The organism is Nostoc sp. S13 (genome assembly GCF_029379315.1).
Lineage (GTDB): Bacteria > Cyanobacteriota > Cyanobacteriia > Cyanobacteriales > Nostocaceae > Nostoc.
The window spans coordinates 10,063-50,734 of record NZ_JAQYWQ010000039.1 but is presented as its reverse complement, the minus strand read 5'-3'; the positions used below and the strand labels follow the sequence as shown (position 1 = coordinate 50,734).

Below are 40,672 nucleotides of genomic sequence, written 5' to 3'. Positions count from 1 at the left end.
TCCAGAGCTAGGTTTCAGCCAAATAAAGTTCTCATTTCCGGATAAGTCTATTAGATATCACCACTTCCCTTAAATTCTCAGGCTGTACTGACAAACTTTTGTCACCAAAATGCTGATTCATCAGCGCCGGGACTTGTGAGGCTTGAATTCGGCTATGGCGGGTTTTATCGGGCATTACTAAGTTAGGCCCAGCTTTACAGTTCTTCATACAACCAGTGCCCTTGATTGTAACTTGGTCTTCTAAACCGCGATCGCTTAAAACAGCCTCCAACGCCTGACAAACTTCTTTGCCGCCACGTTTCATGCAATCAGACTTTTGACACACCAAAATCGTGGCTTTAGTTTTAGCTGGTTTTACCTTGACATCATCAATAGATGGGGGTTCTTGTACTGGAGTAGTCGTGTGAACTCTTGCCATCTCAGAACGCGCCGCCATCACACGTTCAGCTTTCAGTGTAACTTTGTCTTTTTTTATATCGTATTCTTTATAACCAACAACTTCTAGCCAAGTACCTGGTGGTAGGCGCAAATCAAAAGCAGCCCGTAAATGTTTAGCTAGTTTAATGTAAGACTCACCCTCATGAGTCTCCAACAGTAAGCCTTTAAGCTTATAACCATCTTTAATAACAAATTCTATAAATCTGCCTTCAAGGCAAAACTCTGATACTTCTGTAGTGTGGGATGCACTCATTTTTTTGACCTATTTTTAACTAAAACAAGCTATCAAGCGAGATATTTTCACCAGCAGCCGCATATTATAACTATTTAGTAACGAGTATACCAGCAACGTTCAAGAGTCAAAATCTGATCTTGACGGGAGACAGTAAATCCCCGGATCACACTCCAAAGTTGAACAGCCGCACTAGGATTGCCAATTTCAACTTTCAATGGCTGGTTAGCCGCACAACTACAAGGAATGTTTAATTCCTTTAGGCGTTGATAGATTTGCCAGCGGTCTGCCCAATTCACCTCTACAAGGTGCTTTATTTCTATTTCTGAACTAAATGATTTCAAGAAAATTGCCCTCAAAGTGCAACAAACTTGCGGTAACTACCGCGATTTAACTCTTTGCTTTTTGTAAAATCTTAGGAGTTTAGCCTTTCAACACCAGCATACATTAAGTGCAAATAATTGTCATTAATTTTGGAAAAAATAAAATTTTTGCAGCGATCGCACACAGCAGGATCACCCAGACAAGGGCGACAAGGGGAAAATTCTACCCTGTCTTCTCCTACTCCCCACTGTCCGGGTAAATATCCACACTTAAGTTTTTATGTCAAAAATAATCATAAATACATGCAACTTGATGAGCATAACATCATCCAACAAATAATAAAATTGAGAATTTTAGTCAGCAAAAATACAAAATATTGTGATGGCGAATTAGCTTGCTCTTAATTATTAAAATGTTAATATGTAAACAATAAGCAGTTAAAATCTATTAACTGCTAAAGAGCGAGGAGCATAATGTCTGAAACGCAAACTTTGTTACGAAATTTTGGTCATGTATATGACAATCCCGTGTTGCTGGATCACAGCGTAACTGCTCCAGTTACAGAAGGATTCAACGTTGTATTAGCTAGTTTCCAAGCACTGTACTTGCAGTACCAAAAGCATCATTTTGTAGTTGAAGGCTCAGAATTTTACTCTCTGCATGAGTTTTTTAACGAAAGCTACAACCAAGTACAAGACCACGTTCATGAAATTGGAGAACGCTTGGATGGACTGGGTGGTGTGCCAGTAGCGACCTTCAGCAAACTAGCAGAATTAACCTGTTTTGAGCAAGAATCTGAAGGCGTATATTCGTCTCGCCAAATGGTAGAAAATGACCTAGGGGCAGAACAAGCCATTATTGGCGTAATTCGGCGTCAAGCTGCTCAGGCAGAGAGTTTGGGAGATCGAGGCACACGCTATCTCTACGAAAAGATTTTGTTGAAAGCTGAGGAACGTGCTTATCATTTGTCTCACTTCCTCGCCAAAGACAGCTTAACATTAGGGTTTGTCCAAGCTGCTCAAAGCTAAAACTCTCATAATCTAGATTTGTCTAGCTAGACTGAAAGAAAAAGTTGGCAGCACTAACTCTTAAAATATTATAAAAAATGGCAGAGAATGGTATCCTTATCTCTCTGCCATTTTTAATCTAAGTAAACATATACACATAATATTTAACATTGAAAATATTTAGCAATTAGCTAGTTAAGATAAATTTTTATCTAAGAAATTTATTTGTGCTGAACAATCAGATAGGTAGATGCAAAAATAAATCACCATCCGTTGCAAGCTATCATCAAGTTAAAGAAGAAAGATTTGCAAAAGCTTAATAAATTTAAGCATCAAAATTAAATAAAATTATAAATACAAAATAATCCTTGGGCATTGAGAATTGGGCATACTTAATTTTCCTTGTCTCCCTTGTCTTGCTTATCTCCCTTGTCCCCCTTATCTCCCTTATCTCCCCACTCCCTCTCTACAATCAAACTTAGAAAACTTAATAATAAAAAGCACTATAGGGGGTAAAGACCCTTAAAATAATCAGGATTTGTATTCTCGTACTCCAAGGCAACTACTATGCCCCGCCGTGACGACCTCCGGAAGATTCTACTGTTAGGCTCTGGTCCAATTGTGATCGGACAAGCCTGTGAGTTTGACTACTCTGGCACTCAAGCCTGCAAAGCTCTGCGAGAAGAAGGCTATGAGGTGATTTTGGTCAACTCCAACCCTGCAACGATTATGACCGACCCGGAAACAGCCGATCGCACTTACATTGAGCCGCTGACACCGGAATTGGTCGAAAAAGTGATCGAGAAAGAACGCCCTGATGCTCTACTACCGACGATGGGAGGACAAACCGCCCTCAATCTCGCCGTTGCTTTAGCCAAAAATGGAGTGTTAGAAAAGTACGGCGTTGAGTTAATCGGCGCTAAATTACCAGCGATCGAAAAAGCTGAAGATCGAAAACTGTTTGGTCAGGCAATGGCAAGAATTGGAATAGCTGTGTGTCCTAGCGACACAGCCGAATCTTTGGAAGAAGCCAAAGCTGTTGCCCGTCAAATTGGTACTTATCCCCTAATTATTCGTCCAGCTTTCACAATGGGTGGAAGTGGCGGCGGTATTGCCTACAACCAAGAAGAATTTGAAGAAATGGCGCAGGTAGGTATAGATGCCAGCCCCGTTTCGCAAATTCTCATTGACCAGTCTTTACTCGGCTGGAAAGAATACGAACTTGAAGTGATGCGTGATTTGGCAGATAACGTGGTGATTATCTGCTCCATCGAAAACCTTGACCCTATGGGTATCCACACCGGGGACTCGATTACCGTCGCTCCCGCGCAAACCCTCACTGATAAAGAATATCAAAGGCTGCGCGATATGGCAATTAAGATCATCCACGAGATCGGTGTGGAAACTGGCGGTTCTAATATTCAATTTGCCGTCAATCCGGTTAATGGGGATGTAGTTGTAATTGAGATGAACCCCCGCGTTTCCCGCAGTTCGGCTTTATCTTCCAAAGCCACAGGTTTCCCGATCGCTAAAATTGCCGCAAAATTGGCTGTGGGCTACACCCTGGATGAAATTCAAAATGACATCACCAAGAAAACTCCCGCGTCCTTTGAGCCGACAATTGACTATGTGGTGACAAAAATCCCCCGCTTCGCCTTTGAAAAGTTCCCCGGTTCAGAACCAGTGCTGACAACCCAAATGAAGTCAGTCGGGGAAGCAATGGCAATTGGGCGGACGTTCAATGAATCCTTTCAAAAGGCGTTGCGATCGCTAGAAACAGGACGTGCTGGTTGGGGTTGCGACAAAGCCGAAAAATTACCCAGTGGTGAACAAATTCGCGCCCAATTGCGGACACCCAACCCCGATCGCATTTTCGCCGTGCGCCATGCCTTGCAGCAAGGGATGACCATTGAGGAAATCTACGAACTCACTGGTATTGACCGATGGTTCTTGGATAAATTGCAGCAACTGCTAGATGTGGAGAAATTTCTCAAGCGGACACCTTTGCAGCAATTGACAAAAGAGCAATTTTATGAAGTGAAGCGGGACGGATATAGCGATCGCCAGATTGCCTATGCCACCAAAACCACCGAAGATGAAGTTCGCACCTACCGCAAGTCACTAGGGATTATCCCAGTTTACAAAACCGTAGATACCTGCGCCGCCGAGTTTGAAGCGTTTACTCCTTATTACTATTCTACCTACGAAGAAGAAACAGAGGTAATGCCCGCAACCAAGCCAAAAGTGTTGATTTTGGGTGGTGGCCCCAACCGCATTGGTCAGGGAATTGAGTTTGATTATTGTTGTTGTCACGCCGCCTATGCCTTGAAGGAAGCGGGGTATGAGACAATTATGGTCAATTCCAACCCAGAGACAGTTTCGACAGATTACGATACCAGCGATCGCCTTTACTTTGAGCCGTTAACAAAAGAAGATGTTCTTAACATCATCGAAATTGAAAATCCAGTCGGGGTGATCATCCAGTTTGGCGGGCAAACACCGCTAAAGTTGGCTCTCCCATTACAAGAGTTTCTTAACAATGACACCTCTGGACTGATTACTAAAATTTGGGGTACATCACCAGATTCCATCGACATGGCAGAAAACCGGGAGCGGTTTGAAAAGATTCTCCAACAGTTGAATATTGCCCAACCACCCAATGGTATCGCTCGGAGTTACGAAGATGCGCTGATTGTCGCCAAACGCATTGGCTATCCAGTGGTAGTGCGTCCCAGTTACGTGTTGGGGGGACGGGCGATGGAAATCGTTTATTCCGATACTGAGTTGGAACGCTACATGACCTTTGCGGTACTAGTGGAACCAGAACATCCGATTTTAATTGATAAGTTTTTGGAAAACGCGATTGAAGTCGATGTCGATGCGATCGCTGATCATACAGGAAGGGTAGTGATTGGTGGCATCATGGAACACATCGAACAAGCAGGGATTCACTCAGGAGATTCCGCTTGTTCTTTACCTTCTATTTCCCTATCACCAGCAGTTCTCAATCAAATTCGCACTTGGACGGTGCAGCTAGCACAAGCGCTGTCAGTTGTGGGACTGATGAATATTCAATTTGCCGTTGTCGGCGCAAGCAGCTATTCTCCCCAAGTTTACATTCTGGAAGCCAACCCCCGCGCCTCTCGCACAGTCCCCTTTGTTTCTAAAGCAACGGGCGTACAGTTGGCGAAACTAGCATCCTTAATTATGTCAGGCAAAACCTTAGAGGAACTACATTTCACCGAGGAAGTTATCCCAACCCACATTGCTGTCAAAGAAGCAGTATTACCCTTTAATAAATTCCCTGGAACTGATACAATATTGGGCCCAGAAATGCGATCCACTGGTGAGGTGATGGGGATTGACAGTGACTTTGGCCGTGCCTTTGCCAAAGCGGAAATGGGTGCTGGGGAGAGTTTACCACTGACGGGAACCGTATTTGTATCAATGAGCGATCGCGATAAAGCTGCTGCGGGTGCTGTGGTGAAAGAATTTATCGATTTGGGCTTTAAAGTGATGGCTACACTTGGTACACGGCGAGTTCTTCTCGAACAGGGATTAGATATTGAGTTGGTGTTGAAACTCCATGAAGGTCGTCCCCACGTCCTAGATGCGATCAAAAACCAAAAAATCCAACTTATTATCAACACACCTTCAGGGGAAGAAGCCCAGACTGATGCTAGGTTAATCCGTCGCACAGCCTTAGCTTACAAAATTCCGATCATTACTACGATTGCCGGCGCAAAAGCTACCGTCGCCGCCATCCATTCCTTACAAAATACGACTTTGGATGTCAAAGCCATCCAAGATTACTGCGCGATCTTCAAGGAGTAGGGAGAGACGCGATTAATCGCGTCTGTACTAGGGAGTGGGGATAAGGGGGACAAAGAGAATAATCAATGCCCAATGCCCCATGCCCCATGCCCCATGCCCCATGCCCCATGCCCCATGCCCCATGCCCCATTCCCTATTCCCCATTCCCAGAAAAAATTAAGCAATTGTTATAAGAGAATGACTATAGTTCTCATTGAGATATTTTGACAAATATGAGGAAGCTTACTTTGAGCTAGATAATTTCTTAAATTGACTTCTAGTCAGCCTTGAGGAAAAGGGCGACATTGCATGAACTGGAACAGTCAGGAAATTTCATGCCGCCATCTAGCCAAAACATTCTCATAAATGTTACAATTGTTAATAAGGTTCCAATAGAAAAATGTTTAAGAAGCTACCTTTTATCTAACTATAGATACTTGTGAAAAGTAGGAAATAACTGTAATTTTTAGCAGTTAGTAGCCCAAATTTGATTATTATGAGCAGCCGACGAGTTGATCGGGCGCGTAAGTTGCAAACCAGAGCATGGGTTCCCAGTCAAACTGGGTAGCACCCTAACAAAGCATCTATCCGTTAATGACCCTACCGCCAAACCCATCATTACCAAAGAGTAGCGCCATGAAGACCGCTCAGACAGCCACAGACCTCGTGCGGACTTACCTGCGTGAGATTGGCCGTGTGCCACTCTTAACCCACGAGGAAGAGATTTTCTATGGTAAACAGGTGCAACGTTCCTGCGCTTTGCATCAATCAAGAGAATATCTTGTCACCCAGTTAGGTCGTCAACCGACTCTAGAAGAGTGGGCCAAAGCGACAAAGCTAGAACCAGCAGAGTTGAACGAAGCGATCGCTGATGGTGAAATTGCCAAGCGCAAGATGGTAGAAGCCAATTTGCGGCTGGTAGTGTCCGTTGCCAAAAAGTACATAAAGCGCAACGTCGATTTACTGGACTTGATCCAAGAAGGTAGTATTGGTATGCAACGGGGCGTAGAGAAGTTTGACCCCACCAAAGGCTATAGGTTTTCTACCTATGCCTATTGGTGGATTCGGCAAGCGATCACTCGTGCTATAGCCGAAAAAGCTCGTACCATTCGGCTGCCTATCCACATAACCGAAAAATTAAATAAGATTAAAAAAGCACAGCGCCAATTGTCTCAAAAGTTGGGACGCGCTCCCACAGCTGGTGAGCTAGCTCAAGAATTAGAATTGACCCCCAAACAAGTACGAGAGTATCTAGAAAAGGCGCGTTTGCCCCTTTCCTTGGATTTGCGGCTGGGTGATAATTACGACACCGAACTTGGAGAAATGCTGGAAGATCCAGGAGCATCTCCCGAAGAGTTTGTCATGCAATCTTCTCTATCTTATGACTTAGATCGCCTGATGGGGGATCTCACGCCACAACAGAGAGAAGTGATCACGCTGCGCTTTGGCTTAACTGATGGGCAAGCGCTGACTCTGGCTAGAATTGGTGAAATACTGAACATCAGCCGGGAACGAGTCCGGCAAATTGAGCGAGAAGCCTTAACCAAACTTCGCAAGTCTAAAGCCAGCATGGATGAATATTTGGCAAGTTAGGGGAAAGTTAGGAGTTAAGAATGAGGAGTGATGAGTTTTAAATTAACTTGTCACTTCTCAGTTTATTTGTTAATGATTAAGGTGAGAAAATACGCTGACTTTGGTACGGTTACACCTACTTCCACTCTTACCCTAGCCTGTTACATTAGTTAACAGGAAGACCAAATAGCTAGCTAAGTCAAATCCAAAACAGGTATTTAATATTCAAATCATAAGCACGTCAGCCAGTAATGGTAGTTAAGGAACTAAAAAATGAATAACCCATCCAATCGTGTCTCAGAGTTTTTTAATAGCGATTCAGAAACTAGCGATTTACTATGGCAGTACGTTAAATCCTTAAGTCCAGAGACAGTTACCCAGCTATCCAAACCCACGTCTGCCGAAGTTTTTCAGGTGATGGAACGTAATATTACGGGACTGTTGGGAAATCTACCTTCAGAACACTTTGGTGTTACTGTAACCACAAATCGGGAAAATCTGGGTCGGCTTCTCGCCTCGGCGATGATTAGTGGTTATTTCTTGCGTAACGCGGAACAGAGAATGAGTTTTGAAGTCGCCGTACAAGGATCTGAAACCAACAATAGCGAAGTTGACTAGAAATATAAAATTTGTGAAATTTAATATTGTCGGGCTGATAGCTAGTCGCGTCGCTTCTCTACGAATTCAAAATTAACAATCCCCATAAATAAATTTAGGGGCTATTTTTGAATTTGGCTATCTGTGAACTCTTGTAATTTGGTGATTAGTTCAACTAGAGGCGTATTTCTAAATGATTAATACACATTTGTGGATAAGGTAACAAAGGTAGACTAAGTTGGCAATAAATTAAAACTCGGCAGAGTTCAAAGCAGCTTGCCGAGTTTTGTTATTAGTCAAGAGTCAAAAGTCAGGAATTCTTTCCCTAGTCCCGATTTCCCCAATTAACAATGCGTGAAACCAGTTCTAGTTCTTTCCCACCCCATAAAATCATTGGTGTTGCAGTAATTTGGAATGACCAAAAGCAAATTTTAATCGATCGCCGTCGTCCAGAAGGAGCGATGGGTGGCTTGTGGGAATTTCCTGGTGGTAAAATTGAGCCTGGTGAAACTATCAGCGAGTGTATTCAACGGGAAATTTCCGAAGAACTGGGAATAGTAATTGAAGTGGGAGAGCATCTGATTACTATTGACCATACCTATACAGACTTGCGCGTTACCCTCACAGTACATCATTGCCGCCATGTTACAGGTGTTCCCCAACCTTTGGAATCCGATGAAATTCGCTGGGTAATTTTGGAAGAACTGGAGCAGTTTACTTTTCCGAAAGCAAATACTCAAATTATTGCTGCTTTAAAAGGGAGTGGGGAGTGGGGAGTGGGCAGTGGGGATGAGGGAGATGAGGGAGATAGACTTTTCTCCAATGACAAATGACAAATGACCAATGGCCAATGCCCAATGCCCAATACCCAATGCCCAATGCCTAATGCCCAATGCCCAATAGCGTAACAATCTATTAATTGCATCAGGTTGAGTCCCGCAATTTTCTACAATAGGCGCAGGAACTTTGATTAAAGGTGTCAGCAAATAAATGCCTAAAACCGTTGCCGATGTGATGAGCCGCGATCCAATTGTCGTCCGGGCGGAAACTCCACTGAAGGAAGCTATCCAAATTCTCGCAGAACGCCATATCAGCGGACTACCTGTTGTGGATGATGTCGGTAAATTGGTGGGCATTATCTCAGAAACAGATTTGATGTGGCAAGAAACTGGTGTTACTCCACCTGCGTACATTATGTTTCTTGATAGCGTTATCTATTTAAAAAATCCTGCTACTTATGATCGTGATTTGCACAAGGCACTAGGGCAAACCGTTGGGGAGGTAATGAGTAAAAACCCGATCGCTATTTCCCCTGATAAAACTTTAAAGGAAGCAGCCACAATCATGCACGATCGCAGTGTTCACCGCTTGCCAGTACTTGACAGCACGGATCAAGTAATTGGTATCCTCACTCGTGGTGATATTATTCGGGCAATGGCAGCAAGTCAAGATTAGTCAGTTGTCATTTGTCATTAGTCCAGAGTTTTTTGACTGTTGACTAATGACAGTTTTTTTTATACCTTTGAAAATCAAGGATAACTAAATGAGTATTACTCCGGAGTCTGTTAAGCAATTGCTCAGTTCTGAGGATTTAGGCGATCGCTTACGTGCAGTAAATCAAATCCGCCAACTGGAACCTGCGATCGGCTTTGAATTAATTCAAAATGCTATTGGCGATCGCAATTCTCGTGTCCGTTACTCGGCGGTGAGTCAAATGGATACACTCGGAACGCAGGATTTACAGTTATCCTTGGATATCTTGCGCGATCGCTTACTTCATGACTCCGAAGTAGATGTCCAAGCAGCAGCAGCAGATTGTTTGGGTGCTTTGAAGTTACGCGAAGCTTTTGAAGATTTGCAGTTGCTTTATCATACAACTGGTGAATGGCTAATACAATTCAGTATCATTGCTACATTAGGAGAGTTAGGCGATCCACGAGCCTTTGAACTACTCAAAGAGGCACTCTCATCAGAAAACGAATTAGTCCAAACTGCTGCTATTAGTTCTTTGGGTGACTTGGGAGATGTACAAGCAGTTGCCTTATTGGCTCCCTATGCTACCAATCCAGATTGGCAAATTCGTTACAGACTTGTACAAGCCTTGGCTCGCTTGGGTAATGCAGAAGCTAAATCTATATTAGAAACTCTGGCTAATGATCAAGTAGAAGCGATCGCAACTGAAGCCAAAAATTCTTTGCAATCAGTTTAAGTCTATCTCATGTTAAGAAAATTCACCTTTAATATAGATTTATCTGAGAGGATAAAAAAATTCGATCTGGTTGGTAAATTTTGCATTCCAGTCAGATCGAATTAAGAAATTAGAGTGACTTTTAGTTGCTAAAAGTCACTTTTTTATATTTAGGATAGGTCTATTGAACGAAACTCTTACGGCGGCGAGACATAGCCATTACTGCACCTACTCCACCTAAGCCTAATAATGCAGCTGGTTCAGGAACGGTAGTTATTGCAAGACCAGTAAAAGTGGCTTTGAATGCTTTACCAGATGTGTAGTCATTTGCTGCATCATTATCTTGAGTAGAAAAAGTGATATATCCCGTTCCATTGGTTTTGTTACCAGATCCATCATCAAAGAATCCAACGTAATTCAAATTTATATCTGTTCCTGCGTTCTGTTTTGTGAATGTTGGGGTTCCCAAAGACGTTAAACTAAATGTATTTACTCCATCTCCTAAAGTACTAGAAGTTGCAAATACACCTAAGTCAAGAAAAAGAGAACCCGATGTTAAGGGGTTAGTAGTAACATTGAATATGTGAGCTGCGTCAAATGCTGTAAAACTTCCAGTTTGTAATGCTAGAGAAGCTAAACCAGGGTTAGGGGTAAATTGTAACAATGTATTTGACACTGTAACTGTAGTAGCAGGAAACCCAGCACCACCGTAATTAAAACTCCCATTGAGTGCAGCAGCTTGAGCAGATCCAGCAGAGGTAAAAAACCCAGTAGCTAAAGGGAGTGCAGCAGTAACGGCTAAAGTTGCATTTAGTAATGTAGATTTAAAACCAATCATTCTTGTTTGAGGCTCCTAGTAATAAGTTTAAATTAGAGCAATTGCTTTACTTTTAATCTCAGTAATTTATAAAAAATACTGTCAGTGAAAGCGAAGCTTGCGTGATCTATTTCTTATCTCCATAAAATCACATAGATTTAGACCCTGCAAGATTTACTTAGTGGTCTTCATCACATCTTTAAGGCATTACTATCCTTCATGAAATTTTAATTTCTGATATATCTGCGCTTTGTATATCTTTCATTTATCCGGTTTAAATTGTTGGTGATCGCTCTGACTTTAAGAAAGTTAATTTACGTATAATTGAAATACTGATAATTTTTAATACTTAAATCTATTCAGCCACATTTTAGATAAATGGAGTATGCAGTGTATCTATAATCTCTCCACTTACTAATATTTACTGAAACGGTTCCTCTCCTAGAAAAAATGAGGGGAACCTCTGTATTTGTTTACTATGGACAGTTTTTGTATCAAATTGAATGTTTGTAATAAATAGCTAACTGCTAACTGCTAGCTATTACCTCTGTTCTAAAATCTCTCAGATTTTCCAAATCCTAAGAGCCAAATACTTGTGGCCAAGTTGTCACAACAAAAACTACAACTGCGGCGATCGCTAACAACCCTTGAATCAAATTTCCAACCAAAGAGCCGACTATAATTCCTATACCCGCTTTAACTGCCAACATGAATTCACGTCGGTAAAAGTACTCTCCAATAATTGCTCCCAAAAGCGGCCCTAGTAAAATTCCTAACAGTGGACCCCCAAAAGGCAACGTTGGCAATAATCCTAAAAATCCCACGATCAAACCGACAATTGCGCCAATTTGCCCCCACTTGCTAGCTCCTGCTTGTCTTGCTCCCACATAGCTAGCTAAAAAATCCACTCCGACACTGAGCAGTAAAACTATAATTGTCACAATTAGTGGAATCTTGATAGCTGCAAAAGAACTACTAACGATTCCCCAGACGATAATTGCAATTAAAATTAAGCTGCTACCCGGAATAGCTGGAACTACGGCACCGATAACACCTACAACCATTACCGCAACTAATAGACTTATCCACAAATAAACCTCAAAATAGCTGAAACCCTTACATAGCTGGCTTTTTAGCTTATATAAAACAGGAACCTCTAAAACCCTCTCCAGAGCTAGGTTTCAGCCAAATAAAGTTCTCATTTCCGGATAAGTCTAATAGCCAATAAGTAATTTGCATAGATAAAATTGTAAATTTCCAAATTTCCGAGTCAGTTAGTCATTAGTAGGGGCGCTACTTGCGATTTGTTTACTACCCAAACCCCTAGCGACAGGCCTAGTGAAAGCACAAGCCGTTCGTATTGAGTAACTGAAGTTCCCAAACACTCCAAGATAAAGCTCAAAACCCATGACGAGAAAATTATTAACTGGACTGAGTTCAAAAGTCTACGAACACCCCTTCGATCGCAAAGCCTTGGCTTCTTTGCAAAATATGCCCGGTGTCTCCTTGCTACTCAAAAAAATTAATGAATACGGCATCGATCGCCTACTCAGGCTACAAAGCCTTGGTAGTGAAATTAGAATTTCGCCCCGTAATTTTCCCCAATTGTATCAAGCATTTGTAGAAACCTGCGAAATTCTTGATGTTGTTCCAGTTCCTGAACTGTATCTGTTTAGAGGCACAGGTCACATTGAAACCTACATTGTTGGGGTGGAAAAACCCCTTGTCGGTATCAATTTAGATGCAATGGAGTGGCTTGGCGCAGATGAGTTGCTTTACGTTTTCGGACACGAAGTCGCTCGCATCAAGAGTCAGCATATGGTTTATCACCAAATGGCAATTGTTATGCCAACTTTGAAAAATTTGTTGAGCAGTACCACACTGGGGGTAGGTGGTTTGGTAGCTAGTGGAATGGAACTGGGTTTGTATAATTGGCGGATGATGGCTAGATTCACTGCTGATCGGGCTGGTTTGCTGGCTTGTCAGGATATTGACGTCGCAACTATTACACTGATGAAACTTGCAGGTTTGCCAGATGAGTACTTGACTACTGCTGTAATCGAAGATTTTCTCGTCCAAGCCCGTGAGTTTGCATCCAATAGCTTTGATACTGTTGATAAAGTTACCAAAATATTAAGCTATACAGAACCCGGGCTTTCCTGGGTAGTTATGCGGGCTGGTGAGTTATTAAAATGGGTTGATTCAGGAGAATATGAGAATGTAATTCAACAGAAAAATTTAAAGACACCAGAAGAACCGGAAGAAAAAGAAGGAAAGACACCGGAAGAAAAGGAGGGGTGGAATTTTTTGACTTCTTGGTGATTATATTTTAAATTACCGATTTTAAATTAAATTTTTCAATTCAAAATAGGTTTGTGACGCTCAATGAATTGCTAATTAATGTGCTATCAGCAATTCCAAATCCTTTGATTGAGCATAGAGTCAGCCCCAACTCTTGGAGACGCTACGCGAACGGGGAAGTCAACCCCTTCGGGGAATTAAAAATTAAAAATTAAAAATTAAAAATTAATAATCCCCATAAATCAATTTAGCGCAAAGTCTGAGCGGAGGTTTCCTTCGTTGGCACAGCCCGCCGCAGGCATCAGAACTTTGTAAGAGAGGAGCTTGTAATAATGACTTAGTATTTCTCGCGCTCTACGTCTCGAAATACATTTTTTCTGTTCTCCATAAATAAATTTAGGGGCTTGTACCCTTTTCGTTTTCGGTCAAAAGTCACTCATTGAAAAGTTAAAAGTAAGAACCCCATAAATAAATTTAGTTGCTTTAAGAACCAAAGGTTTGTTTCATTTTTGAAAGAAGCTTCGAGATGGACTCACCGTGGATAATAGAACCATGCATTGTTGCAAGGTACTTAATGGGTAGCTTCTCTATTGCTTCAATCCCTCGAGTGAAGCTTTTGCCTTCAGACATAAACCCGACTTTTTGCTGAAACTTAATGATAGATTCTGTAAGATCCTTCTCGGTAACAGGTTCCTCGAACTGACCAGGGTGAGCCGCCAGATCGGAACAAAAAAGCATCTCCTCTTGCGGCTGATAGAATACACAACCCTCCCATCCATGAGGAAAATGAGGAGTTTCAATAAGTATGATATCTCTTTTACCCAAGGAAAGAGCTTTGTTATTATTAAGAACCGTTGTTGGTCTCAATGCAAAGTCATCCATGTTCGATTGATTTAGAGGACTCACAATTGTTTTGGCTTGCGGAGCTGCTTCAAGCCACTGATTAAGCGCTCCGCACTCATCAGCCTCAAGGTGACAAAAGGCAATGTAATGAAGTTTTGAAGGGTCACAGACAGACGAAACAAGCTGATAAGTTTGCTCGAACCAATTTGAGCGACCCGTATGAATAAGCATAGGGCGCTCATCAAGGATAAGGAATTGACTGAAAACAAACTTTTTATTATTTGAGATAGAAAGCTTATATATATTAGGAACTATCTCATCTATGCGCGTGAAGTTAGCATTGAAATGCGTAAACATTATATTTAGGGTAAAAAATATCTGACGAAATCCAATTTTTGTTCACAATTGCAAGTTGTGTTTGTAACTCTATATTATTGGTAGTGGACAGCTTCATCCCGACTAAATCATTGCTGAAAAATCAAGTTGCGGCCATTCTCTGGGTAAACCTGCTCCTGGTTTTTTCTCATCTCCAATCGACACACGTAATTGAGTTTTAGATCCAACCTGCTTCTGTGCACTCAGACTTAATGGGTGTATTTGTTTGAAATTTTTAAGTGGAATCACAGGTAAATATCCCAAAATCTAAAATTGTCTGACTTCTAAAGTAGCGAATAACCTAACTATTAAGAGTCACAGCAAGTTTATCAGCAATTCCCGCAATCCAGTTTTCATCTTGTTTAGTATAACTGCGAGGAGCATTCGCTGCCAAAATTAGCGCACCTTGGTTGCCAATAGGTTGACAAATTACACCTTGAGTATTTTCTGGTAAATAATCAAATTCAACCCTACCTGGATACACTTTTAGCGCAACTAGATAAATCGGCTTTTGTTTTTCGAGTACCTGTTTTAAGATTACTCCTGGTACAACCTCAGATTTAGTACCCAGAATCCCACGACGCAACAAAACTTTACCTTGATAAAAAACCACAAGCGATCGCGTTATTGTATTAGTCAACAATAAATGAGATGCCCAGGCTAGCTCTGTTTTCACTGCTTCCGGTAAATCTGCTGCTAGTACAAAACCTTCTTCTCCAATTAGTTCTACAGTATCAGGCGATCGCGGCTGAACTTGCTGCCAAATTAAACCCGTCAAAATTAACACCGCACTCAAAATTACACCCACCACATCACCACGCGATTGAGACTGGGTTAATTCCGGTGTCAATAAACGGTTAATCAGCAAAAGCACAGCGCCTATCCCACCCACGACAATGGGTAGACGCCGCAAAACTCGATTAGGATCAGGTTTGGTCATTAGTCATTAGTCATTAGTCATTAGTCATTGGGCACTTGTACTGAGCGACTCGTGCCGAGCGGAGCCGAGGTAAGTCGAAGTGTTGGGCATTGGGTATTAATTATTCTCCTCTGCTCCCCTGCTCCCTCATCTCGTCACTCCTCCCCTGGTTCAATAATCCGCTGGAAAAGATAACCAGTACCCCGCGCTGTGAGAATCAATTCTGGGTTGCTAGGATCATCTTCTAACTTTGCCCGCAAACGGGATATATGCACATCTACTACACGGGTATCTACATGACGTTCTGGTGTATAACCCCAAACTTCCTGCAAAATTTCTGAACGAGAAAAAGGTTCTCCAGAGCGGCTAACTAACAACTCTAACAAGCTGAACTCCATACCCGTCAATCGAATCCGCTCATCACCTTTGTAGACTTGTCGCTTATTCGTATCGATTTTAATATTAGCGACATGGATCACCCCAGAACTAGGAATGCCAGAACCACTGGTTTTGTCTACCCGCCGCAACACCGAGCGAATTCGAGCTTCTAGCTCCTTGGGGGAAAATGGTTTAACTACATAGTCATCAGCACCCAATTCTAGCCCAGTGATCCGATCAGCTACATCACCCAAGGCTGTTAGCATAATAATCGGGACATCTGATTCTTTTCGTAATTCTTGACATACACCATAGCCGTCGAGCTTTGGCATCATTACATCCAAAACTACCAGGTCAGGATCAGTTTTGCGAAAAGTTTCTAAAGCTTCTTCCCCGTCGCCAGCCGTCACGACATCGTAGCCAATCATGGAAAGGCGCGTTTCCAAAATCCGGCGAATGCTGGCTTCGTCGTCTACCACCAAGATTTTTTCTTTATGGCTTTCCAAGTTTTTCAAGGCTCCTTCACTAAAAATTTACATGATTAATTTTTAATACCATAATATTAAGATATCATTCCATCAATGGATTTGGAAAAAGCTCTAAATACTACTATGATTGGATTTTAGTTTTTTTTCCGAATTAAGTAAATATTAAGATTATTTAATAAGATTTAAGAATGGCAAAGCCAAAAACCTTTTATGTTTGTAACGAATGTGGAGCAGAATCTCCCCAGTGGTTTGGTAAGTGTCCAGGTTGCGGCACATACAATTCTCTAGAAGAACAAATTACTATCCAGTCTTCAGTAGATGTACCCAGTCGCGGGGGAGTGAGTAGTTGGCAATCAACTCAAACCAATGGCAAATCTCACGCTAAACCAGCTAAAGCGCGAGCCTCCTTAACATTTGACCAAATTACCGATCGCCAAATTGCTCGATGGGAGTCTGGTTATGGAGAATTGGATCGAGTGCTTGGGGGTGGGGTTGTCCCAGGTTCTATGGTGCTGATTGGTGGTGATCCGGGTATCGGTAAATCGACTTTATTGCTGCAAGTATCAAATCAATTAGCACAGAAATATCGCATCCTTTACGTAACTGGTGAAGAATCGGGACAGCAGGTAAAATTACGAGCTTCTCGTTTGGGAGTATCAAAAACCCTAAATGTGGTGAAGGAGGAGAAGGGAACAGTAGTACTAGATACTACACTACCCATAGACCCTGATAGTATCGGTGCAGATTTATATATACTGCCAGAAACAGATTTAGAAGAAATTTTACGGGAAATAGACTCTCTAAAACCAAACGTGGCAGTGATTGATAGTATTCAAACTGTGTTTTTTCCGGCGCTGACTTCTGCACCAGGTTCAGTGGCTCAGGTACGGGAATGTACGGCAGCACTAATGAAGGTTGCGAAGCACGAAGATGTCACTATGCTGATTGTGGGACACGTTACCAAAGAAGGAGCGATCGCCGGGCCAAAAGTCTTAGAACATTTAGTTGATACTGTGTTGTATTTTGAAGGCGATCGCTTTGCCTCCCATCGGTTATTACGGACAGTAAAAAACCGCTTCGGTGCAACTCACGAAATCGGCATCTTTGAAATGGTAGCGGAGGGACTGCGAGAAGTCTCCAATCCCTCAGAGCTATTTTTAGGCAACCGTGACGATCCTGCTCCCGGTACTGCCATTGTCGTGGCTTGCGAAGGTACTCGCCCGATAGTTGTGGAATTGCAAGCTTTGGTGAGTCCCACCAGCTACCCTTCTCCTCGGCGTGCTGGAACTGGCGTAGACTATAACCGCCTAGTGCAAATTCTCGCCGTCTTAGAAAAACGGGTGGGAATTCCCATGTCCAAGTTAGATTCCTATGTTGCTTCTGCGGGTGGATTGAATGTGGAAGAACCGGCAGTAGATTTGGGAATCGCGATCGCGATCGTTGCCAGTTTCCGCGATCGCATAGTTGATCCCGGTACAGTATTGATTGGGGAAGTTGGGTTAGGCGGACAAGTGCGATCGGTTTCCCAAATGGAATTGCGGTTGAAAGAAGCGGCTAAGTTAGGATTTAAACGAGCGATCGTGCCAAAAGGGACAAAATTTCCCGACCTCAATATTGAGATTTTGCAAGTATCTAAAGTAATAGATGCGATTATCGCCGCCATCCCGCATCAGGAATTGACAGCCGACGATTTAGAACCCGATGAAGATGAGTAAGCATAGCCGTTTCAGAACTGGGTACTTAGGAAAACAGTCCCTAGTCTTCAGTCCCTTTTACACATCGAAGGAAAACCGATCATGACAACCCTCACCCAAGATTACCAAATCACTTGGGAAAAACTACCCGATGATTACAAACTTCCAGATGATCCAGGGGACAATATCAATCAACCAGCCTTAGCTGCTGCACTCACGGAAAGCCTACAATTAGCGGGAAAAATTTCAGTTAACGCCCTAACTCCAACCAATTATGGCATTTGCGCCACCTTGAATGGCAGAATGGTCATCAAAGCTCCTGATTGGGCATACATACCTAATATTCGTGTTGAACGCCAAGAGGTAAAACGCAGTTACACTCCCCAGCTACAAGGAGAAATGCCAGTAATTGTGATGGAATTTATTTCCGATACACAGGAGACAGAGTATTCTATCAAAGCGACATATCCCCCAGGAAAATGGTTTTTCTATGAGCGCATCTTAAAAGTACCAAACTACATCATCTTTGAACCAGACAGTGGTAGTTTCGAGATGTATCGCTTACAAAGCACAGAACAGTACATCTTGCAAGAGCCTAATGAAAATCAACGCTACTGGATAGCAGAAATGAATCTTTACCTTGGGGTGTGGCAAGGTACTCGTGAAAATCACGCCGGAAAGTGGTTACGGTGGTGGGATGAACAAGGAAACCTTCTGCTTTGGGGTTCGGAGTTAGCTGAACAGGAACGCCAACGTGCCGAACGACTAGTAGCACAATTGCGGGCGGCGGGGATTGAACCAGAAGTGTGATGAAATGTTTTAGGAAAAATTGAAAGCCACTGATCCCCGATTTGTCAAACAAGTTGGGGATCTTAATTTCTCACAAATGATTAAGTAGGGCTGAATACCAGTTGTTAGGCAAGACGATGGTTTAACAACTGCGATCGCCATAAGTTTATTACAATTGGATATACCGCTTATTGTAGGCTCCATCAGCATTGCTTAAAGTTTTGGCTTGGGAAAAGAAGTCGTTGCAAATTAGAAACATGGTATTTGATTGGAACGAAGAAAAAGCCAAAAGCAACCTTGCCAAGCATAATGTTTCTTTTGATGAAGCTACTTCTGTGTTTGACGATCCGCTGTTTTTAACCTTTGCCGATCCAGAACACTCCCTTCAAGAGCAACGTTTCATTATTATGGGAGAATCAGCCAAAGGGCAATTACTAGTTGTCGCTTATACTGACCGTGCAGACACCACGCGCTTAATTAGTGCCCGTCCAGCTACCCGTAAGGAACGCAAAGCTTATGAGTCAGACCTTTGAAATGGATGATGACTTACGTCCTGAATACGACTTTACTCAACTCCCAGTTATAGCACGGGGTCAAGGGCGCAAACGATCCACCCTAACTGTCCAGTTAGATCCCGATGTAGCAGCAATTTTTCCAGATTCTGGGGCAGTTAATGAAGGGCTGCGCCTATTGATAAGATTGATTCAACAAACATCATCCCAAACAGGTGTACAGTCTGTAGCTGTATCAAAAGAGGCATAGCTATTAGCCTAAACTGCGTAAAAACCTCGCATAATCCCAATGCATCCGACCGCCGAAAGGTTATCTGCGAGGGATGATTGGGAACGTTAAAGCAAATTTAGGTTTGACATACCCCAGATGAATTATTCTCGCTTTTGCTAATCACGCTCCCCGATCATATTGTCGAGCAAAAGCGATGTCTACGACGGGCTACGCCTACGCCCCATTTAGTCTAAAAATGCGATCGCCATAGGTTGATTACGATTGAATATACTGCTCGGCTCCATCAGAATCGCCTAAAATCTCCTTTGCCAAACGCCCTAGCAATGAAACAAATCAAAATTATTATCGAAAAACATTCTGACGGTTATGTTGCCTATCCTCTTGGTATAAAAGGGGCTATAGTTGGTCAAGGTAACAGTTATGAAGAAGCCTTAGCCGATGTCAAGTCAGCTATTCGCTGCTACATTGAGATATTTGGCAAAAAAATGCTCGAAGATGACTCACCAGTAATTGAGGTATTTTTGGCAGAGGCAGAGGTGGCTATTTAATGCCGAAGTTTCCTGTCGATGCTCCGAAAAAGAGAGTTATCAAAGCATTTGAGTTGTTAGGATTTCGGATTATTCGGGAACGTGAACATATTGTCATGGCGCGAGAAAATGAAGATCGATCGCAGACACCATTGCTAATGCCTAATCAATCTCAAATTAAATCAGGGACATTAAGATCAATTTGCACTCAAGTGGGTATCTCGCGGGATGAATTCTTAACAGCTGATGAGCAAAGTTGAGTAAAAAACTTAATGTAGAGACATTGCATACAAAGTTTACACATCAACCTTAGCAAAAACTCGTATTTATGGTGTGCCAAAATAAAGATCAGTAAAACTACGGTTTTTACCAATGGCGTGGAATCCAAGGCAGCAGTTGTTTAGCGATCGCTACATAATCGAAAGAGAATTGGGTGGAGGTGGAATTGGCATTACCTACCTCGCTAGAAACCAAAGTAATGAGTTGCGTGCAAGGGTTGCCTAGTAGTAACGCCTACTGGAAACTGCAAAAGGAATTGCAGAGCCAAGCAATATTGCTTCTTGGCAAGTTCATTCCATTTCCTTCAACGCAAATGGACAGTTGTTAGCCATTGGCGAATATGGCGGTAATATCCAGATATGGCAACGATAGGGAAAAACTGCGTCAACGCATCCAGCTAAATATAGTCTTCTCTTGAAGAATAAAAAATATGACTTCTTCTCCCCACTATATTCCTCAATCTGATCCGCCGCTTCCTCCTTGGGAAACTCTACCAACGATGTATGATTTACCAAGTGACAACCCAGAGGAACCAGGCTTGCCAGACGATTTTCACTTTTTACAACCCTTACTTTTATACTTAACTTTTCAGCCCATTAACTGGAACCCCGAACTAGTTTACAGTGCTGCTGACCTTAATCTCTACTATGATTTACAGCATCCTTTGTGGTATAAGCGCCCAGATTGGTTTGGTGTAGTCGGGGTAGGAAAGTTATACAAAGGGCAAGACTTACGGTTAAGTTATGTAACTTGGCAAGAGCCAGCAAATCCCTTCGTTGTTATTGAGTTGTTATCTCCAGGTACGGAAGACGAAGATTTAGGCACAAGAAGAGAAAGTGCAGCAGATAAACCTCCTAGCAAATGGGAAGTTTATGAACGAATTTTGCGGATTCCGTACTATGTTGTTTTTAGTCGCTATACTAATGAACTTCGGGCTTTTCAGTTAGTAGGCGGTCACTATGAACCGATGAATTTGGACGAAGGGCGCTTACTAATGCCAGAAATAGATTTAAGTTTAGGCTTATGGCAGGGTTCATTTCGAGATATTGAAAGGTTGTGGTTAAGGTGGTTCACTTTGGCGGGAGAATTAATTCCCGCACCCACAGAGGAAGCTGCTGCTGCAACTGAACGAGCTATCATTGCGGAACAAGAAGCTACAGCAGCTAAACAAGAAGCTACAGCAGCTAAACAAGAAGCTGCTCAAGCCAAACGAAAAGCAGAACAATTAGCAGAACGTTTGCGTCAGTTAGGTGTGAATCCTGATGAACTATAGGACTCCTATTTTATTTTTGAAAAAACTCCGTACAACTCGAAAGGGCTGATTCCCCATTCCCTACTCCCTACTCCCTGCCTACGCAAATAAGTTCAAGAATCAAATCGGATTGCTATAGATGAATTATTGTAGCTTCATCAGTCTTTTCTGATACGCAGCATCATTTTCTGCTTTTGAGGAATTACCTCTACTGAAAAGTTTGATAGCCGATGCCGAAGCAGTTATTTGATAACGATATTGCCTCCCATAAAGATTAATTTTTGAATGCGATGTCTAAGACGAGCTGCGCTAACGCATATTCAGCACTTGAAATACATATAATATTTCCCTCAGGAAGTCTATAGCTACGTCAGCCCCAACTCTTGGAGACGCTACGCGAACGGGGAAGTCAAAAGTCACTCATTCAAAAGTTAAAAGTCAGTTTTTCTGAAAAACCATCAGGTCATGCTATATCCTTACTGTTCCCAAACTCATTATTAATTGGGTTACTAGGGGTAGATAAGGTTCAGCAGCAAATCTCAAAGGCGATATTCGCAGATATTACCGCAGACACTGGTTATGTTGCGGCTGCTAAAATACTTAAATATAAGTACTATGGGAAAACTACTCACGTAAAAATCTTCTATTTGGTAACACAAGACTATTAAAAAATCCCACAAAAGTGTATTTCCTTGTCTCTATAGTCCTGCTAATCTCAATTTGAAGCATGTTATCAGCCTTTATCTGCTAGAGTTTCTGACTTTCAGCAAACTAGATAATCTATCAACAATAAAATCGTTAGGAGTGCGATGAGATGTCACAGTCCCCGATGACAAGGCCAGAAATAGCTGCTGGAACTCTAATCGATAACCGCTATATTATCCAAAAACTTCTGGGACAGGGAGGATTGGGGCGAACTTACTTGGCGTTTGACACTCGTCGATTTAATGAAGCTTGTGTTCTCAAGGAGTTTGCACCCATTGGCACAGGGGAGAGTGGACTGGAACAATATCGTAACTTATTTAAAAGAGAGGCAAAAATTCTTCATCAATTGCAACATCCTCAAATTCCCAAGTTTTTGGCTTGCTTTGAAGGAGATGGTCGGTTATTCCTAGTACAAGAGTATGTTGACGGTAAAACGTATTCTAGGCTATTGGGAGAACTTCAACGTCAAGGAAGAAATTTTTCTCAAGAAGAAGTTATCCAGTGGCTAAAGAATCTGCTGCCTGTTTTGGAATATGTCCACCAGCACAACATCATCCATCGAGATATTTCTCCTGACAACATCATGTTACCTGATGGCAAGGATCTGCCAGTGCTGATTGATTTCGGTGTAGGCAAGCAAATTGCTGACATGAAGGAGGGGAGAAGTTCCAACCACCAAGTAACGTTTGTTGGCAAAATGTCTCTTGTAGGCAAAGTAGGATATGCTCCCCGCGAACAGATTAGCTTGGGCTTATGTTCCCCCTCTAGTGACCTTTATGCTTTGGGGGTAACAGCTATTGTACTACTCACAGGTAGAGATCCATCCTTATTAATGGATCAGTACTCCTTAGAATGGAACTGGCGTTATTATACCTATGTTGCTAATAGTCTGGCTCAAGTACTCGATTATATGTTGGCAGATAGACCTAACAAACGATACCAAACAGCCAAGGAAGTTCTTATAGATTTAGAGCGTATCGGAGAACCAGAAGTGGCAATGTCTCCCGCAATCATCGTTGATGATTTGCCTCCCACGGTATTTAACCCGGAATTTCAAGCTATGTCGGCCATATCCCCCTCATACAAACAACCTGGAGAAACAATTTTTAGTTCAGCTAGTTCACCTCCTAGTCCGCAAATTGGGCGAATTGAACAACAACCTTCTCTCAAACCAGCATTTATCAAACGTTGTCAGCAAGAGTTAGCCTACCATATCGGACCAATGGCAAATCTGATTATAGAAGAAATATTAGCTCAAAATTCTGATCTTTCACCTGACCAATTTATTGAACTCATAGCCAGGGAAATTCCTGACTTTCAAGCAGCTTTTGAATTCAAAAAAAATTTATTCTCATGATATTTAGACACTACGAATTTAGAGATAATTTTTAACAAATTCGGTAAGTTTAAGTCCTCGGCAACTAACAAGCCGCAACTTTTGTGGCGGGGTGTCTCTTACAAAGTGACGTTCCTGCGTCGCTAACGCTGCGCTAACAGAGCGCCGGAAACCGGCGCTCTGTTAGCGCTAAATCGCTGTTATAAAACTTAATTACGAATTACTTTAATCCCCTGTACCTCCCTGAGTGCGTTTGATTCTTTTCATTGCCATTTCTAAACTTAATTGCATCCGTTTAAAGGCTTTAGCTAAATTACCAATTTCATCATTAGACATCTGTTCAAATTCAACTTCCATATGTCCGGTACTAACTTCTTCGGCTATGCGAGTCATGCGTTTGAGAGGCATAACAACTTGTCGATTCAAGAAAAGATTGACTAACAGGATAGTCGCGATAAAAATAGTTGATACAATTAGGATAATTAGTAAGGAAGACTGATTAGCTTTTTTGATCACCTTATTCGCAGGTACTGATATAATCTGAGCGCCGATAATTTGATTAAGCTTCCACCCAAATCCATTAGCTGTACCGTATTGAGTAATCATACTTTGAGGTGCAGCTTCGGGTACACTATGACACTTCAGACAGCTTTCTTCAGAAACGGGCAAGGGACGAGCGATATAAAAGATATCTCCACCAGGAATTGAGCGAAATCCACTCACTTCTTTAAGGTCTGATTTATTTTGGAACCTTTCTACAATTTCCGTTTCAAAACCGTCAGCCTTATCCCGAAGATTTGTGGGATTGAGAGTTGCTTCTTTATAAAAAAAGTCACGGTAGTCTGTTGTTTTCCGTAAAATCTCAAAGACTTCCCGGGCTGAGTATGCAGGCACACTTTGCGGCAAAAACTCAGTAGCCAATTTATCAGCTAGCTCTGGATTCACTTGAGTACTGGTATATTTACGAACAGAACTCATTGTTTCCATGAGCATGAGAGCAGTTGAGCTAATATCTTGTTTGGCATTCTCCCTAAGCAGAGAAGAAAGAGCTAATCCACTCAAGCTCAAACCGAATGTTAAAATTACTAATAGCAAAATTGTAAATTTTTGTTTCAGATTGAGATTCTTTAGCATAATTTCTGATTATCTACACGTCAAATTATTATGACAAAATATGGCTAAAGTCATCGTTGACTCTAGCATAAGCAATCAATTAAAGATTTTATTGTAAAGGTGATAGTTTAGTTAAAACTATTAGGGTATATCCAACTTTATATTAATAATTGTTGAGGTTAATGAAAATGTTCTTTAAGTAATTAAATTCCAAAAAGCTATAACAGCAAAACAAAATTGAATTTGCAAAAATTCCTGTTGGCTGTTTTGATCCCGTGCCAAAATAAATACCAGAAATTGTCAAATATTACTAATGGTGTGGAATGCAGGAAAGTCTTTATTCGGTGGACGCTACATTATCGAAAACCAATTAGGCGAAGGCGGAATTGGCATTACTTATCTTGCCAGAAATCAACGGAATCAACTGCGAGTGATTAAAACCCTCAAAGAAGAAATTCTAAATCACCCAGCTTGGATACTCCACCGAAACAAGTTACGGCAAGACTTCCGTGATGAAGCAGTTCGGCTGGCTGTGTGTCACCATCCTCATATAGTACAGATAGAAACCATCTTTGATGAGGGAAATTTGCCCTGCATGGTGATGGAGTACATCGAAGGGGAAGACTTAGCACAGTATCTGAGACGGATGGGGGTGCTATTAGAAGCAGAAGCGCTGCTGTACATCCGGCAAATTGGCGAGGCTTTGACACTAATCCACTCTAAAGGACTGCTGCATCGGGATCTCAAACCACGTAACATTATGATCCGCATTGAGAAATCAGAAGCAGTGCTGATAGACTTTGGCATTGCTAGAGAATTTATTCCTAATATGATTCAAAGGCATACGGTGTATCGCACTCCTGGTTTTGCCCCACCTGAGCAGTATGAATCAGAAGCGCCACGAGGAGAATACATTGATATTTACGCCCTAGCTGCTACCTTGTATAATTTGCTTACCGCCGTTATACCGACAAGTGCAGATGATCGGCGTCACAATATTAATTTAGAACCACCACAATATTTTAATCCCAACATCAGCAACAGGGTCAATCAGGCTATTATCTGCGGCATGGATTTGGAGTCAACCTATCGTCCTCAGTCTGTGCAGGAGTGGTTGGATTTATTGGGCCCTGATAATCAAGAGTATGTAACAGCAATATCATCTACTTTAGTGATAACGCCTAGACTTAAACCACCTCAACCTGTTGTATTAGATCAACAGAAGTGGCAATGTGTACAGACGATCAAAGGTCATTCTAGTATGGTTCATGCGATCGCCATTAGTTCAGACGGCCAATTTATTGCTAGTGGTAGTAATGACAAGACTATCAAACTTTGGCAAGTGGGTACTGGCAAACTAGTGCGTCAACTGGGTCGTTGGTTTTCTGGTCATTCCAATATGGTTCATTCCGTCGCCTTTAGCCCAATCTCCTCAAACCTTTCTTATCAAGGTGAGTTCGGCAAATCTGCGGGAGTTACAGACCTGAACCGGGGGATTTTGGCTAGCGGTAGTTGGGATAACACGATCAAATTTTGGGATGTAAACACAGGCAAAGAAATTCGTACTCTCATTGGTCATGCTAATTGGGTGAATTCCGTTGCCTTTAGTCCAGATGGCAAGTTTCTGGTTAGCGGCAGTGCTGACTGCACAATCAAACTGTGGCAGGTACACACTGGCATAGAAATCAAAACTATCACAGGTCATTCTGACTCAGTTTCCTCAGTCGCCTACTCTCCGAGAACACTGACAACGAATAGCAAGGATAGACAGCTGGTGGCTAGTGGCAGTAATGATTACACCGTCAAACTGTGGCAAGTATACACAGGCAGGAACATTTGTATACTTATAGGTCATTCTTTCTTCGTCAACTGTATCGCCTTCAGCCAGGATGGGGAATTTCTCGCCAGTGGTAGTGCTGACAACACGATTAAGCTGTGGCATGTAAATACAGGTAGAGAAATTCGTACTCTCAGTGGTCATTCTGATTCAGTTTGGTCAGTCGCTTTTAGCCAAGATGGGCAATTTCTTGCTAGTGGTAGTTGGGACAACACTATCAAACTGTGGCACGTACAGAGTGGTAGAGAAATCACCACACTTACAGGGCATTCTAACTATGTTAGATGCGTTGCTTTCAGTCTCGATGGCCAAACCCTCGTTAGCGGTGGTGATGATGACACTATCAAGATTTGGCGACGGGGGTAATAAATAATTCGTAATTCGTAATTCGTAATTTATGTAGCGTTTCCTATCCTGGCGAGGTAGACCTAGACTTTAGACCTCTTGCATAATTATTTTGTGGTATGATTGGGTATTTTATAAAAAATCCATATCAGAATCTATACAGAGAACTTTTGTTACCTCATTGGGATGTCTGATAGAGATAGAAAGCAAATTTTTAAAATCTCCAATTTTACCATAATTTATTTTTGCAAGAGGTCTTTTATATATAAATGCTTTCAACTTTGAGGATGTACTTCATCTGAGGAGTATTGCAAGCGGATTGCTAAAAACACAGCTAGGCGACTAGTAGAAATAATCGATACCGGGGACGAACCTTTGGAAATGAACCACACAATGTCAATCGCTTCATATTAAGAGTGTTCCAAAAAATAAATGATCCAAAACCCGTCATTGCGAGCGAAGCAATCCCATTTAAATCGTCAAATTGACGCTAATATCGTAATTGCCTTTATCACCCAAATATCCCGCTACATCAAAGTAGTAGTAGCCATCTAGTGGAACCTTGTAGGTTAATGAGCTGTTAAGTCCTTTTCCACTATTGTTATCAAAGCCTATTTGTGAGTAGTACGCATTAAAGAGTGTTATATAGCAATCCTGAATCATTCGTGAGAAAATACTGAAAAGAAGATAAGTACTATTTGCGACTATAAAGGGGTTGTGGCAATGTGGATGCGTTAGCGAAGCTCACCGAAGGTATCGCTAACAGAGTTTATCGAAAATAGCCAAGACAAGCGTGAAGTCAAACGAGCGATTGCAGTCAAGATGTTACTCTCAGGACACAAGCATGAGGCGATTATGCCAATACTAGGCGTTTCATCTGGCTTGATCAGTAAGTATAAAAAGGCATTTTTTCTTCATGGGGTTGAGGGTTTAAAGTTAGCATATAAAGGAAGCATTGGAATTTTAAACCAACAACAACATGTAGAGATAATTGAATGGCTTTTAACAAAACAATCATGGACTATTAAGGAATTAGAGTATCAGATTGCATCCAAGTATGGAGTTGCTTTCGATTCAAAACAAAGCTACTACGATTTATTTAAGGAAGCACGTATTAGTTGGAAAAAAAGCCAAGCTCATAATCCAAAATATGAGCCAGATAAGGTAGCGTCAAAAAAAAAGAGATTTGTGAGTTATTGTCAGCCCGACGAGCCGAAATAGAGTCGGGAGAGCTAGTTGTGTTCATGGTTGATGAATGTCATCTACTTTGGGGAGACATAATAGGGTATGTTTGGGGAAAAACTAGTGAACGAGTATCAATACCAGTAGTAAATGCTCGTTATAAACAAACATATTTCGGTGGATTAGATTACAAGACAAAGGAATTTATAACTTATCCAGCTAAAAAAGGTGACTCTGAAAACACGATTAATTTTCTAAAATATCTTCGCTCTCAACGTCCAGGAGCAAATATTTTAATTGTTTGGGATGGTGCAAGCTACCATAGATTGCAGCAAATAAAAGATTATTTAGACTCGTTAAATAGGCATCTGGAATCTGAACACTGGTTGATAACTTGTGAACGTTTTGCTCCAAATGCACCACAACAAAATCCTGTAGAAGATATTTGGTTGCAGGCGAAAAGATTAATTCGAGAGTTTTATTTTTTCTGTCATTCTTTCTCTGTAGTCAAGGCTTTATTTGAGCTATCAGTAAGCTGTCAAATTTTTGACTTTCCAAAGCTCCACGAATCTGGTGTTTTCTCATGAATCATTTAGGATTGCTATAGTCGTATCCACATCATCAGCGTAGGAACCTCTACCAGAGGTGTTTATGGAAATTGTATTTCCCCTTTTAGCATATAAGTAGAAGTAGTCGTTGTCTCCAGCACCAATATTGTTCCCATAAGATGCATAGGAAGCAAATCCCGGGTCTGGAAAACCATCTCTGAATCCGAAGCCTACACCTGTGGGAGTGGCAGTGCCAAAACCGTCGTTGGGTTCAGTTTCCATATTTACTCCTGTTCAATAGAACGAGTTGGTTAAAGCTCTTGCAAATTTCAATTTTTGCAGGTGGCTATATACTTAACTCTCTTTTTTTTACGCAAAAAGTGTAATATGCTTCTCAATTATTAATAATATTAAGTTTTAGAAAAAATCCGACTTAGGCACTGTACAAAAGAATCATAGTGTGATTAGTGAATTTTAAACCTACAGCATCACCGGAAAAATTAGGGTGACTGACCATCAATAACATTTAGAAAATCTTCAGCCGTGATAATCGGGCAAGAAAAATTATCTTTTAGACTGAGTAAATCGCAATCACCCGTCACGAGATAATCCCCCTCACTGACCATAGCCAAAAGTAAAAAAGGCACATCAAACGGGTCACGACATTCAGGAATTACAGGCAAGCGGTCGGGCATCGTTACAGCTTCACAAAAGAGTATGTAATCCGATAGTAAATCTTCTTGCTCAGTTGGCGTGAGCTTAAACTTTGGATAAGCCAGCACTCGGATTAACTCACTCGTTGTCGCTTTAGAAACCAGGGGAGTGAAGAGATGGTCTTGCCATGCCAAACGAAGCCTAGATACTCTGCCCCCAAATATCAGCGCCGAGATGATGATATTAGTATCAATTACCACCCGTGGACAAACCATTACGACTGACGCGCCCAAGCCACCGCATCAGCCACATCCTGCTCACTCAGCCCTAAATCCGCCAGCTTAGACCGAACCGCATCAGCCCGATGAATTTTTACAGGAGTCAGAATAATTTTCCCCCCCTCCACCTTTACCTCAAAATACTCAGCCTCCCCGATTTCACGAGTAATACTTTTAGGCAACGTTAGTTGATTCTTAGAAGTTAACTTGGCGAGCATAACTTGCCTCCTAGCATTTGCTATCAAAAGTAAGGATTCCTTACTTGAGTATATACATCTTACCTTACTAAATTAAACCTACAGATAGAAATGCGATCGCCCCAAATTTGTGACAATAATGACGGCAACTGTGATTTTTGAACAATAAATTTTATGGGCTTTGGTATTGGTGATTTATTCTGGATTTTTCTCGCTCTGACTTCTTTGCAACCCCTTTGGCAAAAACGTCAAATAGAATATCGGCGTTTGCGTGCTTTAGAACAATTCCAGCAGGAACGCAAAAGTCGGGTGATTTTGCTGATTCACCGCCAAGAGTCCCTTAGCTTTCTGGGAATTCCCATATCTCGCTACATTACTATTGAAGACTCAGAACAGATACTGCGAGCAATTCGCCTCACACCCCCAGATGTGCCAATTGATTTAATTTTGCACACTCCTGGTGGTTTGGTTTTGGCTACGGAACAAATCGCCAGAGCATTAATTCGCCACCAAGCAAAAGTCACAGTCTTTGTACCCCACTATGCCATGAGTGGCGGTACTATGCTGGCGATCGCCTCTGATGAAATTATTATGGATGCTAACGCTGTCTTGGGGCCAGTTGATCCCCAATTGGGTAATTATCCCGCAGCCAGTATCCTGAAAGTAGTTGAAGATAAACCTATCAGTGAGATTGATGACCAAACTCTAATTATGGCCGACCTCTCACGCAAAGCAATTCAGCAGGTACAGCGATTTGTGCGAACTTTGCTAAAAGACAGTATACCCAAACAAAAAGTTATGCCAGAAAATATCGAATCGATTATCGAAGCCCTGACAACTGGGCGCGTCACCCACGACTATCCCATAACTATTGAGGAAGCAACAGAAATGGGGCTGCCCGTAACCGTCGGACTGCCCCATTCTATTTATGATCTCATGGATCTGTACCCACAACCACAAGGAGGGCGACCCAGCGTGCAGTACATTCCTATGCCTTACAATGACCGCCGTCCAATTCTACCGACACCCAAGGGCAGACCCTTAGAAGAACCAAATCAGATGACTTGAGGCTTTGAGGTAGGAATTTTCGTGGCGACTAGGGTGTAGCTGTCGGTGTAGACATCGGTGTAGACATCGGTGTAGACATCGGTGTAGACATCGGTGTAGACATCGGGGTAGACATCGGTGTAGACATCGGTGTAGACATCGGTTTAGTCGTCGGTTTAGCCGTCGGTTTAGTCGTCGGTTTAGTCGTCGGTTTAGCTGTTGGTGTAGCCGTTGGTTTAGCCGTCGGCTGACTGAAGAGTGTCTTTGCTTCTTCATTCAGCTTTTGGCGGAGTGCTAAATTAGCAATTCCAGTTTCTTGCAACTGATATTTCTTCTGATACTCCTTCACCACTGCTTCCGTCTGTGAACCATAAAAATGATCGCGCGGGAGGGGAGGATTTGGCTTCACCACTGCATTCAAATTTTTGTGCAGAATTTGAACGATGTTAGCAGCAAAGTTTTGGGTTTTTGGCCCCGCTATCCCATCAACTGGTTTTAGCTTATAACCCGTCTGAAATTCACGAATTGCCTTTTTAGTTTCCTCATCTGTCAAAGCACTATTTGTTACCTTGACGTTATAGCCTAACCCCCGCAATACAGCACGGAACTGCTGGGGCGTATAGCTACGTTGAGAAGCTGCGAAACCTGTGTCTGCAATTACTACACTAGCAGTTATCAGGCAAGTAACAGCAAAGGTCGCGCTTGATTTTCCAAACCCACACCACATACTTAAAACTCCTTTGGATTAAATCAGCAGGATTATAAAGGTTAACAGCTGCATTTTAAGTTTGTTTAATAACTTTTTTCGCGATTATTTAATGATTTTTGAATAATTTGTAATTTATTTTTGTGAAATTTAGCTTTATATACAAAACCTACTTTATGTCATCTATCCAAAGAAGTATCTTGTATTAGCAGCGATAGTTATCATTTGAATCGAATACACTCTTGAACACTAAATTACAGTATGGATGCACAGATATGTGTCTGTGTCAACTTAGAGCCTGGGAGAATTTTATGAAGCTGTTGGTCAATTCACGATGGATTAAACCCAATCTCTAAAACATTGGTTTTGCGTTGGTTTCTCGCCCTGCAAGAAATTGCGGGCTAAAAGCTAAAGTGCTTTGAAACGCACTGAAATTAAAGAAATTAAGATGGATTGAGGCTGATGGGTTAAATTCTTTATAAATTCGCCAACACGCCCTTTTAACGTTAAGTTGACACCCATGACAGATATGCGCCTGGGGTCTACTCAACTCCAAATTGCTGTAATTTCTTGGAAAGAGCCGAAAATTAATAAATGAAAGAGCTTATATTCCAAATATTCACAAAATGTATAATATATGACAAAACATGAAAGACATAAAATCTCCTAAGCAGCGTCATCTTTGGTTTGAAAGATTTATGGCAATTACTGCCACAGTAAATTTAGCTTTAGTTTTGTTTAATTTTAGTTACGTACCCTGGCGATATTTATACTTGCGAAAACTTCCCCAAATTATTAAGATTTATGACCCAATAAAAGGTATTGAAGCTCATCGAGACACAAAAAGTTATCTAGAAACAGTAGACGCATTAGAAGAACAAGTCAAGCAAACAGGGTTACAGTCGTCTCAGGTAAATAGCAAGCTAATACAAATAAGTCGTCTTAGTAGCGAGATGATTGACAGCAATCCATTTGCGGGAGTGAATAAGAGTGGGACTCTGGAAAAAATCAAAAATAGAATGCGCGATCGCATCGGTAAGGAATCTGCAAAACAGTCCTTTGCCACTTTTTGGAGTCAACCATACTTAACCCAAAAAGGCTGGGATCAAGAAAATAATTTTTTCAACCAAAGCATCCGCCCTTTGATTGCCTCTAACTACTACCGCCAAATCGGGGAAAATGGCGAATTTGTTGATGATTTCTGGATGATTGACTTACCCTTTGTGATTTTATTTGGCGTAGAATTGCTGGGGCGTACTTTCTTGCTCAGACGCCAACATCCTGGTTTTAGCTGGTTGGAAGCAGTATTATGGCGTTGGTACGATTTATTTTTACTACTACCATTTTGGCGGGGATTGCGAATCATACCTGTATTAATTCGCCTCGATCAAGCGCGGTTATTTAATCTGCATCCAGTGCGAAAGCAAATTAATCAAGGGATTGTCGCCAATTTTGCCGAAGAACTTACAGAAATTGTCGTGGTGAGAGTAATTAATCAGGTTCAGGGTTCAATTAGACGCGGTGAGTTAACGGGTTGGCTCTCACAACAGGAAAATTTACGTCCCTACATAGATATTAATAATGTGAATGAAGTAGAAGCGATCGCAGGTCTTTTGGTAAAAACAATTGTCTACCAAGTGCTACCCGAAATCCAACCTGCGATCGTTGCCATTTTGCGCCACAATATCGAAACCGTCTTTGAGCAAATCCCCGTCTACCGCAACCTCCAGAACCTCCCTGGCATGGGAAAGGCCCAAACCCAATTAAGTGAACAATTGGCAACCCAAATCACAACTAATCTTTACAAAACTTTAGTTAGCGCTGTTAAAGATCCTGTGGGAGCAAAACTCACCAGTCAACTCGTACAAAGCTTCAGCGACGCCTTGGGAGCGGAAATAAAGGAAAAACACGTACTTTCAGAAATTCAGAGTTTACTTTTTGACTTCTTAGAGGAAATCAAACTCAACTACGTCCAGCGTTTGTCCCAAGAAGACATAGACCAAATTATCGAGCAAACCAGGCAGCTACGAACACAAGTATCAGTTCCAGCAGTAGTTGATAAAGGCACTACTCTGCCAGAAATAGGCCGAGGATAGAAACAGCAGGGGAGTAAGAATTTTAGATTTTAGATTAAAGAATTGAAATTTAATCCAAAATCCAAAATCTCAAATCTCAAATCTAAAATTGAATTGCCCAATGCGCGACTGTAAAAGAAATGCGCTAAACTCGAATTAGGCGAATCATTATTGGTTCGTCACAAGACTTCTTGGAAGATATACCTATCGCAGGAAGTGGGTCGATGCCCACTTTTTTTATTGAATTCTCTCATGGCTCATCCTTTAATTCCACAAATTATTGATTTGGCGACACCAGTGGCAGAAGAACTGGGATTGGAAGTAGTTGGCGTGGTTTTTCACACTAACCAAAGTCCACCAGTGTTGCGGGTAGACATTCGCAATCCTCAGCAAGACACTGGGTTGAATGATTGTGAGAGGATGAGCCGTGCTTTAGAAGCCTCCTTAGATGCTGCGGAAATCGTTCCAGATGCCTATGTCTTGGAAGTGTCTAGTCCTGGTATTTCGCGGCAATTAGTAACAGACAGGGAGTTTATTTCCTTTAAAGGATTTCCTGTCATTATCTCCACCTCGCCACCCTACGACGGACAACAAGAGTGGACTGGTCAGTTGATTCGCCGGGATGAAACAGCACTTTACTTAAATCAAAAAGGTCGTGTAGTCGAAATTCCCCGCTCCCTAATTACTAAGGTGCAGCTAGACGAGCGCCGATAAACAAAGGGCTAGGGCTTAGGAGTTAGAGACTAGAGTTTAGGGGCTAGAGGTTAGGAACTAAGGGCTAGAGATTAGGGGCTAGTGCAAAACTATTCTCTAATCTCTAGCTCTATCTAATGCGTAGTTTTCACTCCCGACTCCCGACTCCCGACTCCCGACTCCCGACTCCCTAATTTTTAAAGGAGATTGCTTATGTCAATGGTTACTTTACCTGGATTAAAAGAATTAATTGAAAGTATAAGTCGCGATCGGAATTTACCCCGTCTTGCAGTTCAATCAGCTATTAGAGAAGCATTACTTAAAGGCTACGAACGTTATCGTCGCGCCCAAAATTTAGAGCGCAAACAGTTTGACGAAGATTATTTTGAGAATTTTGAAGTAGAACTGGATATTGAAGGAGAAGGATTTCGCGTTCTTTCTACCAAAACCATTGTTGAGGAAGTTAATAACACAGACCATCAGATTTCCCTAGATGAAGTTCAACAAGTAGCTCCCGAAGCGCAGTTAGGGGACTCTGTAGTACTGGATGTTACCCCCGATCAAGGAGAATTTGGTCGGATGGCGGCGATGCAAACCAAGCAGGTACTGGCACAAAAATTACGGGATCAACAGCGCCAAATGGTGCAAGAAGAGTTCCAAGATTTAGAAGGAACTGTCCTGCAAGCAAGAGTCCTGCGGTTTGAGCGGCAATCGGTGGTTCTGGCTGTTAGCAGTGGCTTTGGCCAGCCAGAAGTAGAAGCCGAGTTACCGAAGCGGGAACAGCTGCCCAACGATAATTATCGGGCAAATGCCACTTTCAAGGTATATCTTAAAAAAGTCTCTCAAGGTCAGCAACGAGGGCCACAGTTGCTTGTGTCTCGTGCGGATGCTGGTTTGGTGGTTTATCTGTTTGCCAACGAAGTCCCAGAAATCGAAGATGAAGTGGTACGGATTGTTGCCGTAGCTAGGGAGGCAAACCCCCCTTCCCGTTATGTAGGCCCCCGGACTAAAATAGCAGTAGATACTCTTGATCGCGATGTAGACCCAGTAGGCGCTTGTATCGGAGCCAGGGGATCGCGAATTCAAGTGGTAGTTAACGAATTACGCGGTGAAAAAATAGATGTAATTCGCTGGTCGCCAGACCCAGCAACATATATCGCTAATGCCTTAAGTCCTGCACGGGTGGATGAAGTGCGCTTAATGGACCCAGAAACTCGGCAAACTCACGTACTCGTGGCTGAAGATCAACTGAGTTTGGCCATTGGCAAAGAAGGACAAAATGTCCGTTTGGCAGCCCGTCTGACTGGTTGGAAAATTGACATCAAAGACAAAGCTAAGTATGACTATGCAGGAGAGGATGCCAAATTTGCAGGTGTCAGAGCAAAATATCAATCAGAGGAAGATGATCTTGACTTTGAGGATGAATTAGACGATGAAAATCAGGAGGAATTAGAAGAGGAGGATAGTTTTGATAGTAACGATGATGAATAATTGATTAATTTTGTAAAGTTTTGATACTGTTGATTGTAGTCTCAGTCTCAAGGATTATTTTCTCAAAAGCTACTTGGTATAAGTAAAAAATAGTAATAATAAACTTCTTTTTACACCCAGAATGCTGGAGTGAAATCACAGAGAATCGATGAAACCAAATTATCGGCGCTGTATTAGTTGCCGAAAAGTAGGCTCAAAAGATCAGTTTTGGCGGATTGTCCGCGTCTTTCCATCGGGAAAGGTACAATTAGATCAGGGCATGGGGCGTTCTGCCTATATTTGTCCCGAAACGAGTTGCTTACAAGCGGCTCAAAAAAAAAATCGACTAGGGCGATCGCTACATGCATCAGTGCCAGAAACACTGTACCAAAGCTTGTCGCAACGTCTAGCCCGCAGTAATACCCAAAACCGAATTTAGTTGGAACAACTTTGTAGCGTCATTACCAGAGGAATTGTGCGAAAGCCGAAGTCGCGCTTTCATCACACCCTCTGTTGATCGTTAAGGTTAGTGCCAAAATAGTAAATGGGTGTAAAAGGCATTCGCCTCTCGAATAATTAAGAGGGGCGAGGCAACATTCCCAGAATCAAGATGTACTCGATTGTGTTGTGGAAGACTCAGAATCAACAAAACAAGGAACTACAAAAAAATGGCAACCTGGTAGCGCCCAGGCGCAGTTCGGCTTCAAGGGTTCCCATAAAAATCTTTTATTTAAGAAATTTTTATGGGTGTCCCTCAACCATCATTCCTGGTGGAGATGCCATTATTAAACCGAAACATCTCTCTTTCCTGATTGGAGGCACCGGCAAAAACTGAACGGCAACCTAAAAACAGTAATCGAAGGATGGAGATGTCGCAAACCAGGCAACCATCCGCTAAAACTGTAATTTAAAGGGGAAGAGTGGATGAACAACGGCAAAGTTAGAATCTATGAATTATCAAAGGAATTGAATTTGGATAATAAAGAGCTATTAGCAATTTGCGAGCAGCTCAGCATCTCGGTCAAAAGTCATAGCAGCACGATTTCAGAATCCGAGGCAGAAAACATTCGCGCGGCAGCAGAAAAACTAGCAGCTACGAATGTGTCGGCCAAAAAGGAACTAGGTACAACCAGCCATAAGCCAAATTCATCACCGAACGGCGGACGTAACCGACCTGCTGCACCCCACAAACAGCAAATTTTGGAAATACGCAAACCCAAAATATTGAGAAATACTACCTCCAACGCCCCAGAGGCGTCACTTGCTAACAATACCCAAGCAGCCTTGTCTGAAGCTAATCCTCCCTCTCCTCCACGGCCTTTTGCTACACCAGTCTCACCCATGAAGCCGACGGCACCAACTCGACCTGTACCCCGGAATCAATCTGAGACCCAAGAGCAACCTCCTGTCATAGACTTGGAACAAACGCCTAATCAAGATCAGGCATCGGAAAAAATAGCAGGGCAAAAACCGGAAAAAATAGTTCCACCCAGACCGAAACCGGAAAAACCTCAAAAACCGCAACTAGTTGCCCCTCCAGCAAGACCTGCGGCGGAAGAAGCCCAGGTAGTAGATGAGCAGGCATCTCAGGCAGACAAACCGATCCTCAAACGTGACCAACGGCTACGACCCGTCGAAGGCGATCGCGAGCAAATTAAGCCAAAAGTTGCTAAACTGCCAACTGACCAGTCCCCACAAGCTGCACCACAAAGAACAAGTCGTCCTACTCCTTCACCCAGCAGACCAGAGCAGAGAGGCAATAGACCATCTGCACCGTCACAACTAGGCGAGGGGCAACGACCAAGGCCAGCACGTCCAGGTGAATCAGCAGCCGCAATGCCGATCGCTACTCCACCCAGACAGATGTCAGGAATAGCGGGCAAATCTGAAGGATTAGGTGATGATCCAGTCGCACCTGATCTCCTCGATTTGAAACGCCCAAGTCCGCCTCGCCCAACCAAAGGTGGCAAAAAATGGGTAGAAGAGGAAATTATTGACGAAGTTAAAGAGAAGGCTAAAGCTGGCGTCAAAGGCAAGCGGATCAAGCCGATACTTGATGATGAGTTTGAAGAAGATTTGCTGGATGATGACGATCTCGACTCACCAGCCACCGTCCAAGTCAGCCTTTCCATCGCCCGTCCTCCGAAACCCAAAGCGACTCGGCCTGTACAGATGCCAGGCGCAATCCTTGCTAGCGCCCCAACTGCAAGAGCGAGAAAGTCTGGTTCCAAGTCTGGTTCCAGTCGTGACCATCACCATAACCGTCGCCAAGAAGCCGAGACAAAGCGTGACCGTCCAGAAAAAGTGGTGATCACAGGCCCGTTGACAGTGCAAGAACTGTCTGACGTTTTAGCCGTTCCTGATACAGAAATTGTAAAAATTCTGTTCCTCAAAGGCATGGCAGTGAGTATCACCCAAAACCTGGATATTCCCACAATTACCCTGGTAGGAAAAGAACTAGAAATAGAAGTCGAAACCGCCGAGCGAGAAGCAGAAGCTCGGAAAATTACGGAAATGGTCGGCGCAGAAGACCGAGAATATCTCCACCGCCGTCCGCCAGTTGTGACAATTATGGGTCACGTAGACCACGGTAAAACAACCCTGCTCGACTCGATTCGCAAAACGAAAGTGGCTGCTGGCGAAGCGGGAGGTATCACTCAACACATTGGTGCGTACCATGTGGATGTCGTACATGAGGGCAAACCGCAGCAGATAGTCTTCCTGGATACTCCCGGTCACGAAGCCTTTACAGCTATGCGAGCACGAGGAGCGCGGGTAACAGACATTGCCGTATTAGTTGTAGCTGCTGATGATGGTGTCCGTCCCCAAACCATTGAAGCCATTAGCCACGCCCAAGCTGCGGGAGTGCCAATTGTGGTTGCAATCAACAAAATTGACAAAGAAGGGGCACAGCCAGAACGGGTTAAACAAGAGCTGACCCAGTATGGTCTGACTTCAGAAGACTGGGGTGGTGAGACGATCATGGTTCCCGTGAGCGCCATCAGGGGTGAAAACCTGGATACGCTCTTAGAGATGATTCTCTTAGTAGCAGAGGTTGGAGAACTATCTGCCAACCCAGATCGTACCGCCAAAGGAACTGTGATTGAAGCACATCTGGATAAAGCCAAGGGAGCAGTTGCTACCCTGCTAATTCAGAATGGCACCCTGCATGTGGGAGATATCTTAGTAGCTGGCTCGGCTTTCGGTAAAGTCCGGGCGATGGTGGATGACAGAAGCAAGAGAGTAGACATTGCTTCTCCTTCCTTTGCTGTCGAGGTACTAGGTTTAAGCGATGTGCCAGCAGCAGGCGACGAGTTCGAGGTCTTCCAGAACGAAAAAGAAGCCAGAGCACTCGCTAGCGATCGCGCAGACAGACAACGCCTATCCCGCCTATTGCAGGGTCGTGTTACCCTGACAACCCTGTCGGCTCAAGCACAAGAAGGCGAGTTGAAAGAACTCAACTTGATCTTGAAAGGAGACGTACAAGGTTCCGTGGAAGCCATTGTGGGAGCGCTCAAGCAAATCCCCCAAAACGAAGTCCAAATTCGGATGCTGTTGGCTACTGCTGGGGAAATCACGGAGACAGATATCGACTTAGCAGCTGCTAGTAACGCTGTGATTATTGGCTTCAACACCACCTTCGCCAGTGGTGCCAGACAAGCCGCCGATGAAGCCGGTGTAGATGTCCGGGAATACAACGTGATCTACAAACTCCTAGAAGATATCCAAGATGCCTTGGAAGGTCTTTTGGAACCAGAGTTGGTGGAAGAACCCTTGGGTCAAACCGAAGTACGTGCCGTCTTCCCAGTCGGCCGTGGTGCTGTTGCCGGTTGCTATGTTCAGTCTGGCAAGCTAGTTCGCAACTGTAAAGTCAGGGTGCGACGCAACGGTAAGGTGATCTTTGAAGGCGTCCTTGACTCCTTAAAACGGATGAAAGAAGATACCCGTGAGGTCAACGCCGGTTATGAATGCGGTGTCGGCATAGATAAATTCAATGATTGGGTTGAAGGTGACATCATCGAAGCCTATCAGATGGTTACAAAACGCCGCACTCTCACCTTAACGAGATAGTGTTGAGGGTAAAATGGTTAGAAGTTAGGAGTGATAAATTAGGAGTTAGGAGTTAAAAGCTGCTAACTGCTAACTCCTAACTCCTAACTCACAACTTTTTATAACATGCATTCATTTCGCTCTGAACCTATTTTGTGGATTCACGTCGCTGGATTGGCGACGTTGCCTGTTTTTTTAATCCTCTGCTTATTGTTTTTGTCTGTAGGCGAGCCGTTTTTGCCAGTCTGGATGGAGCTATTGTTAGTTGCCGCCATTGGTGTTCTCCCCCTGCTATGGATGCAGTTGCGTCGCCCTTTTTATATATTTGCTCTTTTAGGAATAGCCCTAAAGCCAGAAAATCTGACTGAGCGGCAGCGAAAAATTCTCTGTTTAATTAATACAAAGTTAAATCGTATCCTAGCCCTAGTGGCATCAGTATTGTCGGTTTGGGTGCTGTGGCAGCTCTACCAAATTGCCCCATTAGTAGCAAATTCAGCTAAATTTCTCCCACAATGGCGCGGCCTTGCACTAGTGCTTGCGGGATTAGCCTTTTTAGGCAGCAATCTATTTTTACAAATACCTGTGAGCGTAATGCGTGTTTTGGTGACTAATGACACAGAATTCGCTGGCATAGAGCCATTATCTTTAGAAAAGATTAAGCAGGATTTCACAATTTTAGGGGTACGGGTTAATCAAATCGTGCCCCGATTGTTGCAATCCCTGTTTAGGATTAATACAGATTCGTAGCAGCCCCTAAAGTATATTATTTTACTTTAAAGGGTTACAAATAAGGATCAGGGGGAGTAAGAATTTTAGATTTTAGATTAAAGAATTGAAATTTAATCCAAAATCCAAAATC

The 40,672-nt window shown here is 42.6% G+C and carries 39 protein-coding genes; 27 read left to right on the top strand and 12 right to left on the bottom strand.

The window, feature by feature from the left end:
• Nucleotides 1-31 precede the first annotated feature (31 nt).
• Both PUQ00_RS14570 and PUQ00_RS14565 read right to left on the bottom strand, forming a co-directional pair.
• The gene (locus PUQ00_RS14570; protein ID WP_300417616.1) at nucleotides 32-691 is read right to left on the bottom strand and encodes a (2Fe-2S) ferredoxin domain-containing protein; all 660 of its coding nucleotides are present in this window, start codon (nucleotides 689-691) and stop codon (nucleotides 32-34) included.
• Nucleotides 692-765: 74 nt separating this feature from the next.
• Nucleotides 766-1,014, bottom strand: coding sequence for an Asr1405/Asl0597 family protein (locus PUQ00_RS14565; RefSeq protein ID WP_300417613.1), 249 nt, complete (start codon nucleotides 1,012-1,014; stop codon nucleotides 766-768).
• Nucleotides 1,015-1,131: 117 nt separating this feature from the next.
• On the opposite strand from PUQ00_RS14565, the gene PUQ00_RS14560 reads away from it, so the two are divergent.
• The 8 genes from PUQ00_RS14560 (at nucleotide 1,132) to nblB (ending at nucleotide 10,192) form a co-directional block, all read left to right on the top strand.
• Nucleotides 1,132-1,398 carry a hypothetical protein gene (locus PUQ00_RS14560; RefSeq protein ID WP_300417611.1) on the top strand — a complete coding sequence of 89 codons (267 nt, stop codon included), beginning with the start codon at nucleotides 1,132-1,134 and terminating at the stop codon, nucleotides 1,396-1,398.
• Nucleotides 1,399-1,467: 69 nt separating this feature from the next.
• Nucleotides 1,468-2,022, top strand: a complete 555-nt coding sequence (locus tag PUQ00_RS14555) for a Dps family protein (RefSeq protein ID WP_300417608.1) — start codon at nucleotides 1,468-1,470, stop codon at nucleotides 2,020-2,022.
• Nucleotides 2,023-2,568: 546 nt separating this feature from the next.
• On the top strand, nucleotides 2,569-5,835 hold the full coding sequence (gene carB, locus PUQ00_RS14550) for a carbamoyl-phosphate synthase large subunit (protein WP_300417605.1): 3,267 nt from the start codon (nucleotides 2,569-2,571) through the stop codon (nucleotides 5,833-5,835).
• A gap of 615 nt (nucleotides 5,836-6,450) precedes the next feature.
• A complete protein-coding gene (locus PUQ00_RS14545; RefSeq protein ID WP_300417602.1) occupies nucleotides 6,451-7,407 on the top strand; it encodes an RNA polymerase sigma factor, RpoD/SigA family in 957 nt (318 codons plus the stop codon).
• A 252-nt stretch (nucleotides 7,408-7,659) separates the two neighbouring features.
• Nucleotides 7,660-8,004, top strand: coding sequence for a DUF760 domain-containing protein (locus tag PUQ00_RS14540; protein ID WP_300417599.1), 345 nt, complete (start codon nucleotides 7,660-7,662; stop codon nucleotides 8,002-8,004).
• 329 nt (nucleotides 8,005-8,333) lie between these two features.
• The gene (mutT, locus tag PUQ00_RS14535) at nucleotides 8,334-8,816 is read left to right on the top strand and encodes an 8-oxo-dGTP diphosphatase MutT (protein ID WP_300417596.1); all 483 of its coding nucleotides are present in this window, start codon (nucleotides 8,334-8,336) and stop codon (nucleotides 8,814-8,816) included.
• A 157-nt stretch (nucleotides 8,817-8,973) separates the two neighbouring features.
• Nucleotides 8,974-9,438: a CBS domain-containing protein gene (locus tag PUQ00_RS14530; RefSeq protein ID WP_300417593.1), complete on the top strand. Its 465-nt coding sequence runs from the start codon at nucleotides 8,974-8,976 to the stop codon at nucleotides 9,436-9,438.
• 88 nt (nucleotides 9,439-9,526) lie between these two features.
• A complete protein-coding gene (nblB, locus tag PUQ00_RS14525; RefSeq protein WP_300417591.1) occupies nucleotides 9,527-10,192 on the top strand; it encodes a phycobilisome degradation protein NblB in 666 nt (221 codons plus the stop codon).
• A 160-nt stretch (nucleotides 10,193-10,352) separates the two neighbouring features.
• On the opposite strand, the gene PUQ00_RS14520 is transcribed toward nblB, so the two are convergent.
• Together PUQ00_RS14520 and PUQ00_RS14515 are read right to left on the bottom strand one after the other, a co-directional pair.
• On the bottom strand, nucleotides 10,353-11,009 hold the full coding sequence (locus PUQ00_RS14520) for a PEP-CTERM sorting domain-containing protein (RefSeq protein WP_300417588.1): 657 nt from the start codon (nucleotides 11,007-11,009) through the stop codon (nucleotides 10,353-10,355).
• Between the two features lie 557 nt (nucleotides 11,010-11,566).
• Complete coding sequence (locus PUQ00_RS14515; protein WP_300417624.1) at nucleotides 11,567-12,052, bottom strand: DUF456 family protein; 486 nt, start codon at nucleotides 12,050-12,052, stop codon at nucleotides 11,567-11,569.
• Between the two features lie 343 nt (nucleotides 12,053-12,395).
• Here PUQ00_RS14515 and PUQ00_RS14510 point away from each other — a divergent pair, with 343 nt between their 5' ends.
• Complete coding sequence (locus tag PUQ00_RS14510) at nucleotides 12,396-13,310, top strand: M48 family metallopeptidase (protein ID WP_300413670.1); 915 nt, start codon at nucleotides 12,396-12,398, stop codon at nucleotides 13,308-13,310.
• Between the two features lie 462 nt (nucleotides 13,311-13,772).
• Here the strand turns inward: PUQ00_RS14510 and PUQ00_RS14505 are convergent, their stop codons facing one another.
• The 3 genes from PUQ00_RS14505 to rpaB form a co-directional block, all read right to left on the bottom strand.
• Entirely contained in the window at nucleotides 13,773-14,489 is a 717-nt protein-coding gene (locus tag PUQ00_RS14505; protein WP_300417586.1) for a hypothetical protein, read from the bottom strand.
• 319 nt (nucleotides 14,490-14,808) lie between these two features.
• Complete coding sequence (locus tag PUQ00_RS14500) at nucleotides 14,809-15,447, bottom strand: cofactor assembly of complex C subunit B (protein ID WP_300417583.1); 639 nt, start codon at nucleotides 15,445-15,447, stop codon at nucleotides 14,809-14,811.
• A gap of 134 nt (nucleotides 15,448-15,581) precedes the next feature.
• On the bottom strand, nucleotides 15,582-16,310 hold the full coding sequence (gene rpaB / locus PUQ00_RS14495) for a response regulator transcription factor RpaB (protein ID WP_300417622.1): 729 nt from the start codon (nucleotides 16,308-16,310) through the stop codon (nucleotides 15,582-15,584).
• Nucleotides 16,311-16,480: 170 nt separating this feature from the next.
• Between rpaB and radA the strand changes: the two genes are divergently transcribed.
• The 9 genes from radA (at nucleotide 16,481) to PUQ00_RS14450 (ending at nucleotide 23,639) form a co-directional block, all read left to right on the top strand.
• A complete protein-coding gene (gene radA / locus PUQ00_RS14490; protein WP_300417580.1) occupies nucleotides 16,481-18,007 on the top strand; it encodes a DNA repair protein RadA in 1,527 nt (508 codons plus the stop codon).
• A gap of 81 nt (nucleotides 18,008-18,088) precedes the next feature.
• Nucleotides 18,089-18,796 carry a Uma2 family endonuclease gene (locus tag PUQ00_RS14485; protein ID WP_300417577.1) on the top strand — a complete coding sequence of 236 codons (708 nt, stop codon included), beginning with the start codon at nucleotides 18,089-18,091 and terminating at the stop codon, nucleotides 18,794-18,796.
• Between the two features lie 236 nt (nucleotides 18,797-19,032).
• Nucleotides 19,033-19,308 (top strand): BrnT family toxin, encoded by a 276-nt coding sequence (locus PUQ00_RS14480; protein WP_300417574.1) that lies wholly within the window; start codon nucleotides 19,033-19,035, stop codon nucleotides 19,306-19,308.
• Nucleotides 19,292-19,537 carry a hypothetical protein gene (locus PUQ00_RS14475; RefSeq protein ID WP_229492087.1) on the top strand — a complete coding sequence of 82 codons (246 nt, stop codon included), beginning with the start codon at nucleotides 19,292-19,294 and terminating at the stop codon, nucleotides 19,535-19,537. The genes PUQ00_RS14480 and PUQ00_RS14475 overlap by 17 nt, the downstream gene beginning before the upstream one ends.
• A 305-nt stretch (nucleotides 19,538-19,842) precedes the next feature.
• Nucleotides 19,843-20,067 (top strand): hypothetical protein, encoded by a 225-nt coding sequence (locus PUQ00_RS14470; RefSeq protein ID WP_300417569.1) that lies wholly within the window; start codon nucleotides 19,843-19,845, stop codon nucleotides 20,065-20,067.
• Nucleotides 20,067-20,306 (top strand): type II toxin-antitoxin system HicA family toxin, encoded by a 240-nt coding sequence (locus PUQ00_RS14465; RefSeq protein ID WP_300417567.1) that lies wholly within the window; start codon nucleotides 20,067-20,069, stop codon nucleotides 20,304-20,306. Before PUQ00_RS14470 ends, PUQ00_RS14465 begins: the two co-directional genes overlap by 1 nt.
• A 112-nt stretch (nucleotides 20,307-20,418) precedes the next feature.
• Entirely contained in the window at nucleotides 20,419-20,550 is a 132-nt protein-coding gene (locus PUQ00_RS14460; RefSeq protein ID WP_300417564.1) for a hypothetical protein, read from the top strand.
• A 205-nt stretch (nucleotides 20,551-20,755) separates the two neighbouring features.
• Nucleotides 20,756-21,598 (top strand): Uma2 family endonuclease, encoded by an 843-nt coding sequence (locus tag PUQ00_RS14455; RefSeq protein WP_300417561.1) that lies wholly within the window; start codon nucleotides 20,756-20,758, stop codon nucleotides 21,596-21,598.
• Nucleotides 21,599-22,391: 793 nt separating this feature from the next.
• Nucleotides 22,392-23,639, top strand: a complete 1,248-nt coding sequence (locus PUQ00_RS14450) for a serine/threonine-protein kinase (protein ID WP_300417559.1) — start codon at nucleotides 22,392-22,394, stop codon at nucleotides 23,637-23,639.
• Nucleotides 23,640-23,843: 204 nt separating this feature from the next.
• Here PUQ00_RS14450 and PUQ00_RS14445 read toward each other — a convergent pair whose 3' ends face one another.
• Nucleotides 23,844-24,752 (bottom strand): DUF3365 domain-containing protein, encoded by a 909-nt coding sequence (locus PUQ00_RS14445; protein WP_300417557.1) that lies wholly within the window; start codon nucleotides 24,750-24,752, stop codon nucleotides 23,844-23,846.
• Nucleotides 24,753-25,044: 292 nt separating this feature from the next.
• Here PUQ00_RS14445 and PUQ00_RS14440 point away from each other — a divergent pair, with 292 nt between their 5' ends.
• Nucleotides 25,045-26,934 (top strand): serine/threonine-protein kinase, encoded by a 1,890-nt coding sequence (locus PUQ00_RS14440; RefSeq protein WP_300417554.1) that lies wholly within the window; start codon nucleotides 25,045-25,047, stop codon nucleotides 26,932-26,934.
• Nucleotides 26,935-27,684: 750 nt separating this feature from the next.
• A protein-coding gene (locus PUQ00_RS14435) for an IS630 family transposase (protein WP_300417619.1) occupies nucleotides 27,685-28,682 on the top strand; the annotation gives its coding sequence in 2 pieces (ribosomal slippage) (nucleotides 27,685-28,084 and nucleotides 28,084-28,682; 999 coding nt in all).
• On the opposite strand, the gene PUQ00_RS14430 is transcribed toward PUQ00_RS14435, so the two are convergent.
• The 3 genes from PUQ00_RS14430 to PUQ00_RS14420 all read right to left on the bottom strand — a co-directional run bounded on the left by PUQ00_RS14430 (nucleotide 28,677) and on the right by PUQ00_RS14420 (nucleotide 29,793).
• Nucleotides 28,677-28,925, bottom strand: a complete 249-nt coding sequence (locus PUQ00_RS14430; protein WP_300417552.1) for a hypothetical protein — start codon at nucleotides 28,923-28,925, stop codon at nucleotides 28,677-28,679. The two genes, PUQ00_RS14435 and PUQ00_RS14430, sit on opposite strands and share 6 nt — an antisense overlap.
• A 218-nt stretch (nucleotides 28,926-29,143) precedes the next feature.
• Nucleotides 29,144-29,557, bottom strand: coding sequence for a putative toxin-antitoxin system toxin component, PIN family (locus PUQ00_RS14425; RefSeq protein ID WP_300417549.1), 414 nt, complete (start codon nucleotides 29,555-29,557; stop codon nucleotides 29,144-29,146).
• Between the two features lie 14 nt (nucleotides 29,558-29,571).
• A complete protein-coding gene (locus tag PUQ00_RS14420) occupies nucleotides 29,572-29,793 on the bottom strand; it encodes an AbrB/MazE/SpoVT family DNA-binding domain-containing protein (RefSeq protein WP_300417546.1) in 222 nt (73 codons plus the stop codon).
• A 153-nt stretch (nucleotides 29,794-29,946) separates the two neighbouring features.
• Between PUQ00_RS14420 and PUQ00_RS14415 the strand changes: the two genes are divergently transcribed.
• Nucleotides 29,947-30,840 carry a hypothetical protein gene (locus tag PUQ00_RS14415; RefSeq protein ID WP_300417543.1) on the top strand — a complete coding sequence of 298 codons (894 nt, stop codon included), beginning with the start codon at nucleotides 29,947-29,949 and terminating at the stop codon, nucleotides 30,838-30,840.
• A 28-nt stretch (nucleotides 30,841-30,868) separates the two neighbouring features.
• On the opposite strand, the gene PUQ00_RS14410 is transcribed toward PUQ00_RS14415, so the two are convergent.
• Nucleotides 30,869-31,546 carry a peptidoglycan-binding protein gene (locus PUQ00_RS14410; RefSeq protein ID WP_300417540.1) on the bottom strand — a complete coding sequence of 226 codons (678 nt, stop codon included), beginning with the start codon at nucleotides 31,544-31,546 and terminating at the stop codon, nucleotides 30,869-30,871.
• A 626-nt stretch (nucleotides 31,547-32,172) separates the two neighbouring features.
• Here PUQ00_RS14410 and PUQ00_RS14405 point away from each other — a divergent pair.
• From PUQ00_RS14405 to PUQ00_RS14380, 6 genes are all read left to right on the top strand, one after another.
• Nucleotides 32,173-33,621, top strand: a complete 1,449-nt coding sequence (locus PUQ00_RS14405; protein WP_300417538.1) for a hypothetical protein — start codon at nucleotides 32,173-32,175, stop codon at nucleotides 33,619-33,621.
• A 231-nt stretch (nucleotides 33,622-33,852) separates the two neighbouring features.
• The gene (gene rimP, locus PUQ00_RS14400) at nucleotides 33,853-34,314 is read left to right on the top strand and encodes a ribosome maturation factor RimP (RefSeq protein WP_300417535.1); all 462 of its coding nucleotides are present in this window, start codon (nucleotides 33,853-33,855) and stop codon (nucleotides 34,312-34,314) included.
• 192 nt (nucleotides 34,315-34,506) lie between these two features.
• On the top strand, nucleotides 34,507-35,784 hold the full coding sequence (gene nusA, locus PUQ00_RS14395; RefSeq protein WP_300417532.1) for a transcription termination factor NusA: 1,278 nt from the start codon (nucleotides 34,507-34,509) through the stop codon (nucleotides 35,782-35,784).
• A 148-nt stretch (nucleotides 35,785-35,932) separates the two neighbouring features.
• On the top strand, nucleotides 35,933-36,202 hold the full coding sequence (locus tag PUQ00_RS14390; RefSeq protein ID WP_300417529.1) for a YlxR family protein: 270 nt from the start codon (nucleotides 35,933-35,935) through the stop codon (nucleotides 36,200-36,202).
• A 485-nt stretch (nucleotides 36,203-36,687) separates the two neighbouring features.
• Entirely contained in the window at nucleotides 36,688-39,834 is a 3,147-nt protein-coding gene (gene infB / locus PUQ00_RS14385; protein WP_300417526.1) for a translation initiation factor IF-2, read from the top strand.
• Nucleotides 39,835-39,939: 105 nt separating this feature from the next.
• The gene (locus PUQ00_RS14380; RefSeq protein WP_300417523.1) at nucleotides 39,940-40,560 is read left to right on the top strand and encodes a low-complexity tail membrane protein; all 621 of its coding nucleotides are present in this window, start codon (nucleotides 39,940-39,942) and stop codon (nucleotides 40,558-40,560) included.
• The last annotated feature ends 112 nt before the right edge of the window (nucleotides 40,561-40,672 follow it).

What these genes read in the sequence shown, in the direction of transcription:
- PUQ00_RS14570 (WP_300417616.1), bottom strand. Translation starts at nt 691, where the DNA reads ATGAGTGCATCCCACACTACAGAAGTATCAGAGTTTTGCCTTGAAGGC.
- PUQ00_RS14555 (WP_300417608.1), top strand. Translation starts at nt 1,468, where the DNA reads ATGTCTGAAACGCAAACTTTGTTACGAAATTTTGGTCATGTATATGAC.
- carB (WP_300417605.1), top strand. Translation starts at nt 2,569, where the DNA reads ATGCCCCGCCGTGACGACCTCCGGAAGATTCTACTGTTAGGCTCTGGT.
- PUQ00_RS14545 (WP_300417602.1), top strand. Translation starts at nt 6,451, where the DNA reads ATGAAGACCGCTCAGACAGCCACAGACCTCGTGCGGACTTACCTGCGT.
- PUQ00_RS14540 (WP_300417599.1), top strand. Translation starts at nt 7,660, where the DNA reads ATGAATAACCCATCCAATCGTGTCTCAGAGTTTTTTAATAGCGATTCA.
- mutT (WP_300417596.1), top strand. Translation starts at nt 8,334, where the DNA reads ATGCGTGAAACCAGTTCTAGTTCTTTCCCACCCCATAAAATCATTGGT.
- PUQ00_RS14530 (WP_300417593.1), top strand. Translation starts at nt 8,974, where the DNA reads ATGCCTAAAACCGTTGCCGATGTGATGAGCCGCGATCCAATTGTCGTC.
- nblB (WP_300417591.1), top strand. Translation starts at nt 9,527, where the DNA reads ATGAGTATTACTCCGGAGTCTGTTAAGCAATTGCTCAGTTCTGAGGAT.
- PUQ00_RS14520 (WP_300417588.1), bottom strand. Translation starts at nt 11,009, where the DNA reads ATGATTGGTTTTAAATCTACATTACTAAATGCAACTTTAGCCGTTACT.
- PUQ00_RS14515 (WP_300417624.1), bottom strand. Translation starts at nt 12,052, where the DNA reads ATGGTTGTAGGTGTTATCGGTGCCGTAGTTCCAGCTATTCCGGGTAGC.
- PUQ00_RS14510 (WP_300413670.1), top strand. Translation starts at nt 12,396, where the DNA reads ATGACGAGAAAATTATTAACTGGACTGAGTTCAAAAGTCTACGAACAC.
- PUQ00_RS14505 (WP_300417586.1), bottom strand. Translation starts at nt 14,489, where the DNA reads ATGTTTACGCATTTCAATGCTAACTTCACGCGCATAGATGAGATAGTT.
- PUQ00_RS14500 (WP_300417583.1), bottom strand. Translation starts at nt 15,447, where the DNA reads ATGACCAAACCTGATCCTAATCGAGTTTTGCGGCGTCTACCCATTGTC.
- radA (WP_300417580.1), top strand. Translation starts at nt 16,481, where the DNA reads ATGGCAAAGCCAAAAACCTTTTATGTTTGTAACGAATGTGGAGCAGAA.
- PUQ00_RS14485 (WP_300417577.1), top strand. Translation starts at nt 18,089, where the DNA reads ATGACAACCCTCACCCAAGATTACCAAATCACTTGGGAAAAACTACCC.
- PUQ00_RS14480 (WP_300417574.1), top strand. Translation starts at nt 19,033, where the DNA reads ATGGTATTTGATTGGAACGAAGAAAAAGCCAAAAGCAACCTTGCCAAG.
- PUQ00_RS14475 (WP_229492087.1), top strand. Translation starts at nt 19,292, where the DNA reads ATGAGTCAGACCTTTGAAATGGATGATGACTTACGTCCTGAATACGAC.
- PUQ00_RS14470 (WP_300417569.1), top strand. Translation starts at nt 19,843, where the DNA reads ATGAAACAAATCAAAATTATTATCGAAAAACATTCTGACGGTTATGTT.
- PUQ00_RS14465 (WP_300417567.1), top strand. Translation starts at nt 20,067, where the DNA reads ATGCCGAAGTTTCCTGTCGATGCTCCGAAAAAGAGAGTTATCAAAGCA.
- PUQ00_RS14460 (WP_300417564.1), top strand. Translation starts at nt 20,419, where the DNA reads ATGGCGTGGAATCCAAGGCAGCAGTTGTTTAGCGATCGCTACATAATC.
- PUQ00_RS14455 (WP_300417561.1), top strand. Translation starts at nt 20,756, where the DNA reads ATGACTTCTTCTCCCCACTATATTCCTCAATCTGATCCGCCGCTTCCT.
- PUQ00_RS14450 (WP_300417559.1), top strand. Translation starts at nt 22,392, where the DNA reads ATGTCACAGTCCCCGATGACAAGGCCAGAAATAGCTGCTGGAACTCTA.
- PUQ00_RS14445 (WP_300417557.1), bottom strand. Translation starts at nt 24,752, where the DNA reads ATGCTAAAGAATCTCAATCTGAAACAAAAATTTACAATTTTGCTATTA.
- PUQ00_RS14440 (WP_300417554.1), top strand. Translation starts at nt 25,045, where the DNA reads ATGGTGTGGAATGCAGGAAAGTCTTTATTCGGTGGACGCTACATTATC.
- PUQ00_RS14430 (WP_300417552.1), bottom strand. Translation starts at nt 28,925, where the DNA reads ATGGAAACTGAACCCAACGACGGTTTTGGCACTGCCACTCCCACAGGT.
- PUQ00_RS14420 (WP_300417546.1), bottom strand. Translation starts at nt 29,793, where the DNA reads ATGCTCGCCAAGTTAACTTCTAAGAATCAACTAACGTTGCCTAAAAGT.
- PUQ00_RS14415 (WP_300417543.1), top strand. Translation starts at nt 29,947, where the DNA reads ATGGGCTTTGGTATTGGTGATTTATTCTGGATTTTTCTCGCTCTGACT.
- PUQ00_RS14410 (WP_300417540.1), bottom strand. Translation starts at nt 31,546, where the DNA reads ATGTGGTGTGGGTTTGGAAAATCAAGCGCGACCTTTGCTGTTACTTGC.
- PUQ00_RS14405 (WP_300417538.1), top strand. Translation starts at nt 32,173, where the DNA reads ATGAAAGACATAAAATCTCCTAAGCAGCGTCATCTTTGGTTTGAAAGA.
- rimP (WP_300417535.1), top strand. Translation starts at nt 33,853, where the DNA reads ATGGCTCATCCTTTAATTCCACAAATTATTGATTTGGCGACACCAGTG.
- nusA (WP_300417532.1), top strand. Translation starts at nt 34,507, where the DNA reads ATGTCAATGGTTACTTTACCTGGATTAAAAGAATTAATTGAAAGTATA.
- PUQ00_RS14390 (WP_300417529.1), top strand. Translation starts at nt 35,933, where the DNA reads ATGAAACCAAATTATCGGCGCTGTATTAGTTGCCGAAAAGTAGGCTCA.
- infB (WP_300417526.1), top strand. Translation starts at nt 36,688, where the DNA reads ATGAACAACGGCAAAGTTAGAATCTATGAATTATCAAAGGAATTGAAT.
- PUQ00_RS14380 (WP_300417523.1), top strand. Translation starts at nt 39,940, where the DNA reads ATGCATTCATTTCGCTCTGAACCTATTTTGTGGATTCACGTCGCTGGA.